Annotated in this window: 50 protein-coding genes; 16 read left to right on the plus strand and 34 right to left on the minus strand. The window is 41.1% G+C overall.

The genetic code is table 11. The annotated features are described in order from the left end of the window. Positions 1-252 precede the first annotated feature (252 nt). Positions 253-1095, plus strand: a complete 843-nt coding sequence (locus tag RM368_RS25975) for a hypothetical protein (RefSeq protein WP_322696708.1) — start codon at positions 253-255, stop codon at positions 1093-1095. 254 nt (positions 1096-1349) lie between these two features. Here RM368_RS25975 and RM368_RS25980 read toward each other — a convergent pair whose 3' ends face one another. Next, positions 1350-1610 (minus strand): hypothetical protein, encoded by a 261-nt coding sequence (locus tag RM368_RS25980; RefSeq protein WP_322696709.1) that lies wholly within the window; start codon positions 1608-1610, stop codon positions 1350-1352. A gap of 159 nt (positions 1611-1769) precedes the next feature. On the opposite strand from RM368_RS25980, the gene RM368_RS25985 reads away from it, so the two are divergent. Then, entirely contained in the window at positions 1770-2432 is a 663-nt protein-coding gene (locus RM368_RS25985; RefSeq protein ID WP_322696710.1) for a response regulator transcription factor, read from the plus strand. Between the two features lies 1 nt (position 2433). On the opposite strand, the gene RM368_RS25990 is transcribed toward RM368_RS25985, so the two are convergent. The 5 genes from RM368_RS25990 to mobV form a co-directional block, all read right to left on the minus strand. Next, positions 2434-3045 carry a DUF6753 family protein gene (locus RM368_RS25990; RefSeq protein ID WP_322696711.1) on the minus strand — a complete coding sequence of 204 codons (612 nt, stop codon included), beginning with the start codon at positions 3043-3045 and terminating at the stop codon, positions 2434-2436. Then, a complete protein-coding gene (locus RM368_RS25995; protein WP_322696712.1) occupies positions 2975-3751 on the minus strand; it encodes a hypothetical protein in 777 nt (258 codons plus the stop codon). Before RM368_RS25995 ends, RM368_RS25990 begins: the two co-directional genes overlap by 71 nt. Then, entirely contained in the window at positions 3735-4589 is an 855-nt protein-coding gene (locus tag RM368_RS26000; protein WP_322696713.1) for a hypothetical protein, read from the minus strand. Before RM368_RS26000 ends, RM368_RS25995 begins: the two co-directional genes overlap by 17 nt. Positions 4590-4726: 137 nt before the next feature. Continuing rightward, the gene (locus tag RM368_RS26005; protein WP_322696714.1) at positions 4727-5551 is read right to left on the minus strand and encodes a hypothetical protein; all 825 of its coding nucleotides are present in this window, start codon (positions 5549-5551) and stop codon (positions 4727-4729) included. Between the two features lie 245 nt (positions 5552-5796). Then, a complete protein-coding gene (gene mobV, locus RM368_RS26010; RefSeq protein WP_322696715.1) occupies positions 5797-7539 on the minus strand; it encodes a MobV family relaxase in 1743 nt (580 codons plus the stop codon). 500 nt (positions 7540-8039) lie between these two features. Between mobV and RM368_RS26015 the strand changes: the two genes are divergently transcribed. From RM368_RS26015 to efeB, 11 genes are all read left to right on the plus strand, one after another. Further along, positions 8040-8486: a hypothetical protein gene (locus RM368_RS26015; RefSeq protein ID WP_163935833.1), complete on the plus strand. Its 447-nt coding sequence runs from the start codon at positions 8040-8042 to the stop codon at positions 8484-8486. 16 nt (positions 8487-8502) lie between these two features. Beyond that, the gene (locus RM368_RS26020; protein ID WP_322696716.1) at positions 8503-9723 is read left to right on the plus strand and encodes a ParM/StbA family protein; all 1221 of its coding nucleotides are present in this window, start codon (positions 8503-8505) and stop codon (positions 9721-9723) included. A 536-nt stretch (positions 9724-10259) separates the two neighbouring features. Continuing rightward, the gene (locus tag RM368_RS26025; protein WP_322696717.1) at positions 10260-12434 is read left to right on the plus strand and encodes an ATP-binding cassette domain-containing protein; all 2175 of its coding nucleotides are present in this window, start codon (positions 10260-10262) and stop codon (positions 12432-12434) included. A 532-nt stretch (positions 12435-12966) separates the two neighbouring features. Continuing rightward, positions 12967-17778, plus strand: a complete 4812-nt coding sequence (locus RM368_RS26030; protein WP_322696718.1) for a hypothetical protein — start codon at positions 12967-12969, stop codon at positions 17776-17778. A 375-nt stretch (positions 17779-18153) separates the two neighbouring features. Continuing rightward, entirely contained in the window at positions 18154-18339 is a 186-nt protein-coding gene (locus RM368_RS26035; protein ID WP_322696719.1) for a tetratricopeptide repeat protein, read from the plus strand. A gap of 99 nt (positions 18340-18438) precedes the next feature. After that, positions 18439-18594: a hypothetical protein gene (locus RM368_RS26040; protein WP_322696720.1), complete on the plus strand. Its 156-nt coding sequence runs from the start codon at positions 18439-18441 to the stop codon at positions 18592-18594. Positions 18595-19238: 644 nt separating this feature from the next. Next, on the plus strand, positions 19239-19466 hold the full coding sequence (locus tag RM368_RS26045; protein ID WP_322696721.1) for a hypothetical protein: 228 nt from the start codon (positions 19239-19241) through the stop codon (positions 19464-19466). A gap of 171 nt (positions 19467-19637) precedes the next feature. Further along, positions 19638-20084, plus strand: a complete 447-nt coding sequence (locus tag RM368_RS26050) for a C-terminal helicase domain-containing protein (RefSeq protein WP_322696753.1) — start codon at positions 19638-19640, stop codon at positions 20082-20084. 127 nt (positions 20085-20211) lie between these two features. Next, the gene (gene efeU / locus RM368_RS26055; protein ID WP_322696722.1) at positions 20212-21045 is read left to right on the plus strand and encodes an iron uptake transporter permease EfeU; all 834 of its coding nucleotides are present in this window, start codon (positions 20212-20214) and stop codon (positions 21043-21045) included. 31 nt (positions 21046-21076) lie between these two features. Next, a complete protein-coding gene (gene efeO / locus RM368_RS26060; protein WP_322696723.1) occupies positions 21077-22267 on the plus strand; it encodes an iron uptake system protein EfeO in 1191 nt (396 codons plus the stop codon). A gap of 23 nt (positions 22268-22290) precedes the next feature. Beyond that, positions 22291-23559 carry an iron uptake transporter deferrochelatase/peroxidase subunit gene (gene efeB / locus RM368_RS26065; protein WP_322696724.1) on the plus strand — a complete coding sequence of 423 codons (1269 nt, stop codon included), beginning with the start codon at positions 22291-22293 and terminating at the stop codon, positions 23557-23559. Positions 23560-23717: 158 nt separating this feature from the next. Here the strand turns inward: efeB and RM368_RS26070 are convergent, their stop codons facing one another. From RM368_RS26070 to RM368_RS26100, 7 genes are all read right to left on the minus strand, one after another. Beyond that, positions 23718-23948 (minus strand): hypothetical protein, encoded by a 231-nt coding sequence (locus RM368_RS26070; RefSeq protein ID WP_322696754.1) that lies wholly within the window; start codon positions 23946-23948, stop codon positions 23718-23720. A gap of 10 nt (positions 23949-23958) precedes the next feature. Continuing rightward, positions 23959-24918 carry a ParM/StbA family protein gene (locus RM368_RS26075; protein ID WP_322696725.1) on the minus strand — a complete coding sequence of 320 codons (960 nt, stop codon included), beginning with the start codon at positions 24916-24918 and terminating at the stop codon, positions 23959-23961. Between the two features lie 323 nt (positions 24919-25241). Beyond that, positions 25242-25835, minus strand: a complete 594-nt coding sequence (locus RM368_RS26080) for a hypothetical protein (RefSeq protein WP_322696726.1) — start codon at positions 25833-25835, stop codon at positions 25242-25244. Positions 25836-26311: 476 nt separating this feature from the next. Then, the gene (locus RM368_RS26085) at positions 26312-26812 is read right to left on the minus strand and encodes a hypothetical protein (protein WP_322696727.1); all 501 of its coding nucleotides are present in this window, start codon (positions 26810-26812) and stop codon (positions 26312-26314) included. A gap of 6 nt (positions 26813-26818) precedes the next feature. Next, positions 26819-27706 carry a ParA family protein gene (locus tag RM368_RS26090; RefSeq protein WP_069074076.1) on the minus strand — a complete coding sequence of 296 codons (888 nt, stop codon included), beginning with the start codon at positions 27704-27706 and terminating at the stop codon, positions 26819-26821. 322 nt (positions 27707-28028) lie between these two features. After that, positions 28029-31901: a strawberry notch-like NTP hydrolase domain-containing protein gene (locus RM368_RS26095; RefSeq protein ID WP_322696728.1), complete on the minus strand. Its 3873-nt coding sequence runs from the start codon at positions 31899-31901 to the stop codon at positions 28029-28031. A gap of 145 nt (positions 31902-32046) precedes the next feature. Next, positions 32047-32430, minus strand: a complete 384-nt coding sequence (locus tag RM368_RS26100; protein WP_322696729.1) for a hypothetical protein — start codon at positions 32428-32430, stop codon at positions 32047-32049. 436 nt (positions 32431-32866) lie between these two features. On the opposite strand from RM368_RS26100, the gene RM368_RS26105 reads away from it, so the two are divergent. The 3 genes from RM368_RS26105 (at position 32867) to RM368_RS26115 (ending at position 36472) form a co-directional block, all read left to right on the plus strand. Further along, on the plus strand, positions 32867-33814 hold the full coding sequence (locus RM368_RS26105; protein WP_322696730.1) for an RpoD/SigA family RNA polymerase sigma factor: 948 nt from the start codon (positions 32867-32869) through the stop codon (positions 33812-33814). A 157-nt stretch (positions 33815-33971) separates the two neighbouring features. After that, positions 33972-34223, plus strand: coding sequence for a hypothetical protein (locus RM368_RS26110; RefSeq protein ID WP_322696731.1), 252 nt, complete (start codon positions 33972-33974; stop codon positions 34221-34223). A 71-nt stretch (positions 34224-34294) separates the two neighbouring features. Further along, positions 34295-36472, plus strand: coding sequence for an SEC-C metal-binding domain-containing protein (locus RM368_RS26115; protein ID WP_322696732.1), 2178 nt, complete (start codon positions 34295-34297; stop codon positions 36470-36472). Between the two features lie 272 nt (positions 36473-36744). Here RM368_RS26115 and RM368_RS26120 read toward each other — a convergent pair whose 3' ends face one another. From RM368_RS26120 to RM368_RS26220, 21 genes are all read right to left on the minus strand, one after another. Further along, complete coding sequence (locus RM368_RS26120) at positions 36745-37386, minus strand: type I restriction endonuclease subunit R (protein ID WP_322696733.1); 642 nt, start codon at positions 37384-37386, stop codon at positions 36745-36747. Positions 37387-37997: 611 nt separating this feature from the next. Then, positions 37998-39821, minus strand: a complete 1824-nt coding sequence (locus tag RM368_RS26125) for a hypothetical protein (protein WP_322696734.1) — start codon at positions 39819-39821, stop codon at positions 37998-38000. An 11-nt stretch (positions 39822-39832) separates the two neighbouring features. Beyond that, positions 39833-40549 (minus strand): hypothetical protein, encoded by a 717-nt coding sequence (locus RM368_RS26130; RefSeq protein ID WP_322696735.1) that lies wholly within the window; start codon positions 40547-40549, stop codon positions 39833-39835. 3 nt (positions 40550-40552) lie between these two features. Further along, complete coding sequence (locus RM368_RS26135) at positions 40553-40963, minus strand: hypothetical protein (RefSeq protein ID WP_322696736.1); 411 nt, start codon at positions 40961-40963, stop codon at positions 40553-40555. Between the two features lie 163 nt (positions 40964-41126). Further along, a complete protein-coding gene (locus RM368_RS26140; RefSeq protein ID WP_322696737.1) occupies positions 41127-41837 on the minus strand; it encodes a hypothetical protein in 711 nt (236 codons plus the stop codon). Beyond that, positions 41827-42246: a hypothetical protein gene (locus tag RM368_RS26145; protein ID WP_322696738.1), complete on the minus strand. Its 420-nt coding sequence runs from the start codon at positions 42244-42246 to the stop codon at positions 41827-41829. The genes RM368_RS26140 and RM368_RS26145 overlap by 11 nt, the downstream gene beginning before the upstream one ends. Positions 42247-42469: 223 nt before the next feature. Beyond that, a complete protein-coding gene (locus RM368_RS26150; RefSeq protein ID WP_322696739.1) occupies positions 42470-42715 on the minus strand; it encodes a hypothetical protein in 246 nt (81 codons plus the stop codon). A gap of 133 nt (positions 42716-42848) precedes the next feature. Continuing rightward, on the minus strand, positions 42849-43127 hold the full coding sequence (locus tag RM368_RS26155; protein WP_322696740.1) for a hypothetical protein: 279 nt from the start codon (positions 43125-43127) through the stop codon (positions 42849-42851). Beyond that, complete coding sequence (locus RM368_RS26160) at positions 43124-43510, minus strand: hypothetical protein (protein WP_322696741.1); 387 nt, start codon at positions 43508-43510, stop codon at positions 43124-43126. The genes RM368_RS26155 and RM368_RS26160 overlap by 4 nt, the downstream gene beginning before the upstream one ends. 2 nt (positions 43511-43512) lie before the next feature. Beyond that, complete coding sequence (locus RM368_RS26165) at positions 43513-43674, minus strand: hypothetical protein (RefSeq protein ID WP_190937372.1); 162 nt, start codon at positions 43672-43674, stop codon at positions 43513-43515. Then, positions 43658-43933: a hypothetical protein gene (locus RM368_RS26170; RefSeq protein WP_322696742.1), complete on the minus strand. Its 276-nt coding sequence runs from the start codon at positions 43931-43933 to the stop codon at positions 43658-43660. Before RM368_RS26170 ends, RM368_RS26165 begins: the two co-directional genes overlap by 17 nt. Then, the gene (locus RM368_RS26175; RefSeq protein ID WP_322696743.1) at positions 43905-44117 is read right to left on the minus strand and encodes a hypothetical protein; all 213 of its coding nucleotides are present in this window, start codon (positions 44115-44117) and stop codon (positions 43905-43907) included. The genes RM368_RS26170 and RM368_RS26175 overlap by 29 nt, the downstream gene beginning before the upstream one ends. Before the next feature lie 53 nt (positions 44118-44170). Next, positions 44171-44476, minus strand: coding sequence for a hypothetical protein (locus tag RM368_RS26180; RefSeq protein ID WP_322696744.1), 306 nt, complete (start codon positions 44474-44476; stop codon positions 44171-44173). A 283-nt stretch (positions 44477-44759) separates the two neighbouring features. After that, positions 44760-45320: a WGR domain-containing protein gene (locus tag RM368_RS26185; RefSeq protein ID WP_322696745.1), complete on the minus strand. Its 561-nt coding sequence runs from the start codon at positions 45318-45320 to the stop codon at positions 44760-44762. Positions 45321-45485: 165 nt separating this feature from the next. Beyond that, a complete protein-coding gene (locus RM368_RS26190; RefSeq protein ID WP_322696746.1) occupies positions 45486-47108 on the minus strand; it encodes an AAA family ATPase in 1623 nt (540 codons plus the stop codon). A gap of 94 nt (positions 47109-47202) precedes the next feature. Further along, complete coding sequence (locus RM368_RS26195; protein ID WP_322696747.1) at positions 47203-47406, minus strand: DUF2997 domain-containing protein; 204 nt, start codon at positions 47404-47406, stop codon at positions 47203-47205. Between the two features lie 3 nt (positions 47407-47409). Then, on the minus strand, positions 47410-47859 hold the full coding sequence (locus RM368_RS26200) for a DUF1257 domain-containing protein (RefSeq protein ID WP_322696748.1): 450 nt from the start codon (positions 47857-47859) through the stop codon (positions 47410-47412). Positions 47860-47970: 111 nt separating this feature from the next. Continuing rightward, on the minus strand, positions 47971-49044 hold the full coding sequence (locus RM368_RS26205) for a hypothetical protein (protein ID WP_322696749.1): 1074 nt from the start codon (positions 49042-49044) through the stop codon (positions 47971-47973). Positions 49045-49212: 168 nt separating this feature from the next. Then, the gene (locus tag RM368_RS26210; RefSeq protein ID WP_322696750.1) at positions 49213-49482 is read right to left on the minus strand and encodes a hypothetical protein; all 270 of its coding nucleotides are present in this window, start codon (positions 49480-49482) and stop codon (positions 49213-49215) included. A 119-nt stretch (positions 49483-49601) separates the two neighbouring features. After that, positions 49602-49874 (minus strand): hypothetical protein, encoded by a 273-nt coding sequence (locus RM368_RS26215; RefSeq protein WP_322696751.1) that lies wholly within the window; start codon positions 49872-49874, stop codon positions 49602-49604. A gap of 97 nt (positions 49875-49971) precedes the next feature. Then, on the minus strand, positions 49972-50340 hold the full coding sequence (locus tag RM368_RS26220; protein WP_322696752.1) for a hypothetical protein: 369 nt from the start codon (positions 50338-50340) through the stop codon (positions 49972-49974). Positions 50341-50412 lie beyond the last annotated feature (72 nt).

Consider the following 50412-nt stretch of genomic DNA (forward strand, 5'->3'; position numbering starts at 1 on the left):
GAGAAAACATATTTCTTGTTTTTCTTGGAATAATTTATTCTTTGGAAATCCCTAAAGTGGATGTTTGAGTGGTTTATCCGAAACACTACCTTTGATTTTCTATCTCTCCAGATGTACGGAGTTTTTTCAGAAATCAAATACTAGTCCTATACCTACAGCCCAAAAATTGAAGTATATTCCCAAAAATGTCAAAAATCACATCATAAGGCTCAATCTAATTCTGCCGAAAATGAACTGTAAACTACATTAGCCATGTATTCTAACCAATCATCTAATTCACTTCAAGAAACAGTCAGCAATATCAATTGTGACAGTGGCATTTCTAACAACATGATGGCTTACAGACTAGCACTCTTTCTGGATAAACATCCACCATCGTTACAATCAACCACCACATTGGATGCATCTGAGCGAGAAAATCTCCAGTCAGAACTGAGAACAACCTTATCTCAAAATCTCCAAAATATTGAAACCTACAGACAAAATCTCAAGCAGAAATATTACACAGAGTATTTAGAGAAATTTGCTGTAACTCAACAGTCATCTGTTACATCTCAACCAGATAATTCAGCAAGAGTTGAAAACTTAATTGCCCAGAAGAAGAATACATTCCTCCAACAGATATTTGAATCGGGAGTGCAAAAATTACCTTTAGGTCAGAGGGTCAGCAAAGATGAAAGGGAGCAAGAAGCTCTTAGCAAGGAGGAAGACAACATAAATAAATCTAGAGAAAACAATGTCTCACCAGTTATTGATATTGCCGAAAAATCTCTTATTAAAGCAGTTATGAGAACTGTCATGACAATGGGCAAGGATACTGAACAAGGACGCATTTATGAAGGCATAGCCTACAGATTGCAACTGTTTATTAAAGAAGGAATGCAACTTCTCAGTGTTCACAGAAAAACTGGTAATCCCAAAACAGCTTTTACAGCCTATAAAGATGACTCTAATGAGTTTAAAATTACACAAAACAACCTTTCACACACAGAGACTAATCGACTCATTGCCTTTGATAAACAGCAAACAGCACAACAGCCCACATCTCAGTCTAATCATATTGATAAAGATAACAGCACTGAGCTTGGTGACTAAGCCCCTTTGGGAGGTGTGGGAGGTGTGGGGAGTAGCCAATCATCAGGATGGGTAATCATTTTGACTTTTAGAATGTTCAAAAATTTGCATCGCTGTCTCAAATGCTAATTGATAAATGGCTAAGTCCTCATGAGTTCTAAAATACTTTTTTCCTTTTTCTTCCATTTTCTTTAATCTCGACCGCTCTTGTATTCCATCCTCCCACACTCCCCACACTCCCCACACTCCTCACACACTCCCCCACCCATTTTTGACTAGCTAAAATAACCAGCCAATCTACCCAAGAAAAAACCACCAATCAATGAATAACGCTTTGTCCGCCGCTCTATTCTTGAGAATGGGGCAATTATTGTTCCCAACATTATATAAAAGCTCGCTTCCATTATATTGCTACTAAATCTGAGCGTTGCCGCAGTCATCAAACCTATAAATATCAGCCATTCCATCATCAGTTCAATTTTATCCCAGAGCTTCGGGTCGTATAAATAGCGCATCTGATAATTCTCTAGTTTCACACAATCTACTTAATCTGATTTCATCATCTCCGAAAACTTTCTTGCCTTTACTTTGATTTTTCCTAAATTGTAATCTTTTTTAATATCGCAACGCCGGAAACATTTAATTAAGTAAATATGCTATAAATGTTTTATGTTCCTGTCATCGAAGTAATCAAGATGATTCGATTATTAATTATTGAAAATGAAGCTCTAATTCGGCTCGGAATTAAATCAGTTATTAATCAAGAGCAAGACTTTGAAATGTGTGGAGAAGCTGATAACGGAACTAAAGGAATGAGGCTTGTTGAACAACTAAAGCCTGATATTGTTTTGCTCGATATTGCTTTACCAGATATTAGCGGTTTGGATCTGATCTATAACATTAAGACTAGGACGGATAGTAAAATCATTGTTCTTACTTATCACTCCAGTCAAGATGTAGTTAACTCTGCCTTTCAGAATGGCGCTGATTCCTACATTCTTAAGAAGATGGATCTGCAATTAATTAAACACGCTATCAATACTACTTATCAAAATAGTTCTTTCATTGACCCAGAGATTGCTAAAAGATTTTTTAGAAACTTCGCTTCTGGCAACACAAAAATTAAGGGTAAAAGATACAGAGAAACCCTTACAGCTACAGAAGCCCAAATTCTCAACTTAATTGCCCGTGGTTTTTCTAATAAAGAGATCGCCGAAAAACTCTTTATTACAGTCAGTACAGTTAAGGGACACACCAGCCATCTTTTTTCCAAGTTAGGAGTTAGGGGTCGTGTTAACGCGATCATTATGGCTAGAGAACTTGGCTATTTAGAAACAGAAACCTCTAGAGTTAGTTGAATTATTTGTTGGGTTTGGTTTTCTTAAGCTGAATCAAGCAATATCCTTGTAATCGGTTTTCTTGTTGACAGGCTGCTACGGCTGATTGGTTGGACAACAATAACTGGTACATTTGTTTTCCTTCGCTTGATTTTGCCCACTGCAAAATCTTCATCTCATTGGCTGACACTACAACTGACTGAGTGGAACCCAAATTTGAGACAACATTCCAAGTTGTCAGCGAACCTAAAAGCGCTCCTACCGCCATTACTCCTGTGCATATCCCTGATATAGACCAAAGTTTCCACCAACCCCAACCTTTGAATGAGCTATTTAAGGTTGATGGTGTTAGATGTTTCATCTCATCACGTACAGCTTTCGATACTACTGTATAGTGCATCGACACAGCCGCTTTGCTAGTCGATTCTAATTTCTGGTCAATCATTACTGCCCAAGCTTCTACCATTGCCTCCATCCGCGCTTGCAGGTCAATCATTGTTTCTTCGTTTCTGCCTAATGTTGCCATCAACTTAAACATCGGGTCATTTTCGGCTATTCCTAATTCATGGGATATTTGAGCTATGCGTTGTTGTTCTGCTTCCGAATATCCTTGTAAAATTTGTTCTGTTCTCATTTTTTAACCCTAAATATTCAATTGCTTTATCATTATTTAAAATCGAATCGTAAAAGTTTTTAATCCAGTAGTAAATGTAAGTCCGGTAAACCACATAAATTGACTTATCTCTACAAGCTAGTGAGTAAGGTTTTCCCGTTCTCTCCAATCTTTCGTAATGGTCACGATGTAACGCTGGCAAGAATATCTCAGTCCCACCCATTCTTTGTAACTTATCCTGCATTGATTGCTGATACTCTCCAAATCTCGTATCAAAATGCTGATTTTTTACTACTATATAGTTAGCATTATCAGTAGCAAACTCTCCCAAAGTTTTCAGGTAAGCTACACAATCTCTTCTGTGCGAAATTGGTTGCAAAAAAGTTAATTTCCATTGATATGTAATTAAGAGATCGAACAGATCCGAACCCACAATATACTGACAGAGCTTATCTACATATTGCCCTGGCATATCAACAATAATTATATCTAATTCATTTTTGATAAAATTATCTAAAATTTTATCCGTACCTCCATTAAAAAAGTCTAAGCTTTCAATTGCCACTAAATTTTCATAAGCTTTTAATCTCTCACGATTGTCATGATCGTAGACCTGAATTTTTCTTCCTTGAACTTGAAACCAATCAATTAATAGTTTCGTAACTGTAGACTTCCCTACACGAGAGTCCCCTACAGTCATAATCATTCGCTTAGGAGAGTTCAACATTATTTAAACCTAACGACTCTTTTACTGCTTCAATCTCTTCTTTGAAAGTTCTTAACCAACTTGTGACTCTACCTTTAACCGAAGGTAAATCTGTTTGCTCCATCCCTTGCCTAAAAGTCATGCTGTTTTCATCCAGATAATCATAACTCCGTTCTATTAATTCTGGCATTGTCATGTCAGAGAAGGGGCTTTTTTGTGACTCTAGTTGCTTTTTAATTTTTTGAACTTCGGGAGAATTCTTGTATCTCGTAAATTCATCTGGCTCCCCAAAAAATAAGTTCTTTACTACTATGTAATCTACTTGGTTTCCACAAAAGCTATGCAAATCTATTAGTTGATTTATAGAATCGATAACACGGCTAATAACTACTACCATAGTCACGCGGATATTGTAATGTTTTTCGGCTGTTTCTAGAAAAGTCATTTCTTCTACAAATTTCCGCAATATTCTTCTGGACTGTGGTGGTAATTCTAGTAAAAATAAAGATTCTGGCTGGATTATTTCACCATCTCCTCCTACCTTGGGATTCGCTTTTGTTTTCATTTCATCAAAAAACTGATCTATATTGCCTGTTTTAAAAATATCAAGTGGTTCTATATGACAATGCCGACCATAAAATCTTAATAATTGAGAATTGGAGCTATCAGCATCAAAGCCGATAAATCTTTGTCCTTTATCCAAATATGTTTGCACTAGTCCCCTTGCAAAAGTAGACTTACCTACACCACCCTTATCTCCAGTTACTATCACTAATCTCTTTTTGGTTGGTTGCTCAATTGATTGTTCGTTCGCCTTGTCTTCTGAATCATTATTCATAAGTTCGATACTATCTGTCACTTTCTTTCTCCTCATAATTATTAGTGGTCAAAAACTATAGGTTTAGGGGTGTAGGTGAATGGCACGCTTGATAACGTGAAACCTTGCCGTTAGCAGGTGTGGGAGGGAAAGAATCTATATTCTCCATACTCCCCAAATTAGTCCCCTGAGAAACATTCCAGTATTTGAAAGTAAAATATTTCTAAATATCTTTGTTTGCTAAACTCTGCCAAATTATCCGTAATTGATTTGAAGGTTTGGAGAATTAAACCCTGCTCTATAATCTTCATTAGCTCATAATTGCTATTTAACTTTAAAGACTTATATATATAAAAATCTAATTCTTGAGCTATTAATAAATTCGGAGCTAACGCTACTAAGCTACTATACAGTTCTTCGTAATTTATAATTTCCGATAAAACTAGTTTTACCAATTCTAAATATTGCTGCCTGAAGGATAATTCTTGATAATTACTAGTTCCCGGACAATTAGTAGCCAGAGGAATTTTCTTATAAATCAATTTTAAATATAATTCAATAACTTCTATTTCCAATTCCCATATCTTCTGGCCTTTTGAATACAGGTAGTTTATTAAAGAATCTCTCTTCGGAAAAATAATTCCTGAAGTTATATGCTTAATGTTAGTGTCTATATTAAAATTTGTCTGTTTTCTAAAAATTGGTACTATTTGGCTCCTTACCCATTGCATAAATTGCCTGACCACATCAGCTTTTACTATACCTGTCAATGAATGAATACCCAAGGCATTCAAAGTATTAACGACGACTATTTTTTGATTAATCATCACTTGTCGCTGATTTGTCTTTGCATCTATTAATATTACTTTTCCATCGTTCAAGGCAGGAGCAATTATTTGGAATACATCAACCGCAAACAACTCTAATCCACTCGGAGCATCTATCACTCGTACTATATTGTTCGAGAAATGCTCAAATTCCCAAAACTGCCAAACTTCTACCATCGTTTTCTGGCTCAGAACGATATCACTATCCCATATCTGCCAATCACAAAGGAATCGATAAAGGTACGGAAATAATCAGTACTTCCGTCTCTTGATTTTTCATTTCTCTTTGTTATATATTTGTAAATTTACTTTTTTTAAATTTAAGAGGCAGGGTGAATGGCACTGCGCTATCACTACTGCAACGCTTATGCTGACGCTTTACAATCACAAAATATAATTACTAATTACGAATTACGAATTATTTAAAGCTCCATTTCCTGATTTTGATGCCGTTGTTGTGAATTATGTTGTTGTAATTTCTGCGAGAGATTGACCAGTTCTTGGTTCCAATCTCTTGCAAAACATTTATTTCTTTTAGCCTGTGGCAGCAATTGTTTAATAGCCCGTGCATCTGCATTTCCAAGTTCCGAAGAGTCAAATGCTACCTGTACATTAAAAATATGCTGCAATTGCTCAACAGGCAAAGTATTAGGGCGATCTATAGCCATGTATAGCGTTCTTTTGAGCGGTACGTTGCCCTTGACTTGATATTCCAGCATGGCAAAAGAGATGGTATCAATGGGGGATTTACACAGCACTAACCTTTCTGCTGGATCTGTTGGCTGCCCACCTAAGTGAAAGTAAAACCAGCCCTCACGCCGCTTAGTCCCTTTCTCGTAACCTTTGAAAGTGTTGTTCTCGCCCCGTGTTCCCCGCAGGAATGCTCCTATTGCCTGGGGTTCTTCTAATAGATTCCGCATGACGAACACAGCGTTTTGCTGGTCATCAGCGTAAACTAACCCCCTTTTATGCAGAAGTTCCACAAAATTTTCAGGTATCCCCCGTTTCTGGGTCAGGTAGTTGGAGACAGAAGACCACTTGGCTTTATCTTCAACTGGTAGCGTGAATTGGGGTCGTGGTTCTAACTGAATAATCTCAGCAGCCACTGTTTTAGTTTTTGCGATCGCCGCTCCAATAGCTCCTGCTTCACCAAATCGCTCGTGTAACCAGACAACCGCTTGACGTAGATCGCATTTGTTAATGTGCATGACTAAATCAATTGCGCCATTCCCACCCAATGGAGAACCAGGATCGAGATCACTGAATTTCGACCCATCTATATTAATGATGTGATTTTCACCACGCCATCTCCCAAGCTGATGGTGTAACCCTAACTCCCAAGCCACATCGTCCAAAGGCAAATCACGCAGTTGCTCTGTCTGCTGTTGCCATAACTGGTTTTGCTTCTCTAATTCCTGAATCCGTTTTTGCAACAGTTCATTTTCTTGGGCTAGAGCTTTGGCTGTGGCTTCTATCTCTTCTTTGCGGCGTGTCGCCCTGTCCCGGTCGGCGGCTTTGACTTTTAACTCTTCCGAATTGAGGTCATCAACCTCCAAATCCCGACCCGACTCAACTATGCGGTAAAAATCCTTGATGTCTTGGTGTTGCGCCCTACTTCCTTTGATCCCACGTTCTAACCCAATTAGCCGCATTGTGTCATAGTACGAATCTTGAAACGAGCAAATTTTCTCCCGCCCATTAAAGAAATGATTACATCGCAGTTGCCCTCGTTCATCCAAAGGCACAAAGTAAGCGTGAATGTGGGGAGTCGCTTCATCTAAGTGCAACTCTGCTCTAACTATCCGTTCTCCATACTCATCTACTAACCACTGGTGAGTCGCTTCTAACCAGTTGTCTAATTTTTCCTGCTCATAATACCCAGCCAATCTTGGACAATCTGGACGGAAATAACTCGCTGATGCTGACAACAACAACTCTACACAGTACACCCCATCTGTGCGAATCTTTCGTTTCTGTTCATGCTCCCCAATCTTTGCTAAAACCAAATCCTCCAGTCGTTCCTCTTGGTTATTACTGCCAATGAATCTAATATTTTCAAGGCTGGGGTCAGCGTTAGGCGTTTCTCGTTCCCGGTTAACATGAGATGCACTCCCCGCTATGTTACTTCGCTTTAATTTTTTCAGTCGCGCAATCGCATAAGCCATTTTAAACAAACCCTGTTAAAATTATTTTCGACCCAAAATTCTCTATTTTTCGCCCCAAACGCCATGCACAAATGGCTGAAATGAAAATAACCCAAAATAAGCGTAGTGGGTACGGTTATTTTATTATCTAAGCGAAGAATTGTTGCTGACAGAAAACAGTAATTCCCTGCGCTAAGTCTATGCATAGTCTAGGAATAGTCCAGGCATAGTCTAGGGGACTTGCTTTCTTGAAAAAACTGATTCCCTACGCTAAGTTGTGGCATAGTCTAGGGATAGTCCAAGCTAAGTTGTGGCATAGTCTGGAGAAAATGTAGTTTGGTATACAATTTTGTGATTTAAAACCTACTAACAACATGGGTTTACAGGAGATTATAAATCAGTTTTTAAAACAGAAAAATCGGTTAGACTTTAATGAAGTGATTCTGCATTTTGATTTTCTGCAAGTAAAAAAGTGAAGCAACGCGGCTGTAAATGTACAGAAACTTTTGCATGAAAAAAAAATGGAACAGAACCAACAAGTCTTTTTTTCAATTAGGCGAAGGTTAGGCACTATTGATGGACAGATAATTAATTATCTCCACTCTAGACCCTTCGATTTAGGGAACCTACCTGAAATAGTAATGTTGACCCTCCTTGAATATTGGTCGCCCTTTGCCATATCTGCTGATGGAGTGGATGGTGAAGAACTCAGGCAGAGGGCAATTTGGTCAATTAAAAAATTAGAAGCACAAGCGGCTTTGATTCGTGAAATTTTTCTGTCATCTCATGTCCAAACTGCTGTGACTGCGAACAACGCTGAAGTTGGCGATAGTGCAGATGGTCAAAGGCTGGTGTCCACTATTAATGATGAGAATGACCAAACCTTGGATGAGGACATTGATGATTTGGCAGAACTAGTTCTGCCAGAAGAAATAAAGCAGATTAACAGCTTGTTTAATGTCGAGTAATAGTTGAGAAAAATTCATGAATACGTCGAAAAAAGGGATTGCACCTGTTTACACAAGGGTAGCTGTGTCCATTGATTTAGGTGGGAGCCAGAGCAAGGTAATTGTTCAGATATATCCTTCGGGTGTGCCGATGGTAATAGCAATGGAGCCAGAAATTGCAGATGTCGGAAAAAACTCAATTACTCATTTGTCAGGAAACTGTACTTGGGTAGGAATAGGTGATGAGTATTATGTCTTGGGCGCTCTAGCTAAAAATACTTTTGCTGGCACACCAGGACTCAGGGATCTGAAATATCACTATGCTTTACCAAAAATAGCAGGATTATTATGGAAAATTTGTTTTCAATTGGGCTTGAGTAATGGTGTTGACGCTTCCGTGCAATTATTGCTACCGCCAGGAGAAATGTCGGACGGCAAGGATTTGGGTAAGAAGCTGTCAGCAGCCTTGAGAAAAGGAATTGTCACACCAACAGGCAAGTTAAAGCTTAAGCTACATAATTTTTACGTAGCTTCAGAGGGGAGCGGGATTATGGCTTACCGTAGTCGCACTTTGGGGGCATTATTTGGGCAAAAAAGTATTGGTTTGTTGATGTTGGGCTACCGGAATGCTAGTTTTTTTGTTTCGGCTAAAGGTAATCAAGCAAAAGCTGAATCTACAGAGTTGGGGATGAATTGGTTAGTGCAGCAATTTGTGGAGCGTACTGCTGTTGGGCTAGCAAAAGATGATTTACGTATACCAAAAGCTTTAGTGTCAGCAAGCTTGGGCAACCAGAATGCACTACAGTCGTTATCACGCAAAGCCACATCTGCTGGAGTTGAGTCTGATTTAAAGTTGTTTAACTCAGTTTTACTAGATGTCCGTGGTGATTACTGTCGAGCTTTAATTCGCTGGATTAGAAATATTGCCGTATTGGATGAAGTTATCATTTGCGGCGGGACTGCTGAGTTTGTGCATAAGGAATTAACTCAACATTTTGAAAAAGAGGGCATACCTATTGTTTGGAATGGCAACGTCGAGATGCCTAAGTATCTCGATACCCTCTCTCTAGGTAGCCGAGTTACTGATGTCTGGACTGCACACATTACCTACATCAAGATGTTAGACTACAATTTTGGCTACCAACGTAAAACTGATTTGGTTCCAGACTATCATCAATCCCCACCTGTAAAAAATTCCACCCCACCCAAAGAAGTTTGGGAGAAAAACGGGTTTTTGACCATGCACCCTGGTGTTTAAAGCCCTAATTTGAAAGTGATTGCCTATACGTAGATTCTCTGCGGCTTGCTCCCAGGCGATCGCTTTCAAATTTGCACACTATACAAATGCTGGTGCGCGGTTATTAGTTATATTGTTATACATTCTAGTAAGTTCCTGTAGACGCTCAACTTGATATGATTCAAGTGAGTAAAAAGAAGCTGATTTGATTATTTGTTTGAGTTCTTCTGCCCACTGGCTATAAGTTGAAGTACCAATAGTCCCTTCAGACGACTGAATATAATTAACTAAAACTTGAGGATTGACTTTAAATGTACTAATTACATATTTTTTAGCACATTGGAGTAATAATTCATAGTCAGCAAATATTTGGTGGCAAGGATTCCATTTTCAAGCATGATTACGGTAATGAATGAATCCATTGCTATCAAAAATTTCTTGTTGACTTTAAAAAAAACTTTTGTATTTTTAGCCAGTTACTTTTATCTTCTTGCTAACTGTTGTATTATCTGCTGGAGTGCGACAAAAATAGAAACTATTTTCTTGACAATGCACAAATGCAGACTCTACATCTGACTATTCATACGATTCCGATTCAGCAATGCACTGTTGAAAAAACTCCTTTCAGTATTGGTAGCGATAAATACAATGACTTGGTAATTCCTGATAACAGCGTAGATAAAGGACACGCTAAGATTGCGTTTAAAGAAGGTCAGTATTATTTGCTAGATGAGGGTAGTACCAATGGCACACGGGTCGCAGGGATTCGGCTAGAAGCATATCGATTCCGAGCTTTAGCAGACGGAAATCTTATAGAGCTTGGTTCGGTGATCGTAGAAATCAAAATTAGCTCCCCTGCACCAGGCAAAATTCCAATATTTCAGGCAAGGCAACGTCAAACTCTCTCAATTGAACGCATGAGATTAGATGCAATCAATTTAAAAAAATCTAGCAGCCCAATATTAGGTACAACTCTGCTCAACGATATTTCTGTATCTTTCTTTCCGCAAGAGTTTGTCGTTATTGCTGGGGTAAGCGGTGGCGGGAAGTCCACTCTCATGGACGCACTCAACGGACAACGCCGCGCTAGAGGTAAAGTATTTGTTAACGGCTGCGACCTCTACAAGAATTTCAACGCTTTCAAAAATAAAATTGGCTATGTGCCACAGGACGATATTGTTCATTCAGAACTGACTGTGGGGGAAGCACTTAACTATGCTGCTCATCTCCGTCTGCCTTCAGCATCGCCATCAAAAAGGCAGCAACGCATACAAGAAGTACTTGAACAACTGCAACTTACTGGGCGCAAGAATGTCTCTATTGGGCGACTTAGTGGTGGGCAGCGCAAACGTGTAAGTATTGGGGTAGAACTAATCAGCAATCCCAGCATATTTTTTCTGGATGAGGCAACTTCAGGACTTGACCCTGGCACAGAATTACAAATCATGCACCTTCTGCGGAGTTTAGCAGATGCTGGAAGTCTAGTAATATTGATTACTCATGCTACCAAAAATGTGGCGATCGCTGACATGGTAGTTTTTCTGGCTAAGGGGGGCAGACTTGCTTATGTTGGCCCTCCGAAGTTAGCCTTTAGCTATTTCAAAGTCAAAGATTTTGATTCAATTTATGCCAGAGTTGAACACCAGTTGTCACCATCAGAATGGGAGCAGGGATTTAAGTCTTACGCTTTCTACAAAAAGTTTGTCAGTGAACGCCAAAAGACCATTCCCCAAAACTCAATTAAGCCCGTACTAGTTAAGCCGGATTTTCTCCAACAATGGGGGGTGCTATGCCGCCGTAACTTGGCTATTCTGCTCAAGAACAAAATCAGTTTAGCGTTAATGCTTCTAGGAGCGCCGATTTTAGGTTCATTGAATTTTGCACTGTGGAAGCCTGACTTATTTAACACTAAGATTGGCAATGCAGGACAGGCAATAACAATGCTGTTTGTCACAGTCATCATGGCTGTAATGTCTGGAGCGCTAGCTACGATGTCGGAGATTGCGAAGGAAACTGCCATTTATCGCCGTGAGCGCAGTGCCGGACTAGGGATAGTTCCTTATGTAGCATCCAAGTTTCAATTAGCATTATTGCTAGCACTTTATCAATCAGCAATACTTTTAGTTTGCATGAACTCGGCGGTGAAATTAAATGTTGATAACAGTACTTTGACTCTCATGTACCTCAGCCTCTTCCTCGCTTCTTTTGGGAGTATGATTTTGGGACTGTTAGTTTCTGCGATTGCACCAAGTCAAAGTGTTGCACCTCTGCTAACAATTCTTGTGTTGGTTCCTCAAGTCGTGTTTGGAGGTGGCATTCTCCCAGCGAACGAATTCAACTCTGTGGGCAAAACATTTAACCAGATGATGTTGACTAAATATCCCTTTGAATCTCTAGTATCCCTGAGTGGACTTGGCGCAGATGTGGCCAAAGACTCGTGCTGGCAGAAAACTGAGCAGCAACGGAAAGTGTTATCAGAAAAACAATCCCTCGGCTGTAGATGTTATGGGGCAAGTGTGTTTAACAAGTGCAAATTTCCAGGGATTGGTAAAGTAAAAAAGTCATCGTTTTTAAATGCTGATTTATTAAAGGTACGTTTGCTGATTCAGGGGATTTTCGATAGCTATGGAAAAACTTTTAAAATTGATTTGACAGAAAATCTATTTTCTATGTCGAGATTAATTGTTTTATTAATGATGTTAATTCTACTAGCCCAATTTCTCAAAGGTTAGCAAGTAAAAATACTTATAGCTGAAAGTTCGCTGACTCCAAGTAGGCTGTGCGCCATCTCTAACACCCAGAAGAAAGTATTTGATTAATTCTCAAATTCAGGAGGCAGGAGATAGGAGGCAGGAGGAACCCACATTTAAAAACGTGGAATTGATCTTGGACGCAATGCAAGTCGCGCTACGCGCCGACGCTCGATGACTCGCTTGCCGCCGGCGCTATCGATACAATGAATTTTACTTTCCTGGTAAAGAATTCTCATTTGGACACTCAGATGAATACAGCAGCGATGAAGAATTAAAGAATCATCCAGATGGACAGATTTTATTACTGTCTTCTAAGACTCGTTTACTTTATGGAGATAAAGAATGTTTAGAAACAATTCAAAAAATTTGTCCAGATAGTAAAGACCGTGGGGCTTATGGTTCAATCTTCCTTGGGCCTTGTAAAAATGCAATTCACGAAAAGCTAAACATTCTGGTAGTAGATGATTCTACTGAAAAGGCTGGTGAAAATGGAGGGATATTATCGAATGATTTGGCATATAAATTAGTTGGTGACTGTTATGGGCAGATTTCAACACAACTTTATGACAAAGTAACCTTAAGAGAATCCCAAGCAGATAAAAGCTATCGTGTAATTCAGCATCGATTTGGTTGGGTAGATGGAGTTGGAGAAGATACGACTAAATATCGCTTTGGCAAAGGAACACTCCGACCATACAGACTAGATAGAATAAAATATGCAGATACTAAAAATGAACCAAAAATCGATATAATTCTTCCTGTGAGCAGTTTTAAGGGAACAGACAAGGATAGACCCAAAGGCCCTACTAAACCTCAAATTCAACCAGGATTATATCAGCAAAATATTTGGTTAGCTGAAAAAGGGCAATCTCAACAAGGTCAGATGTCTATCTCCCAACTGCTGGCATCTTTCCCTCACGGGCTTAAAGATTTTATTGAGGAACTAGAGGTACAAGCTCAAAGATTAGCCTCTATTCAAGATGACCCAAGAATTGTTGGTGCTTACTATTGTGAAAGATATGAAAAACGTAAAGAATCATTGAGCCAAAAGAAGTTAAAAACAGGCGAAGTCACAAATCTTGAAACAGATATTAAAAACTTAGGGACAAATGATGACTTAGATGCAGATCAGGAGTTAGATGATGACCCCGCCAAAGATGACTTGTTCATGTACCAACTCATTAAAGCTGATTTACTTGGGCATCAGCAGCTTTTAGAAACTGAGAAAGTTAAACAGGAATTAAGTCGGTTTGTACAAAGTGAGTGGCGAGATATTGCTATTGGGAAAACGCTTACTTTTGACCGAGGAATGATTATTCCCTCCAAGGAACTCAAAAATGGTGAAATTTGTGTCCCTTGGCTGAAGCAAGAGGAAAAGGTTCTTAACTTTCGCTCCCCTTTCCTCAACTCTAATGGTTTGTGTGTCTCTACTAATAAACACGTTGAAGACCGTGTTGCTCCAGATGGTAAATCTTTGCAAGGCATAATTGTAGTCAATGACGAAGACCACAAGCGCATACAGCAAAGAATCACAGAGCTAGAAGCACTCTTGGTTGATGTTGATTTTATAGATCCAGCAGAAACCGAATCAGAACGCCAAGCACGAGACTACGATGGTGATTGCATTGGTGTGGCAAAAGCCAGCTTATATCCCAATTTAACGGCAGAGGCAGAGCGAAGAAACCTTCCTCAAAACGCCTATTCGCCCACGGTTAAGCTCAAAAAACAGTCATTTTATGATCCCACCGATGGAAGTCAGCCCCCTTTTGAAAAAATCGCTATTCACATGAGCGATAGCATCAGCGTGGGCATAATCAACAATCAAGTTACTGCGCTAGAAGCATTAGAATCGGAAATCGAGGTACTTAAAACTTATGGTACCTTAGAACAGCAATCAACTTATTTAGACCAAGTATCTAAGCGCTATCAAAGTTTATTTGAACAGGAACATGGCGAGAAGCCCAAACCAATTAGAGCAGAGTACAAGCCTTTCATGCAATCTGTTGTAGCTCTAGCAGAGAATCCTAACAGAACGCCAGATATTATTCAGCAGGCGATGGATGCTAATCGGCTGATGTACCGAGAAATGATTGGTGAGGGGTGTTATCAAAACCAAATAGCAGTTGATCTATTCAAAAGCGCTAAAAAACCTGAGATGGATAAAATCCGGGAGAACAGCCGCTACTTATATCGTGATGTTAATTATATTAAAGATAAGAAATCTTCGTCAGTTTATTTAAGCACGGGGATAACACCAAAGGGTTACTCACCAGTAGAATTATTAATTAGCCAAACTAATAAATATTTCCAAGAATCACAGTTAGAATCGCGCCCCATCGTCCAGTTTAAAGACTTGTTCAAAAGAGTAGAATTTACACCACAACAAAGATTTGCAGCGATCGCCGCCAAGTACGAGTTTGATCTGAAGTTCAACGCTGCGGTACGTATGGAGCGACGGCGGGAAACCGAGAAAGGGCCATCAGCAATCATCCAAACTCCACAGTCTTGCCAACTCGAAATTACCAATCTCACCCATTACGAACATCCTCTGATTTGGAAAGCCCAAACGTTGAACATTCGCCTAGACGAAATACCAGAGAAATGGCGAACTAAAGAACGCCCTCATAAATTATTAGCAGTTGCACAAATCAATGGTGAGATTGGGGAGGATAAGAAACCCGCCTACCGCAACCTGGGGACAGTTAGCCAACAATCTGTGACTGACCACAACCTCAAGGCGGGGATGACCATGCAGGGAGCTAAACTCCTAGAACTAAAACCAGAACTTACTAGAAGCCAAACTAAATTACTTTTCGACAAGGCACAAGAGGCGGCTCTCGCATTTTACGCTTCTATCCCAGAGTCAGAAAAACTTGCTCTATCCGCCGCCGCTTGGAACATCTGTGCATCCCGCCAGGATGAACTTGAAGTTGCAAGAAAAGAAAACGCAAACCCCCAAGCGATGTCTAGCGACAAGCCGCTCCGCGTCTACGCTAAAAAAGTTTCTAATTTTGCCTTCGCTGCTTTCCCTAATGAGATTATCTCTCGCTTAGATAAATTGCAATTTACCGAACCGAAGTTAGTCACACTGAATAATGAAGCGAATCATTTTTTGGGTCGAGAATGGAATCCAACCGAAAAACATCCTATAGAAATCAGAGCTTCTCACCACCCAGTCGGACATGAACGCCATGTTTCCAGGCTAATGTTTGTCTGCGATAGTGACGGCGAATATAAGGAATTCGCCATGCTTGAAACCAGAACTGCACAGCTTCCCATTGGTACGAAAGCGCTCTCTTGTATGGTTGGGGTAGAACCTGCCACAGCATCAGCAACTATTGGACTACCAGGAAACGAGCCGGTTGAAATTACTATCCGTGAACTCAAGAACTTCTCTTATGCAGGACTTGTTTTTAACGCCGAATCCGTAAACTTAGAATTTGGCACTGTACCGGTGACTGATAAAACAGTAAAAATCAAACTTGATGGCAAAACTCTGGGTGAGTTAGACAGTGATTCTACCCAACAGTTAAAACAAATTGATTACCTGAAAAGTGGTAATCCTCTAAAATTAAAGCTCACGTCAATCTCTGAAACTGGAGATCAAGCTTTTGTCCTGGGTGAATCTCCCAATGGAAATCTCCTCAAAATTAATAAAATTAACTTTTATGATTTTTCTGGTCAGACATTCAATGATCAAGATTATCGAAAACTGACTATTGAAATCTCAGCTTCTAAAACTAGAGATGCTGTGTTTTTGAATGGTGAACCTCTGGGAGTATTGCACTTCAAAAAAGATAAAGACGCGCTCAGACAACTTGGATTGCTCAAAACCGGAAAACTTACATCCGCCGACGCTATCATTGAAAGTAATTTTTCTGTTATTTGCGCTCAAATTGACCCTAATACCGTTGAATATCCCCAGAAGTGGACGAAGGAATTTCAGGCTTTTGGAACTCAATCGGTTAATTCTGAACAACAAGAGATGATTGAGAGTAGTGCGAATATTCTACATCAGATTAAAGAGCGCCCTACTTTCTTATTTTCGACAGAATCAAACAAAAAACTTGGAGTCATGGGCTTGGCTGTTGACAACCAGAAAGCTGAGACTGTGACTAAATGGTTAACTGCTCAAAAAGTTGAATGGCAGCAAGTACCAATAGAAGATGTTATCAGGGAAACTAAAAAAGGTCTAGCAGTATTTCACTTAGTCAGCAGTTCAATTCCCCCCAAAACTTTGGAGAACATGACCAAGAAATTTGGGTCAATTATTGAATCGGATAGTGACTATCAACAAAGAGTTAATTCTCTCGCCACACGACCGCAGTTTTTGAAACCACCAGAACAATCAGCACAATCCCCGCCTCAACAAAGCGCTCAATACCACCCGAACCAAGAGGTTCAAAATCTCGCCGTCGCCTCTCCTGTCATCAAAGGCAAACCGATTCCGATGAACTACCCTTTAATGATGCATGGTGAGCCGAACCCACTACCTGTAAATAGTTGCATTGATGCGATGAGAGGATATGGTCGAACTCATACCACCAGAGCTTATCAACCATACAAACAGTATGGGTTTAAGGAAGGGGATATTGCTCTGGCGACAGGCATTGATAAGCAAGTCGCCTTTCGAGTGGGTAAGCAGTATCAAATCACACCTGATATGATTGCTGACCCCGTTTATCAACAGCAGTGGGCTGACATGGAAAAGCACTCACCCAAAGCATTACCAGAACTGTTCAAGGGCAAAGGGCAGGTCTGGGGACTACATCTTGAACCCTTGGGGGATTATGTGGAGGGTTTTATAGTCCCGTTTCCTGAACCACAAAACAGAGCCGCACCTAATCAAACAGTCCAAACTCAATCAGTTACTATTGATGATTTGAGAAATTGGTACAATGCCGCAGATAAGTTGGGGAAGTCGGAAAATTACAAAAAACGCATTGTAGAAGTTGCAAATGGGTTTAAAGCTGGTGAGCAATTATCAGCCCAAGCGTTGACAGTAATGAATCAAGATACATTTGAGCTTGAAGCCATCAGTCGGCTGACTCAAATTGCTCAAAGGATTGGCATGGTTTGGGGTAAGTCTGATGAAAATGGTACTAAAGTTCAAGGGAAGATTTATGACTTGGCTTTCAATACCCAGCAGAGAGATTTAACTATTTTGCAGAAAAATGGGGAGGTAATTTTAAAATTGCAATCTGGCAAGGTGCAGACTAATAAAGTAACTCCACAGATATTGCAAACTTTTGAAGATGCTAATACTCAAATTGATAAAATACTAGCTAAATCTCAAACACAACAAATAGACTTACAAAGATAGATTTATCCTAAGAGGATGTTTGAAAAGTCATTCAACGTATGTTTGACTACCCTGGCTATCGAGAAGTTGAAACGAGAGAATGAGGGTTTTATGACTTGCGATCGGTTTTCTGAGTTGCATTTAAGGCTCAAACTGACACTTTTCAAACAACCTCTAAGACTTCTTGCATAAGTCGGGAAAAGGGAAAGGGGGAAAGGGGAAAGGGGAAAGGTTCTGTATTTTCCCCTTTCCCTTTAACCTTTACCCTTTTCCCCCTCTTGCAAAAAGCACTTTTGCAAGAGGTCTCTAGAATAGCCTTTTTAAGCAATAGAAATGGAGGAAAGCACTATGGAAACAGCTAATTTAGAGCAAGCATAGGTTTCTTATAATCAAGGTTTGGCATATATAAAGTCAGGCAATTTAGATGCAGTTATTGAGTGCTTTAGAGAAGCATTACTACTTAATCCTAATTTTGCTGAAGTTCACAATACTATAGGACTAATTCAGTTTCAAATCGAAAAATACGAAAATGCGATATACATCAATTATTTCCTTTGCTGGTGCGATCGCAACGGGCAGTAGTGGCTGGCGACCCCCAACAAATTGAGCCAATCGTTAACATGAGCGACGATACCATCAAACAATATCTGAAAACTGCTTTTCTTTCTAGGGGCATGGGGAATGAAGACTACTATCGCTATGCCCCCACTGCCAAATACACTGCTGTGGTTTTACCCAAAACTTGGACAAAAAGGACAGGATATAGTTCACGACGTAGGTGGTCAAGATATAGGTTCTTGTCAGATTTTGGTGATCATTGAAAGTCACGCACTTTAAGGCAGAAGGCAGACGGCAGACGGCAGAAGGTTTTAAGACGTTTTGTTATCCGAGCGTGGGACTTGTGACCAAAACTGGCGATCGCTTACGGCTTTCTGGTGATGCAGATGTTCTAAAATCCAAGCAAAGCTTCAATTGTGGGAATTTTTTCTTCCTCCTTCCTTCTGCCTTCTGCCCTCTGCCCTCTGCCTTCCCCCAACCGAGATCACCAAAAGTTGCCAAGAACCAAGATATACTTCAAACCTATGATTCGAGTTTAAAAAACCTGAAATTTAGCTACAGCAAGTAATCTAGCTCAAAAAATTGCACACAGAGCGATCGCCATTTTTGACCGTTAAAGATGTGTGCTATGAGTGCGATCGCTAATCATTGATGAGGAGCTAAAAGTGTTTTTGGCGTTTTTGAACTATTTATTGACTGTTTGAAGCATAACTTATGCCGAAAGTTGAATATATTGGATGAAATTGGAGTATGAGGATACTCGTTTTTTTGAAAATGCAGTAAACCCTACTTTTGGTCGTATTATGATTCATAAATTAAACTTGCAGTCATTATTTGATTCACAACATGAGATGTTGATTGTTTGAAAGTCTTGAAATTACGTTAACTTTCTGTCAGTTTATGATTCAAAATCTGGCCATTTTTTGGGTAAAAGCATAACTGCCACTGCTTATCATCGCGCTGCTGGTGCTAGTGGCACAGAATCCGACTTGGGCAACGGCATTATTCTCTCTAATCATTACCGTTGCACCCCACCCATTATTCAGTTTTGCAGCCCCAACTATCCCGGTGGTCTGCAAATCCTTTCAGATTATGACCAGAGTGCAACAGTTAAGCATCTGCTGGCTTACCTGACTTTTTACGGTATGTGAAAAAGGTCATTTTGATGCTTTCCCAAGCCCTGATTTTTCCGTTAGCTATTCTCATTAAATCAAAGTTATTGAGAATCAGCCTGTGGAAAAAGCTACGCTTTTTGAGGGCTTGAGGACTTCCCGTGAAAAGTCAGGCTGGCTTACCACGTTGAGGGAAGCCATTTAAATCACATCAATCCCGAAGAAATCGATGCTGTAGAAACTGCGATCGCGTCCTTGCTGAAGCATGGCTATTCTATTGGCTCGGATGACAACTGTAAGACAATTGGGGTGATGTCGCCGTTTTCACAGCAAGCTAACGCGCTCAAGTATCGACTCTCTAACCGTTGGCGAAACTTTTCTTGGGATGATATTGGCACAGTTCATAATTTTCAAGGTGGGGAGAAAGCAGCTATTATCTTTTCTGCTTACCAGTGTCACCAAGAGTATAGTTTTTGGTTCCTCAACCGCAAACCTAATTTACTCAATACTGCCGTTAGTAGGGCAAAGGAATTGTTTGTGTTGGTGGGTAATCTCAGGGAACTAGAATTAGCAGGAGGTGAAACCAAGCGGTTAGTTGAACATATTCGGCTACATGGTGAAATTAATTTACAGTCTGCAATATTTGACAGACCGTAAATTCAACAAAAAATTTATGCTTCCAGGATTTTAGAGATTTTTTGACTCCCAATTATATACAAATGTTCTCAAGTAAGTTATTATTCTCATCATGATTTGATAGTAATTATAATTAATAAGGTTATCCATGCTTTTTCCCTTCTTGATCATGTTCCGAGAGGGCGTTGAAGCTGCGCTTGTCGTGGGCATCATTGCCAGTTATCTCAAGCAAACTGGGCGTACCCAGTTGATGAAGTCAGTCTGGATTGGTATCGCACTGGCGACTTTTTTTTGTCTACTTGCTGCAATTATTTTGCAAATAACTAGCCAGGATTTTCCACAACAAGAACAAGAATTATTTGCAGCAGTAATTTCCATCGTCGCAGTTGGGGTTCTAACCTGGATGGTTTTTTGGATGCGCCGTGCTGCTCGTTCTATTAAAGGCGAGTTACAGTCCCAAATTGAAACGGCTATTCAGTCGGGCGATAAATGGGGTATAGCACTAGTGGGGATGGCATTCTTCGCTGTGCTGCGGGAAGGTTTGGAAACAGTAGTGTTTCTACTGGCAACATTCCAGCAACATTTGGGACTTCAAGCCCCAATGGGAGCATTATTTGGATATGCAGCAGCAGTAGCCGTCGGTATAGGCATTTACCAAGGTGGTATCCGCATCAATCTGAGGCGATTTTTTAAATGGACAGGAGCTTTCATTATCCTGGTTGCTGCTGGACTCTTAGCAAGTGGGGTGAGAGCTTTCCATGAAGCCGGAGTGTGGAATTTACTGCAAACAGTGGTATTTGATGCTAGCGGGGTAATTCCCAATAACGGGTTTTTAGGTTCACTTTTGGCGGGATTTTTTGGATATAACGATGCCCCTACTGTGAGCGAGGCGATCGCCTATTTTGGCTATCTAATTCCTACCATGTTGCTGTTCTTCTTGGGGGATAACGCTGGACAGAAAAGTACAGCAAGGCATTCCTAGCTACTTCAATAACTTTTAGGAAAATACAACAATGAAAAATCTTTTAAAGCACTCAACAATTATCTGTCTAATTGCCTTGACAATAGCTGCCTGTGAATCCAACAAATCAAGTGATACTTTGGGGAGTAATCCTCCAGAAGCGAAAGTAGCCAGTGATACTTCTAGCAGCAATCCTGCCGAAATTGCCTTGACTGTGACTGATAAAGGTTGTGAACCTAATCAGCTGACACTGACATCTGGACAAAACAGCTTTGTAATTACCAATAAAAGCAGCCAACCTTTGGAGTGGGAAATTTTGTCTGGGGTGAAAGTCATAGAAGAACGGGAAAATATTGCTCCTGGCTTCGTTCAAAAACTCAAAACCAATCTAGAACCGGGTGAGTATCAGATGGCTTGCGGTTTACGCAGCAATCCCAAAGGAACGCTCACAGTGAAAGCAGGAGTTGCAGATTCTCAAGCCAAAGGGAATGTAGATCAGGGTAAATTAGTAGGTGCGATCGCAGAATATAAAGTCTACGTCACTAAAGAAACTGACCAACTGATGGCAGATAACAAGACCTTCACAGATGCCGTGATTGCTGGCGACCTTCTTAAAGCTCAGAAACTCTATGCCTCTACCCATGTTCACTGGGAACGTGCAGAACCGATAGCTGAATTATTCTCCGACCTCGATAAAACGATGGATTCCCGTGCTGATGACTTTGCTAAAAAAGAGGCTGACCCGCAATTCACTGGATACCATCGCATAGAGAAAGCTTTATTCCAGGACAAAACTACAAAAGGCATGAAACCCTTTGCTGAAAAGCTACAGAAAGATGGACTGGAACTGCAAAAGCGCATTGCTACCTTGACCATTGAACCAAAAAATATGGTTGGCGGTGCTGCTGGCTTGATTGAAGAAGTGGCTGCTACCAAAATTTCTGGAGAAGAAGACCGTTATAGCCATACTGACCTATGGGACTTCAGCGCTAATGTAGAGGGTTCCCAAAAGATTGTGGAGTTATTGCGCCCTGTCATCCAAAAAGCCAACCCAGATTTACTAGCGCGTGTGGATGCTAACTTTACCAAAGTTAATCAAGGACTTGCAAAATACAAAACCCCCGATGGTGGTTTTGCTACCTACGACAAGGTAAGTGAAACAGACAAGAAAGATATGAAAACAGCGATCGCTGCTCTTTCTGAAGATTTGTCTCAACTGCGCGGTACTTTGGGCGTTAACTAATTTTATTCCTAGAAAAGTAAACTATGTCAAGTTCGGAGCAACCAAGTTTACGTATTACTCCCCGCATCAGCCGTCGTGACTTGCTGATTGGTATGGCAGCAGCAGGTGGAGTAGCAGCTTTGACCAGTTTGGGTTATCGCACTCTTTCGGAAACTGCTGAAGACCCATCTGAAGAGACTGTGCCATTTTTTGGTATTCACCAAGCAGGTATTATCACCCCTGTCCCGGCTTCTGCTCTGATGGTGGCATTTGACACAACAGCTAAAACCAAACCGGATTTGGTGCGCTTGTTTCAAACCTTGAGCGATCGCATTCAGTTTCTCATGGCAGGGGGAACACCCAAGCTACGCGACCCCAAATTTCCACCCAGTGATTCGGGAATTCTTGGTTCTGTAGTGGTTCCCGATAACCTTACCATCACCCTAGCAGTGGGTGACTCACTCTTCGATAACCGTTTTGGACTTGGGAAATTAAAACCCAAGCGGTTAAACACCATGCCAGGTTTTCCCAATGACCAACTTGACCCGAATTTGTGTCATGGGGATATACTGCTACAATTTTGTGCCAACACAGAAGAAGCGAACATCCACGCTTTGCGGGATATTATTAAGAATCTGCCTGATTTGATAACTCTGCGTTGGCAAATAGAGGGATTTCTACCACCTAATACTCATAAAAAGCTTGGCAAAACCACAGTGCGTAACCTGCTTGGTTTCAAAGATGGCACAGCAAATCTAGATGCTAGCGATGATAAATTGATGAACCGGATTGTTTGGGTAAAGCCAAACAACGGCGAACCAGCTTGGACAGTAGGGGGAAGCTATCAAGTTGTGCGGGTAATCCGTAACTTAGTCGAACGCTGGGATCGTACACCACTACAGGAGCAACAGACAATTATTGGACGCAGTAAGGATTCTGGCGCACCCTTGGGGATGAACCACGAGAAAGATATTCCCAATTATGCTCAAGATCCCAAAGGTCTACAAATCCCTTTAGATGCTCATATCCGCCTTGCTAATCCACGCAAATCAGAGTTAGGTTTGATTCTGCGGCGTGGTTTCAACTATTCACGCGGGTTTGACAAAGCCGGACATTTAGATATGGGTTTGTTGTTTGTCTGTTTTCAGGCTGACCTAGAAAAGGGCTTTGTAACGGTGCAAAATCGCTTGATTGGGGAACCTTTAGAGGAGTATATTCGCCCCATTGGTGGTGGATATTTCTTCGCTTTACCTGGTGTCAAAGCTGTAGGAGGTTATCTCGGTCAGTCATTACTAGAAGCATCAATGGTGTAGATTTATTGGCATTTTCTTTTTGCTGTTCAGTCACACCCAAATTGCTTCGATGATATATCGCGCTTCGGGACGATAGCGGCTCTTATGCCAAACTCGAAATTCTCTTTAGTAAAGTAAGAGTGCATACTTTCCTCAAAAAAAAGTTCCGTGAAGCATTGTCATCTCTGTCGTGAGTGAGTTGTTTGGCAACTTGAACAAATCCACTCACGGATACTTAAATTCAGGAGTGCAGGTAATCCAGCCTTGATGAAAACAAAATAGCAATCAACTATAAAGTAAAGCGTGTCCAGGTAGCTTTTATCTAGTTTTTGCGATTCTGCAAATATGCGCTCTCGGTAATTATCTTTAAGGCGAACTTTTTCCGGTGCTAAGTCTTTTTTATCTGCCATTGTTATAACTTTACTTAAGAGATGTAGTAGTTGGATTCTTGGCAGAAATGGTCTTTGCCATCTCTAAAAGCCCAGAGACATTGGCTTCTACCGGATTGTCCAGGATTTTGAAGCCGTTTTTCTCCAACAGCTTTTTAAATCCGGGTAACAGGCAACCTCCACCAATCGCCCAGATTTCATCCCCCTGATGCTTGGCATCCAGTGTCAGATTCACCACTTTCTTCAAGTATTTTTCATACCAATCTTTCAAACAAGCGCTGTAAACATCTTTGATATCGATGTCACGGCTGTACCTGGTATGCCCCATTTCCAAACAAAATCGGATTTTGGAAGCATCCCCAATTTTTCCTCCATTCAAATGTTTCATTTTTTGGGAGATATCATCGATGAGAACTTCTACACCGATGGGGTAAGCAGTGTGAACTTCTCGCTGACCCCGGTTGTAACGAGAATACAGGGTTGTTCCATTGCCAAAGTCTAAAATGGTTAATTTTTTCGGTAGTGGATGCCCAAATAATGCACCCATACCCTCTAGTACAACTTTCAGCACTTCTACTTTCACGTCTGATTGTTTGCCAGCAAGTATTGGCTGATATTCTCCGTTTAGTACTTTTTGCAATTCGTCAGCTAGACCAACGTCATGTAAGCTGACAACTAATTTTAAGTGCCAAGCCTTACGGTGTGGTAGATGTGCCAATGCACCCAGTAAAGTCAGCAACGCGTTGTTGACTTTATTTTCATTATTATCGGTATTCCGGTCAAAATAATTTCCTGTCCTGTAAGCGGACTCTCCAACTGTATAAGCACTACCGTTAAAAACTACACGCCCTGGTACATCCTCCATTTCAGCATTGGTTATATAGCTGGGGACACGAACTACTTCAAATCCTTCGACTAAAAGTTTGAGACTTCCGTAACCGTTATCGAAACCCGCAGGAAAAATTTTTTGTAAGGTGTGAATGTTTGACATCTGCTCCAAGTAATACACTTTGAGAAAGTGAAAATTATCTGTTCCAGTAATCTGCAAGAGCAAGAAAAAGAAGAATAAAATAACTTCACCCTTATTTTCCCAACTCAAGAGCTTATCATAACCCCTTGGGGGCTAAATGGGGTATAAAATGTCAGTCAGTCAAATGTACCCTAATTAGCACCTATATATACCCTATATGGGGGTCAAAATGTTACCAAAGTCCTGAACTATTGTTGGGGTATATATGGGGGCTATATATACCCCATGAGCAATTTTCAAAATCTTCCCATATAACGAATTAAAAAGAGCAGTCGATGCATATTTTACTTTTCTGCCCAAGGTGAAGGTATCGCCGTAATCGAAAGTACTTCCCTTGCTTGCAGCCTAATCGCTGTTTGCTCACAGTTAGGGCATTTTACCTTTGTGAAAATCACCGAAGGTCGTCCTTTGTACTCGCCCATTAGGGGATCTCCGGTGTACTCGCTGATTATCCCCTGTTGGCAGTGATAGCACTCGAATATCACACGTCCTACCTCCAAGTTGCAATCCAGGAATTGCATGTGCTGACAGGGTTCTGGCGGTAATTCTGGTTCTTCGAGGCGGTCTTGAAAGGGTATATAAGGTTTGGTTGCTGGTGGTGAATCTATCTTTTTCTTGTTGCGCTTGCCAGTCACCTGCGGCTCAACTTTTGGCGGCTCTAGGGGTTTTTCCTCGACAGGGGGATGGCCAGGCTGTTGACCAGTTGTGAGTTCTTCCGACAACTTGTCATCAGCCGGGGTAGGGCTAAATAACTTTTGTTTCTCTGTCGGTTTAGATGCGTTCTCAGTTGACTGAGCTATTGTTTTTGGGACTGCATGAACAGCAGTCGTTTCCACTATATCTTGGGATAATTCTACTTGAGCATCACTATTGAGCAATTCCTGTGCTATTGGTTAATTAGCCGCAGGGATGTGCTTAATCAGTTTTTGTTGTGTTGGCTTGGGTGGTCGCTTAGTAGATTCCATTCTGCCTTTAAAATATCAATTAAAAGTAATTTCCTTTACAATACTAGCTAGCTTTCATCCTATATCGCGTTATCGCGATGATTAAGTAACGCAAGGTTAACCCTTTTGAGCGTAATACTGGGAATAGGGAGTGATGCGGCTTTCATCCTATATCGCGTTATCGCGATGATTAAGTAACGTAAGGTTAACCCTTTTGAGCGTAATACTGGGAATAGGGAGTGATCTAGCTATCACTCTATATCGCGTTATCGCGATGATAGAGTCGAGATCGCTGGTTCTAATTGGTTAGCCTTAATAAAGTTTTTTTAGTTAAACAAAGATAACAGTAGAAATCAGGTTTGACTTTCTCTGTATATCGCGTTATCGCGATGATTAGTTAACGGTGAGTATCAATCAAGTGGTGGTGTTTTAGAAAGAGCATCTGAGATGATTTGTGCAAGCTTATACTCAAACTCAGCCAGAGCTAATGGATCACCATTTGGTGGGCGCTCTAGCTTTTCTGAGTGACTAGCTTGTGCAATAATCTCTTTCTGCGCGTGTCGAAGAATTGTCATGCAAGACCTTAATACATGACTAAGCTTGAGAGGAGTTTCTAGTTCCTCGGCAAGGCGAGAGACGAATCGTTCAATTTCCCTTTCCTCAGATTTAGTCAAAAGTACTCGCTTCTCTCGACTTAATTTTTCGATTACAGGTTCCGGTTGTATTGGTGGAGATTGTTGAGGGTCAAGAGTTATTTGCTCCGATAAAGTTGAATCTCTCACAGATAGAGCAGCAGTATTATCTGAAACTGAAGTTGTTTCCTCTGAATCTGAACCCCTGAGAACAGACCGTACCAATGCTTCGTCTACTGGGCGGTAGGGTTTTTCATTTCCTGAAACACGTTTAGCCATTGGTAACTACTTTTTGCCTCGCTTTGTTGAAACAGCAGATTTTATAGTAGATGTTGTAACTGGTTCTTCAAACTCAGCAATACGAGCTTCTATTTCCTTAGCCAGCTTACGATATTGGTTTGTGACTTTGTGGTTTGGTGCAGTTTGGAAAATTGTCTTCCCTAACTTTTGGGACTGAGGTACAACCGTAGAACGGCTGATGAGTGTATCAAATTTTAAAGACTTACTACCATCAGAAAAAAGTTTCTCGACATATTCAGTTAGAGAACTAGCTAATATAGTTCTGCTATCTACACAACAAAGAATTACTCCTAACAAACGTAAATTCGGGTTGCCGTAACGTTGAGCGCCTTGAATATCAGTTAAAGCATCATTAAGTCCTGCGATAGCAAATGGGTCAGGAGTGGCTGAAAGAATAAACCAGTCAGCCGACTTATAGGCTGCAATTGTTGGTGTAGTTGCATTAGGCGCTGTATCAAGAAAGATGTAATCATACATTCCAGCAAGCTTGCGTAAAGGATTAATCAAAACATCTTGAGTAACCAAAAACTTATCTCTAGCTGCGAGTGCTTGATCTATCTTTTCTAGATTTCGACGAGCTGCAATCAAATGAATATTTTTAGGTAACTCTACTCCATCATCAGGGGTAATGATTACATCTGTTGGTTCTTCTTCCCCAGTCAAAACTTCAAAAGTACCAAGGAAGCTTTCGCTAGGAATTCCTAAATGCCGGGTAGCTCCCTGGTTCATATCTAAATCGAATATTAGGCATCGCCTTCCCATTTCACCTAAAGCAGTTGCAATATGAATCAGGTTACTAGTTTTTGCAACTCCTCCCTTTTGATTGCCCACTGCAATCACTTTAGTTTTTCGTGCTGTTACTTCATGGCTCATGTAAGTGTCCTCAATAACCAGCAAATTTTTATAGCGACTTCGCATTATAGTAATGTCGCGTTATCCGAAACTAGCGTTATGGCAAACTCGCGTTATCGCGATTTAGCAAGTAGGCTAATAGTGCTACTAGAGAAGTAAGATCCTTACCGTACAACAATTTTTCAGTTTTGATAACAAGTTTGTATTATAACAATGTCGCGTTATCCGAAACTAGCGTTATAGTAAACTCGCGTTATCGCGATTAAATAAAAAAAAGAGCTTATTATTTTTTTTAAGGGTAAAAAAGACCCAGATTAAATACCTGGGCCTTTGAAGTTGGGAATTATCCCAAGATTTCAATCACAGCCGCTAGAATAGCTGGGGCTTTGTCTGAAACTGGAATGAATATCCGCTTTTGCCAGTTGATGATCTCGGTAAAACATCCAACAGCTAAGAGTCGCTCTGCCAGTGAGATAGCATTAACCAGTTCTATGCGTGGACGAATCAGCAAAACTCTTGGTACAACTCCACCATCAGCGTCGTAGATACTATGCGTCGGAATTGACACAGCAGCATTACCAGACTTGGAGTTGATCATTAGCCTTCCAAGATATTGAGTGGCGAACTCTAACATCTCGTCAGCAGTTCTGATGTTGTTTCTTTGGGTGCGTTCCACTTTCAAGTAATTGGTGATGCTACCAGTTTGAGTATGAGTATATACAGCTTCCTGGCTCTCAACAGTAAACCGTTCAGCCCGTAAAGTCTCCACCCCCATTTCATAGACACCAGCAGCGATCGCTGCTTCAATCTGCTGACTTAGCAACAACTCAAAACGCTCGAAAATGATGTTTTGCATATCAATGCGTAAAGCCAGCAGTCGGTTAAGGAATTGGCGCAGGGGTGGGAGATCGATTTTCATGCCGCCTTCGTGGGAAGTGAGCGAGAGTCCAGTCATTTGCTCAAAAGTCCCTAGTGGAACTTCATAAAATCGACCTTGGTATATTTGTCTGAATAATTCATACAGCGCGTGTTCTGCATAGTTCGACTCCAGATTATCTTTAGCCTCAAATATCCCATTGCCACCCGTCTGCCGTTGACCGCGAGTAAGAGCGCCCAAGCTATCGAGCCTTCGAGCGATGGTTGAGATAAAGCGGCGTTCACCGATGACGTTAGTGGTAACAGGTCGGAACACGGGTGCTGATGCTTGGTTGGTTCTGTGCGATCGCCCTAAACCTTGAATTGCATTGTCTGCCCTCCAGCCGGCTTCAAGCAGATAGTGCGATCGCCGTTTACGATTCGCAGCATTTAGATCAGCATGATAACTCCTGCCTGTGCCGCCGGCATCACTGAAAATGAGGATTTGCTTGTCTCCCTGCATAAACGCAGCAGTTTCAGCAATATTCGCGCCACCACCGCGTGAATCCACAAACAAACGTCCAGATTCATCTTTCAGAACTCGTTTACTGCGACCTGTGACTTCAGCCACTTGCTTGTGACCAAAATGCCACAGCAATTGTTCTAATGCGCCGGGGATGGGATCAAGGCTTGCTAACTTATCGACTAACGCATCTCTCAAGGCTACAGCTTCAATAGAAATAACTGGAGAGCCATCAGCGTCAAAGACTGGCTCGGATCTTTCTTCTCCATCCTCGCCAGAATGAATGGAATGCAGATGAATGGGGAAAGCACTCATCAGGTAATCCATAACGTATTCCTGTGGGGTCAAGTCAAGATTGAGATCCTTCCATTCGGAAGCCGTAACTTCATCAAGTCGTCGTTTCAAAAGTTCTTCATTAGTCGAAACTATTTGAATGACAACAGCAAGACCTTGGACTAAATCCTGCTCAATCGCTTTGATTAGGACTGGGCATTTCATCCCGGTCAGCAGATGATTGAAGAATCTCTGTTTATGGCTTTCAAACTGCGACTTAGCAGACATCTTTGCAGCACGGTTGTAAGTTTTGTCACCAGAGATATTACAAGCTTCCAGGGCTTTGTCTAAATTATGGTGAATAACCTGAAAAGCATCGGAATAGCTGTTATAGCTCCGTTCCTGCCTCGGCGTTAAATCAATGTAGAGAGTTTGATACTCAACTCCCTCGAATGAAAGGCTCCGCGCCAGATACAGCCCCAAAGCCTTGAGATCCCTGGCTACGATTTCCATCGCAGCGATACCACCGCCCTCAATGGATTCCACAAAATCCTCACGGGAGGTAAACGGAAAATCTCCAGTCTGCCAAAGTCCCAGGCGATTGGCATAAGATAGGTTGGAAACCTTCGTCGCTCCAGTAGCAGAAACGTAGATAACCCGTGCCTGTGGTAATGCGTTTTGCAACCTCAGCCCAACAATGCCTTGTTGGGATGCTGCAACCATGCCCAGTTTACCCTCTTGCGCCATTGCATTGCCCATACTGTGGCATTCGTCGAAAGCGATCGCTCCCTCAAAGCCTGCTCCTGCCCATTCAACGATTTGCTTAAGCCGACTTTTACCTCCCTTTTGAGAACGTAGAGTTGAGTAAGTGCAGAACAGAATGCCTTGGGTGAAGGGAATTGGATCGCCAAGCTTAATGTTGCTCAGGTTAATGATATCTTTCTCACTACCTCCGAGCGCACACCAGTCTCTACGGGCATCTTCAATTAAAGCAGAACTTTTGGATACCCAAATGGCTTTAGAGCGCCCCTGACACCAGTTGTCGAGGATGATTCCTGCACATTGTCTACCCTTACCAGCACCCGTCCCATCGCCTAAGAACCAGCCACGACGAAATTTCACAGCATTTTCTGAGCTATTTGCTGCTACAGTCACATTATCCCATGAATCATCGACAATATAAAACCCAGACAGAAATTCACAGTGTGCTTGACCTGCGTAGATGACGCTTTCAAGTTGTGCTTCTGACAACAAGCCTTGTGTGATGATGTTGCGTGGGAGATGTGGTTTGTAAGTTGGAGCCGGTGGTGAGACAAGTGCTAGGGCTGCACTCTCACAAAGCAGTGAGGGATGAGGTAAAGCATCTTTAATTCTGATTCGTTGTGGGCGATAGGTTTCATATAAAGTATCTTTGAGTCCTTCTGTAGCAGACCATTCGACGACTTCGTATTCCAGAATAACCACATCTGGAATTGAAGAAAGTGTTTCTGCTTGAGCTACCACAGAGCGTTTTGGCAATTGAACGACAATTGCCTTCGCAGCAGCTTTGACTTTTTCTGAGCGTTCCCACGGAGATCGCTGTGGCAACTGCTCAATCAACGCCAGCAGTTCGGGTAAGTCCAAGGTTTCTGAAACACAAGGGATTTCGCTGGAGTCAGCCGGAACTTTGTCGATCACTGTAATCCGAGTGTCGATTTGTGTACCATGCTTTGAGTACACCTTGCCGTTAACCCCGACTGACATTAAAACTCGTGCCTTCTCCTGCCACTTAAGGAAAGTCTCTCGCCAGCTTGGGTTAGCTGGAGAAAACCAGTTGGCTGTGATTGTTACCAGCCGTCCACCGTCAGCCAGTCTTTGCAATGCCGAGTTGATGTGGCTCTTAGTTGCGTCGGGGTTGCGACTGTTGATTTTGGGAGATGCAGAGAAAGGTGGATTCATCAGCACAACTGAGGGCTGAGTCTTGCCAACCAGATAGTCGTTAATCTGTTCCGCGTTTACTGAGAATAGTGGAGTGCCAGGAAACAACCGACGCAGAATCTTACTTCTATCGTCGGCTAGCTCGTTTAGCATCAGACTTGCACTGTGCAGTTTAGCCATTTGTGCCAATAGGCCAGTTCCGGCACTTGGCTCCAGCACCAAATCAGTAGCTTGTATAAATCCTGCTTTGGCTACCAGATAAGTAAGCGGCAGAGGGGTGGAGAATTGCTGAAGCTGTACTGATTCTTCACTACGGCGAGTATGCGTCGGGCAGAGGGCTACTAACTTCTCCAATTCCAATAATACTGTTAGCGGCGACTCTAATAAAGGCTTGTAACCTTTTTGACGCAGATATAATATTTGCGCCACTTCCACAGCTTCGTAAGCATCTTTCCACTGCCATGTGCCTTCTGCCGCAGTACCGTGAAAGTGGCGATTCATCTGGGAAGAAACAGTTTTCGTAGAGAGAGGGCGATTATCTATTAAAACTTTTGCAAGCTCTTGGGCAACATTAATAACTGACTGCCCATAATCGATTACTGTTTGCAAATCGAATAAAGAACCTTGAGTGAAAAGTTGCTGTACCATTGCATCACTCACAATATTATTTTTTCACTTTTGCTATGGCGAAGCCTTTCTCTTATTAATAAATGAGGCAAGCAATTGCCTCATTTAAACTTTTGAACCTTCAGATATTTATTCTTCGGTGATCGGACGAGAATTAAAAAGCGAATTAGCCAGCTTTACGCGGTCTACCTGGCTTGCGTTTGCCTGAAGAATTTACATCAGCCTTTTTAGTTTTCGGTGAATTGTTGGCATAATTGTTAGCTTTATTTGAACGAGTAGTACGTTTTGGTTGTGGTGAAACTTCTTTAACTGGAGGCAGTAATCTTAATACAGGGAATGAGATAATAACTGCTTCGTTACTGGTACAATGAACAACTTCATCCTCTAACATCCAAGGATCTGGCAATTTTTCAAAAGTCTGAACTTGTTGTGGTGTGATTATTTCTGATACTGATGGAATTGTAGAAGCCGCTATATTTAGATTGCCAATCGAAACCACATTACTAGCATAAGCAGCCGATACAAATAGTCCATTAATGAACTGGAACATAACAAGAGTAACGAATGCCCAAAAGATAGCTACTATTGTCAAAGTGAGCAGAGATTGCATATCCATGATTATTTATCAACTAAGTATTTGTAATTTTCAATTGATTTACGCAAAGCGTCTTTGAGCCTTGTCCAAATATGAAGCGAATTTGAACGTCTCCTCTCTTCAAGAGAGGAATTCACTCTAAATTTAGCGTAGCGTCTCTCTGATTTAATTTAGTCAAACTTCTCTGTTGCTTTAAAGCTTAATTGTCAAATAAAACAGCTTTTAGTATTTACCTATTTTTAGATTTCAAGTATTATATTTATAAACTTGCTTTCCAAAGATAAAAATTGGGTTAAGTCTATAGTTAAGATTTAATTTGCTAGCTAATTCTTGAAATAAAAATTTCTATTCAAACGAAAAATAAAAGTAGTCGTCACAACTAATTGAAAGTATGCCTAGCCCAACTACCGATTTAGTTCGCTCCTACCTTAAAGAAATCGGACGCTACCCTCTGCTAACTCCTGAGCAAGAAATTACAAATGCAAGGGCGTTGCAGCAGATGATGGTGATTGAAGAACATCGTTCAAGCCTTGCACTTCAATTAAACCGCCAACCAACTGCAAGAGAATTAGCTACCTCGCTTGGGCAAACCGAAGCTGAAGTACAGTCAATCGTTCAACAAGGTCAAAAAGCTAAACATAAAATGGTGACAGCAAACCTGCGGCTAGTGGTTTCTATTGCTAAGAAATACCAGAACCACAATTTAGAATTCCTCGATTTAATTCAGGAAGGTACACTCGGTTTGCAAAAAGGGGTAGAGAAGTTCGATCCTAACAAAGGCTACAAACTATCAACCTATGCTTACTGGTGGATTCGTCAGGAAATCACACGTGCAATTGCAGAAAAATCTCGTACTATTCGATTGCCAACTCATCTAACCGAAAGACTTAATAAAATTAAAAAAGTACAGCGAGAAAGCTTTCAAAAGCTTGGTCGCCATGCTACTGTCACCGAAATTGCTGAAGAATTAAATTTAAAGCCTAACCAGGTTCGAGAATATCTCAGTGTCTCAAAGCAGCCAGTTTCTCTGGATTTGCGTGTGGGAGACAATCAAGACACTGAGCTATTGGATATCTTACCTGATGAGAGTATTTCCTCAGACGAACGGCTCACCAAGGAACTGTTGCGCCTTGATTTAAATAATCTGCTGGCATCCCTACCCCCTATACAACGAGAAATACTAACTCTACGTTTTGGGTTAGAGAATGATCATCAACTGAGCTTAACTCAAGTTGGCGATCGCTTAAACTTGAGTCGAGAACGAATCCGTCAGCTTGAGCATAAAGCGCTCTCTATTCTTCGCCGTCAAAAAAGTGATATTTTGGAGTATCTTAATTAATTAGATTGATTTCCCGCTCTAGTATCATCGCGGACGTAAAGGTAATATTTCCCCAGGGCAATTATCCTTGTTTTAATCATGAAGATGATGCTCTGGCTATACTATTAGTCAAAAACAAGAAACTATATTTATAAATAGCAACTTAAAAAACTGATCAATGTCCAGCAAAACAATCGATGTCCGAGAGTACACTGTCAGAGCGCACAAGCGGGAAATTCACACTCGCGTTTTCAACTTCGTATGTAAGCAGTGCGAACAGCCCACACAACGAGAAACCTTTGGTGTGCGACCACTCTACTGTGAAACATGCCGTCCGCCACAAGCACCCAAGCAATCGAAAGTAGTCCCTCTCAAGAAGAGAAAACCCAGAGTTATGGCTTACGAGAGTGGTAAAGACATAGCCGGATGATTTTTTGTCTCAAGGGTGAATGAAGCAGTGCGGTTAGGCACTCAAAAATTATAGTATTGGAGCAAGCATTTGTGAGAGAGGCAGTCAGAAAAGAATCTGAGATTTTTTCGGAGTTAGCTGAAATATGTGCTTCTCCAGGATACGTTCATGCAATTGCTAGTCTTTGCTATCAGAACGACATAATTGGATATGCTGATACATTAACTCCAGAGGATATGCTTCAGCAGTTATCGAGGGATATTTTGGTGAGGACTGAAATATCAACTCTTGTAGGACTTGCTTGCAAAAAACAACTAAATATAGACTTGCCATCGCCTGAAGTAATCCGAAGATACATTGACAAGACTGATTCTTTGCTGAAAGAAATTCATCAGTCTATGATGCCGCCAATGGAATACATATTTAATCCAAATAAAATTGGGGATCAGAATTTCAATCCATTTAGAGATGGCTTAGTCTTGAGAGAGGCGATTTTTTACGGTGGAGAAAGTGCATATGATTTTCAATACAGAGACCTTTCAAAGATAAAATATGAAAAAGATAATAATTGGTTTTTGACAAATAAAGGATTTTCTATTCAGCAAGTTATAGATGTGATGACATCAATAAAATCGCTGCGGAACGATAAAGCTAATAACGTAGTGCGAAAGCTTTTTAATAAAGATCCTAGCGAATGGACTGTCCTTTCAGTATATAAGTTTACGGCTAAAGAAATTAGTGATATCTCAAATATTGAAATTGATACTGTAAAACTGGTCATCGAGTCATTTGTATCATCTATTAACATGGATGAATTCAACTCTTTAGATGATTTTAATCCTAAAAATGCTTATCCAATTATTCAGCTTCCAGAGGATGAATATTTATTATTTCAAATTTATAGTTTAGTGCAGGCATTATATGAAACACCGTTTTTCTGGTTTAATGATGATAAAGCCTATAAAAATATTGCGAACCAGCATAGAGGTCAATTTACTGAAAACTTTTCTGCTGAGAGATTGAAACTTGTATTTGGCGAGAAGCGCGTATTTTCAAACATTGATATCTACAATTCTAAAGAGCAGGCTGGTGAAATTGATGTATTGGTCGTTTTCGCCGACAGAGCAATAATTCTACAGGCGAAGTCAAAGAAGCTGACTATTCCTTCACGTAAAGGTAACGATAACAGCTTACAGTCTGATTTTAAGAAAGCTATTCAGGAGGCTTACGATCAAGCTTATTTGTGCGCCACACTATTAAACGATAAAAAATATAAGCTTGTTGATAAGAGTGGAAAAGAGCTAAATATTAATCGAGAGTATAAAGAAATTTATCCTTTTTGTGTGATTTCTGAGCATTATCCAGCTCTCTCGTTCCAAGCAAGGCAGTTTTTAGAATTCCAGGAAACTAAAAATATAAAACCTCCATTTGTAATGGATGTTTTTTTGCTTGATGTAATGACAGAAATGTTGCAGTCGCCCTTACATTTCTTGAGTTATGTAAATAAGCGGATATCTTACGGTGACAAAATTCTCTCTACTCATGAGTTAACCATCCTTTCTTATCATCTGAAACAGAATTTGTGGATAGATAATAAGTATGCAATGATGCAAATTGGGGATGATATATGTGTTGATCTTGATCTTGCGATGCTAACAAGACGAGATGGCGCTCCAGGTTCAGATACTCCAGAGGGAATTTTAACAAAATACAAAGGGACGGTATTCGATCAAATAATAAGAGATATAGATAAGCTTGAGCATTCTGCAATAATTAGTCTTGGATTTACATTGCTCTCGATGAGCAGCGATGCCATTGAGATGATAAACAATGGTATCGCTGAATTAATTAAGCGAGGCAGAAAGGATGGCCAGCACCATGATTTAACTCTTGAAATAAGCGAGGGGGGATTAGGTTTGACTATCCATTGTAACGATGATCATAAATCTATATCCGGACCTCGTTTAGAAAGTCACTGTGAACGAAGAAAGTACACACACAAAGCAAGCTCATGGTTTGGAATTTGTATTGGGCAAAAAGTTCCGAGGCTAAGATTTGGCGTAAATAAAGAATACGACTGGGTTCAGTCTAATGAAATGGATGAATTAGTGCAAGATTTGCCCAAACCCCAAAACCTTAAAGGAAATAATAAGATTAATTTTGCCCCTGAACCTAGACAATCGAAGAAAATAGGGCGCAATGAAAAATGCCCATGCGGGAGCGGAAAAAAATACAAGAAGTGCTGCCTGAAACAAGAGTGGAGAATGTGAGTTTGCCTAACATGTCACGGCAGGGGACGGACGAAAGCTCTCTGTGCTGAGTTCGAGGCTATCTGCCTCTGCTGCGTTAGATCGTTATACCTAACCGATAAGCCCGTTAATGCTGACTGTTTCTGGTCAAGATTTTTCCATCAAAAATGATTTACTTCGTTGATAAGTTCCGAGAAGTTATTGGCGATTCCTTTAAGAATGTGTCCCGCCGCAAAGACCAATAATTATTAAGCGATCGCCTAAAAATCACGACTCACAGTAATAGCGATCGCCTAACTCCTCAAATCGCCAATATAAGCCCCAATTTGTTTAAGTCCTTGCAAAACTTGGATACGTTCTGATGTATTTTCAAGTAACCGATAAGTATGGGATCTAGTATATTGAGGGATATTTTGGTGGCGATCACATTTCAAAAACAATACTTCTCTTCCGTTTGTAACCATTCCATAACAACTTGACTGTAAGTTGGGAGCGCTCAATAAATAAGTAAGTGCTTGGGGAATTCCCGCCGTAACGTCTAGTCTTGCAGGCTTTGACTCGATTACCAAAATCCAAAAACTATCTTGAATCACCAAAATATCAATCCTGCCTTGAACTGCAATAGCATTAGCTTCATCTGCAACTTCGATATTGGTACTTACTTCTGCTTTTACCAAAAAAGGAAACTGATAGAAACCTGCTAAATCTAGCAATGGTGATATAACTACAAGCTTAACAATTTCTTCGAGAGGTGGTTCTTCTTGACTAAGATAGGTATAGTTTCGAGTGAGGCGATCTAGTCCTTGTAGTTCCGTTTCGGTTAGAGTCGGCGCATTATTTAACCATTCATCAAAAAAGCGATCGCTAGAGTCGAGTTTCAAGCCAAAAGTTTGACGGAGAGCGCCAAGGGTCAGGCTACTAGCATTTGTAATCACGGTTAAATTCTTGTAGTAATTACATGAAGTTTAAAAGTCTAGACATTTGATCTAGCCTCCAATACCTAATATACGATATATTAAGAGCAAAAGAGAGATAGCCTAAAAATCACGACTCACAGTAATAGCGATCGCCTTTGAAAGAGAGATTGTTGAGGCGAACGCCTAAAAATCACGACTCACAGGAATAGTGATCACAATGCATTACTCCCCTGAGTCGCAGATATTGTAGAGTTTGTTAATGTAACGCATCCAAACTTTACTTAATGCTAATTGTTTGTGCGTTACTCTCCGCTAGGACACTCGACAAAGTTGCTTTTTGCCAATAAAACTCTATTCAGGGATATTATCCTGCAAAAATCTTGTTATTACACTTAGTTGGTTGTTTTATCTAACAGTTTATGTAACGTTTATCTTTTATAAGTATTTATACTTTAATCTGCAAGATAATACATAGTTATGCGGCATAATGTTCAATGCTGATGCTTCGGGTATTGAATCCCCCCCAAAGACTACATATAGTAGTTTTCCTAGAGCGATATCCACATATAGTGTATTTTCTCATTTTTTTGGATACTATTTGGATATATTCTTTATCCTGATGTAAATCCTCAGTTTTGATTATTCCAAGCATTGAACTTATATTTAATTGGAGAATTTTGGAGTAATTTTTCAATTCCTTTTCGGATCAGCTCTGGTGGAACTCCGTCTAATTTCAATTCGCTTTGAATAAACTCATCAATTGAACTGGCTTTCGTTTTCTCCAAAAGCGCCAACATCTGTTGAGCTTGGGTTGTTGGTGTGGTTGATGAGTTAGTTTCAGCTTGAGAGGTTTGCTTATTACTTGGTGCAGAGTCAATAAAGTTTTTGGTATCCCGGTCATAACCAGAAAAATTCTTTAACAGAGGCATTGGTATCCATTCATTGATGCCGCCGTAATAAACTGCTCGACCGACTGGTGATTGTGCAGCAACCTCCATTACTTGGGTTGAGGTAATCTTGCGATCGCTGGGGATGAGTTGAGTGGCAATCATGGCATTGTAAGCTGGGACGTTATCAGGATGAACCAACGCTACAGACGTTAACTGCGATCGCAGTCCGCCAGAAATGCCCAAGTCGTCCGTGTGAGGGTTCTGCACGACAATCCAGAAATGCCAACCGGAACTATCACCGCAAGAACAGTAAGAGATGATTTTGTCTTTGAGCCAACCAATCTCACCCTTGGTATTTTTAAATTTGGAACAAACAGCCGTACCTTCATCTAAAATAATCAGCTTGGAGCCAGAGATATTTTGAAATTCGGTAAAGCATTCTTTGACCCATTTAACGGCTTCGACCGGGGACATTTCTAGGATTTTAGCCCGTTTAAAAGTATCAACACGACCTTTGAAATAACCGGTTTCTTTCTCGTCACCTTTGGGGTCAATATAAAAGATGTGTATGCCAGGATGCAGTCGCTTAATAGCATCGATTGCATTGCTAATGGTGATGCCCTTGCCAGAACCAGGGACACCAACCCACAGCATATTGGTAACTTTCTTAGCAATATGCCCAATTAGGTCATACTGCGCTTGGGGTTTAGTGGTGTAGGTGGAGATATCGGTATTGACTGGAGAGGGAAAAGCAGGGGGGTAGGGAGCAGGGGGCAGAGGGGAAAGATTCTCTCCCATGCACCCCGCACCCTGCTCCTTGTCCTCTTCAACCCTTGCTCCCACTGAAGGATTTGGTAATTGAGCAAATCGAGCTTGTGGGATACCAAGATTTTGCGGTTGTATCGCCTCTTGAATAACTGTTACTTGTTGGTAGTTAACTCGCGGGTCAATTGTCACTTGCGCTAAATGCCCAGACAATTGCTCACGGGTGGGAAACTGCCCACGTAGCTGAATAAACCAATCAAGTAACCAACGGTAAGCGTAAAATCTTTTTCCTGGCTCAACGGCGCTCAAGTATTCACACACCACATGAGATGATTGCTTGAGCATGGCAAACTCATACTTAGACATTGGCTCCAGATGCAGCATCAAGTCAGCAATTTCATTTTGGTTAGCGAAATATTCAGCCCGTGCCACACTATCACCCATCGCAGAAAGGAAAGCAAAGAAGTCACCACGAATAAAAGGGATGGGTGCAAATTGATGGGTATCGTTTAAATCCTGCACAATCGACCAAAGATAACCAACCCCTGAAACAACTGCACCGATTGGAGCAAGAGGGGATGTAGCATAACAAACTGCACCAGTTGCTGCTGTGGCCAGTGTGATAAACTTCGCCAGATTCATCCCGTTACGCTCATCTTTGGCGCGGACTAATAACTGATCTTGACGCTCTTGTAACCAAGAGGCGGTATTCCCAGCTTCCAAATACTCAATGCTGGGGTAATCGTCACGTAAAAGTGCCGTTTCTTTAGTTCCTAGCATTGGTATTTGTTGCTGCATGTGAATTCCTCTTACTTAGTTAATTTCCAAATGCTGTAACCAATCTCGCCTGCCATCATTGAAACTACGTTGTAAGCAAAGCAAGCCAAGATCACACCAGGATTCGTGTAGCGGAAAGGATTACGACCAACGAAGGTAGTAGTCAGATCCAAAACCCAGAAAAATAGTGCGATCGCTCCACCTGTATGACGTTCTTTCATGCCAGCAGCTTTATAATCGCCCCACAATGCCACTGTCAGGTCGATATTCCCATTCGGTTTACTGCCGAGTGTGTATTGTTTTGATTCCTCAAACTCGTTCTTGGCCTGTTGTGGGTCTTTACCACGCAATGTGCGAGCTTCCATCACCTGAACAAGTGCAGAGATACCGAAGCTAATCCAAAACAAGGGATTAAATAGGAGTTGTAGCCAACCAAACCAGCCAATCCATTCAGTTTCAAACCAGGGAAAAATCGGTTTTCCCTGGAATAAAACTTGCCAGATGCTATCAGTAGAAAGGAGTGTACCAATCCAGAAACCAATTGCACCAACGAGCTTATATCCTGGTGTGCCTGGGGTAACAAATTGGGCAATGATATGTGAGATAAAGATGACTGGCAGTGAGATTAATGCCACAATCCACCGAGCTAATAATTCTAGGTAGTCACTCCCTGCTTTTTTCGGCTCTCCTTGTGGAGATGGTTCTGGTTTTGGTTGTGAATTAGATTTGTTTGGAGTGAGATATTTCATAAATCAATTGACCGAATCTTTAAATAGCGGCGAATTCTTACAAGCATTTTTGAATTGATATTTCCATTTCCATTGCCTCTGTTCAATGCGCCCAACACATAAACCAGTTGAGTCATACACAAAAACTGTCTCATCTTCTAAATAACCTGTAGTGTCAGGTCTAGGGTTACGTTTTTTGGAGTCTAAATAGTTCCTGATTCGTAACTTACTGAATGAGGACGTAACTCCAAGAGAGTTAATTTTGTCGGCGGTCACTGCCCTTTGCTCGGCTTTAATGCGTTCTAGTTCTTCAGACTCACGAATAGTTATGCCGTGAGAGTAAGTTTTGAATTGGGCTGGCAGTTGTGATAACCAAGGACTTGCGATTAACCCCATGCCCAATAATCCCAACATCGCTTGCTTCTGGTATTTCATTGCCACTCGGCTGCCAGATTTTACGGTTGTTGCTGGTCGATAGTTTGTGTTGTCTGGGGTGGCGGTGCATTAATAACGCGAATGTAAACAGACAGCCCAATACAAACTATCAGAAAAATAATTGAGAATCCGAAAAGATTCTGCTCGAAAAACTTGCGCCATTTTAAGCTGGAGACTGAAATTTCTGGCTCAACAAAGAGCGTGTCAAATTTTTCAGATCCTGAATCGTCGCAGGTTGTTTCGACTTTTTTTCTGGTGTCGGCATTCCTAATTCCTCTAAAAATGCTTTCGGGTCAAAACCAACAGTTGCAGCAGTAGTGAGGGTTTGAACTTGTTGCTTAATCTCATCCCCAGTTTTTAACCCGTACTCTTGGGTAATTTGTTGCCTGATTGAGGGATTTTTGGCCAACTGATAAATAAACGCTATTTCATCAAAGCCCTGCTCTGTCCGTCGCTGTAATGAACGAGCATCAAGTTCACTCGTGATCTCATCAAACAATTCTTGCTCAAACTCATGAACTGCCACTGCTTGAGCAACAGTCTTACCTGCCACAATATCCAAGAACGCTTTAAAAGTTTCCCGACTGACTCCAACAAGATGCAATTGTTCACTCACATTTTCTATGCCAGCCGTTTGTATATTCGCCAAATTGCTCTCACCTCCTAACATCTTCGATTTTTCGAGGGTTGCTTGCGCTAAATTAAACAACTTCTCCAAGCGATCGCTGATATCCACGGGAAATTCTTGAGCGTTCGGATCAACTGCTGGATCTGACTGAGCCAGTTGTTCTAACCCAGCAATAATTTGCTCTGGGCTGTAGCTAGCACTCAATAATTCAAATAATTCTGCACGGGTGAATTTGCTATCCGACATGATGGGTTTCTCCTAAACTGTGTGATGTAAATCCCAGTTGCTCTTGTTCAAACTGGGCGCGGGTGTACTCGACTTTATTTGCTTCAACAATTGCTTCAACAAGAGCTTTTTTATCAATCCCTTGAGTGATATCTCCAAACAATTCACCAATCTTTCCTACCACCCACACTTGATAAGATGTGATCGGTGCAGCACGGAGATTTTTCTCTTGGGCTAATGCCTGCATCCTTAGAAGTATTAATCTATACTCTGGAATCAAAGAAGCGACTTTTGCCCATCGTTCTAATGTCCGGGGACAAATACCTAAAATCTTCACAGCTTTGGCTTTTGACATTGGTAAAACTAATGGATTTACCCCTGATTGGCTTTGTTTTTGATTAAAAAGTTGTTTTCTCCATCCTGATTCCATGAACTTAGTCAAATCCGTATCAATAGCCTCAAAAAGATAGTCAATATCCGTAGCATCTAAATGTCAATATGGATATCAATATGGATGTCCATGTGGATATCAATGACCAGTGTCTATTGACTGTCTATTGACCTTGCTCTTTTATAATAAAAAACCGCGCCAAGCGGTTCAAGCTACTAAGTTGACAACTTTGTTGACAACTTAGAAATTTTCAGTGGGATATTTACCAAGCTCCTTCGGAGCGAGAACTCTTACCTTCTTTCAACCATTTATTATGATGTATTGCGGCTAAAGCTTTTACTCTCGAAGATGGTTGACGATGAGTTCTAGACGATTTTTTGCAGGCATAAGCTGTCATTGTTCTGGCTCTAATATTTAAATATCCTGATGCCTCTTCAAAACTTAATCCCCAAATTTCACAAAAAACTAATGGGTCAAGTTCTTTGATTTCTTCAGTTTGTGCGTTCATACTTTAGCTCAAAAGTTAAGTTTTGGGGTAACTGCCATTTCTGGCAGAAGCGATCGCCTCTTTGTCCGGCGGCGATCGCTTGAATTTATGCAAGGCTCTTTTATATGAACTGGGCAAATGATTTCCCCTATGGTCATTTTGAAGCCTGACTTTGTTTAACCAACACTGAACGTAGGTACTGCCGACAAGCTGCTTCTCCCCGATAAATCAGAATCCGCAGCGCCTGTACTTCCTGCATTGGAGAAACACAGATTTCAGCGATGGCACTAATCAAGTTCTGTTGCTTCTGCACATAATCCTGATGCTGCTGCTCTAACACAGCAATCTTGGAGTTTAGCTGTTGTATCTGCCGTAATGCTTGAGTCAGGGACGATTCTTTATTTTGAGAGCGATTGTCTAAGGTTAACGTCATGTTATTGCTCCTTCTTTAGATAGTTGAAAGCCTTGCCAATCGGGGCATTTCACGCCCTCAATGCCTTCGGGATGAACAGAACAAATTAAAGGGGAGCCGTTGTAAGAGATCCCGTGATAGTATTTGCAACCTATACAACTGGTGGGTCTATTTAAAGGCTTGCCCTGAGCAAAGTCGAAGGGTCGAGGTCGGCGCAACATAACTTGGTCAATTTCATTTTGACCAGTAATTCGGTCAACCATGAATGCTGTGATCCCAGTCCCGGCTATTGCTCCACTAATAACGTACATGATATTTCTGCCGAGATATTGAGTGCCGAAATATCCACAAATAATTGTTGCTGCTGCTGCACTAATACAAGAGAGAAAAACTGGTCGTTTCATATTTATTGCTGTTTTTTGGGTGGTTCGTGCTTAGATAACAGAGCGGCAAAATCATAAATCGTTACTGTTGGTTTTGGTTCCGGTTTTGGTTCCGGCTCCGATTTTGACTCTATTACCAGTTCTGGGCTACCCAAACCGACTGCATTTTTAATTTCCTGCTCCATATTTAGGTTCTCCTTGTTGATTAATTTGCTCCACCTGATCAATTGCATCCACTATTTCTCCTAAAATATTGAACGCATCATTTAGCACCACATTTTTTGATGTAGAGAAATACTGCGAAGACTGAATTTTACGATAATCTCGACTACTCCCCACAAGGCGCAACGTATATTGACAGCCTTGTAAGATACTCCGAATCTCTGATGTAGTTAACTTGATTTCCATTGGTGTTTTAACCTTCAAAAACTGAATCGATTTCACCGTTATCAATAGCATTTTTGGCGTGACGAACAGCTTGGGTATGATTATCAAATGTTTGAGTCGTAGGAGTAGCCCAAGCTGTTTTTAGCAGTCCTGTTTTTCCCACATGAACATCTACAGTGCCATCTGATGATTCGGTAGTCTCAATTTTGTAGCCGCCATGTTTAGTTTTGTACTCTTTCATTGTCCGTTTCTCTCTCTAAAATTTATCCCGTTGAATACTGAAACTTGCTCCGACTAGAGAACTGCCCAAGAAGGCGGAAAACTCACTAGCATTGCACCCAGGCAAATATTTTTCTGCTGCTGCCAACCAGAGATGATTATGTTGGGATTAGCATTGGACTCGATTACTTCTAGCCCCCAACACCCCATTGCTCCAACTCCAGAGAATCCAGTAATCATTAGAGAGATAATTGCAGTTGTTTCTATGGTGCGGTCGATAAATACTTTGGGGTTGAATATTTTTCGAGTCCGGCGTAGAACTAATTTATTACGAGTATTTGAAGGCAAAGATGATTGATGAGTTACTTTCTGGATTTTCACTTTGCATCCTCCAATTCAATAAAAAACCCTGCACCAGTATTCTTAATCTTTACTTTTCTTTGATTGACCAACATTTGAATCACACTAAGACTGAAGTTGATATGACACAATCGAGCGCTACCACCACAACGACGAAGGTATTGTATGCATAATGAGGAATTGTCAGTAGGAGTGGAATGAGTGGATTTTCTCGGCATAATGTTCTTTCTTTGATAATGTGAGTAAGTATTTAGGCAGAAAAATTAAGAACATAACTAGTTAAAACTAGTCATGTTCTTTGTATTTACAAATGTCGCCAGAAGTTCTTACTGATAGTCTTGAGACTGACTACCTTGGGTTCTGCTGTCGCTTCAGGGGCATGATCAACAGCCACCGCAACAGCTTGTGGCGCAGGAGTCGTTAACAAAGAATTAAGCAATCCCATTTGATAATCAACATCTTCTACTGAGCGATATACCCTGTATGGTTCAATTTGCATACCCAAAGGTGTTGGGACAATTTTTAGATATTGATTTAGTGCATTGATATAAGCAACTGAAAAATTTCTCTGCTCTACATAAGGACGAATAATCTCTAGTAATTCAATCGCTCTGTTGATTTCAGAAACTTCACAATTACTGTCGATTTGTGACTGACTTCTTCTATAGCCTTTCATCATCTTTTCGGCTACCAGATTGTTGAATTTGCTAACTGCTCTTTGATGATTGGCTAAGGTGTGGACTTTGGTTTGCGCTTTATAACCGACTCTGCCCCATTGCACTCTTAAGTTACTATCTTCGACAACGGCCGACCAGAACTTATTGCTGTTCTGCATAGCATCAACAAAGACTAAATAGATTTCCATATTTTTAACCCAATCAACTCGCTAACTTTTGGGAATTGCCCCATCGGATTTGGTGTTGTAGTGCTTCAAGTAAGGTTTCAGCCTCCAGAGTTATTAGCCCATTCAGAACAGAGCAGACATCATACAAATCCTGGGGAATAGAATCAGGAGACAATCGCTTTCTTATCAGTTCATATTCCGAAACTTAGCAGTACGCAAAGAGTGAGTTTTCGCCGCAACCACAGGACTACTAGCCCGTCGTGCGGTAGATGCCCATGCCTGCATACGCTCAACTGCCGCAGCATCAGTAACAGCAAGCGGGGTAATGGTTTGACGGCAGGTTTCCAGATCAGCAAGCGTTACCTGCTGTGGTCTACCCTCATCAAATGCCAGAAGTGCCGCTTCTGAAGCAAGGGTTTCCAGTTCTGCGCCTGAAAACTTTGCAGTGTTGGCAGCGATCGCTTCTAAATACTCGTCTTCAACCGCAATCCCAAAGCGTTGTAGATGAATGCTCAAGATTTGCACTCGTTCTGGCTCCGTGGGAAGATCAACAAAGAAAGCCTCATCAAAGCGTCCCTTCCTCTTTAATTCAGTTGGCAGTGCAGAAGGGTCATTGCAGGTTGCCACAATGAATACACCACTTGTACACTCGCTCATGAAAGTTAGAATATTGCCGAGAATCCTTTGAGAAACGCCACTTGTGTCACCACTGCCAGAAAGAGCTTTTTCCACTTCGTCCATAAATAAAATACATGGAGCAATTGCTTCGGCTGTTTTCAAGGCACGTCTAACATTGCCCTCTGATTCGCCAACTAAAGAACCAAGAAGAGATGCAATATCTAGCTGGAGTAGCGGTAGATTTAGGATATGAGCGATGTTCTTAGCAAGTAATGTTTTTCCAGTACCGGGAGGTCCCGCAAGCAACACACCTTTTGGTTGAGGCAAGGAAAGCTCACGCGCCTCTTGCGTGAATAGCCGCCGCCGCCGATTGAGCCACTCACGCAACAAATCCAATCCTCCCAAAGAGATGCTAGCAGGCTTGCCCAATTCAATACCCATTTGAGACAATAGCCGAGTTTTATACTCGACTGCTTGGGGTATGAAATGACTATCAATTAAAATCCCATCTGATGTTAGGTTGTGTTTGACAGTTAACCGCAGGAAGTCGCTAATCTCCTCCAGGGTTAATCCCAAAGCAGCGCGAGAAAGAGATTCAATTTCACTTTTATTAAGGGAAATAGTGAAAGTCAATTCCTGTTCAATAGCAGACTGTTGTAAGTCATGCAAATAAGAATTGATATGAAGTAGTATTTGCTCAACTCCCGGTAGAGGAATTTCACAATAAGGGATTAAGCGTACAAGTGACTCATGTAATTGAATGTTTTGACCTAGCAGCACAATGCGTTTATCAGTCGGCTTGAGGCGATGGTAGAGATTTTTTACCTTGCTAACAACCTCCCAAAAGAATGTTGGCGAATTCTTCCCAATAAACGAGTGAATATCACCTAAGATAAAAACTCCATCACTACTAAAATTTGCAATATAATCAAACACGTATAACAATGGATCAGCCTGTGGTGGTTTCTTATACTCTGGCACTGGCTTAAACACCAGTCCCCCATCTGCTGCAATTAAACATTGTTCTAAGGTTGATACCCCCAGATTCCAGAAGAATACTGGACTTGATAGCTTATTGTTAGCTTCAGTAGTTAACCACTGAATAATTGTCGCTTCATCAGGAGACAGCACATCAACCGCAGCAATGGGTATTTGTGAATCTAATGTAGAGAGCAGATTTGAGAGTTTCATGGCAGATTTCAAATAACTTCAATTAGTTTTGGCGAAGCCATTGTGACAAAATCAGTAGTCAGTTTTAAGCAATAACTGACTACTGACTGATTAATTACTGGCGCTGGTATTGTTGATGATTTGCTACTATCCGTTGTGTTTGAGCTTCCGGCTTAAATTCACGTTCGCCCTCCACAATCCCCAATGCCTCTTCAAATGGTTGGGTCGCCTCTAAACAAGACAATCCCTCAAATCCAAGAGCTTCTACTTGAACTTTACCTGTAGCCAAGTCAAAATGAATCAAAACTGAACGTTCCATAATTTATCTCCGTGCAAATTGTTTAACTTCTTGATGTCCGGCAAAGGTTAGGCGTAGGGTCTGCACGCTCCCGTTGGTTTCTTCAGCGATCGCACATTCACCAAACCTTTCTTGTAACTCGGCGGCTTTAGCGCGAACCATCCGTTGTCCATAAGCCAGCATTAGTTTATTGCTGAAAAAGTCTTTGCCCAGCTTCGGAACTGTTTCATAACTGTCGTGTATTATATCGTACACACCGCTTGAATGATTCCACTTGAATCCGATGTCTGCACGGGCTTTTATGGTGCGACCGGATACGATGATTTCAGCACTTTGTCCTTGAGAGCCACCGTAGTATCCTTTTAGTGGCTGTGCTGTTTGGTGAACTTGTGGTGATAGGTTTAGATCCGTGAGGGCTTGTACTAAACATTCACGGTTAGTAAGTTTGGTTTTAACGGTTGAGAAGTGTGACATGAGAATTTTGCCTCTATAGTAGAAGTGCGGTATTCTTTTGAAACGTATATATGCATTTCTCGTTTAAGGTACTTAGTCTTGGACGAATGCACCCTCGCCCAAGACTGTTTTTTACCTGAACTTAAATGACATAACGGTAGCTTTCGATAAGCCCACATCAGAGCTTGCAAGCTGTTGGAGATTGCGCTGTTCATCTAATAGCTTGGCGCGAATCTCTTGCATCTTTTGCTGCAATTGAGTACGCCCCTCACTACCAAGATTCTTCGACTCAATCGCCGGATCATTAACAATCGAATCAATGTGCGCCATCATTTGTTGCAGACTGCTACCGGCTTCTGAGTCAGCGTTTGCCAGTAGCACTTGAACCTTCATTAAATGGCGTTCCATTTTCTTTTTAAACTGTACGGGCTTCCGTCCTGGCTCCCAATCGGCTAGTTCAGAGAGAAGCTGCGCGGCGAGTTGTTCACCGCCAGCTAAAGCAGATTCCCGCAGCCTTTGCTCCAGATTTTGGTCATACTGTTGTATGAAGCGAGTGATTTGGTCTAAACATTCGGCTTGTTGCTGATTGAGTTGTTCGGATAGGGCAGGGATAATTACCGGACGACCAATGATTACCTGCAAATAATCTTCTAAGTCAGTCAAAGTAGGGAAAGCCATTATTAAGTTGGCTTTGACTGACTCTTGCTTATCTAAAGATAATTCCCAAGTGTTAAGCGAGAGGAATTGGTCAATTCGCTCTTGATAATCAAGCAACCCAGCTTCATAATCAGCTTTTAATTGATTGCGTAAACCAGGGGCAATATTATCTCTAATATTAAGCAGTTGACTCCAGACGAGGGGAGCCAAATCAATCGGACAAACCCAATCACCAGTATCCGCAGACATCCATTCTTGAACCGAAGCAATCTCTTGCCTCAGTTGGGCAGCAGCTTCATCTAGCTTTTTGAATACTTTGATTCCGCGTAATCCGACTTCGGAATTAGTAACTTTAACGAGGTCTGATTCGATTTCAGATACTTCAGCTTTTAGCACATCAGCCCATTTAGGAGCAGCAGACTTTGTACTTTTCTTTAGCTGGATACGAAAGCGAATGCGGGTTTTATTTAATTGTGAGAAATTGTGACGTTCGACTACTGCATCAGTCAGGAAATTTGCAACAATAGGGTTGTCAATTGCTTGTACCATGATTATTGACCTCAATCATTATTTTTCACTTTCGATTAAGCGAAGCTTTCTTTGTGGTGATTTCTCAAGAGAGCGAATGTCTGTAGTAGCTCTATAGATTACTTTTTTAGAGCTATTTTGTAGGCGAATATGTCTTTTAATGACTGGTGGTTTATGTATGGATATGGCTTAAAATAGTTGAAGTTGCTGTGAATTATTCTGTACCACAGGCTTTTGATAAACCATGCCTTCGACCTCATAACAGCGAGTCATAAGTTTGTTTCGATTTAGTCGAAAGCTGGCTTTTTTTCTTTGATTTGGCAGAGGTGAAAACAGATATTGTGGATGTTGGATAGTACCTGCATCGCCCAAGTATCGACAATGTGTACCGTTGATTTGGTAAACTTTTGATGAGCTTAACAGTGTCGCGTCGTACACTTTAATCAAATTTGTTTCCATCTGATTAGCATTGAAGTAGAGTGTGCGATAATCTTTTGTGGAATCGATTTTTCTCTACAGTCAACTTTAATCAGTTTGACTGTAGAGTTTTTCACGTATAATGTAATTTTTCGATTCTTTCAAAGATAGAAATGCTCGAAAATCAGGTTTAATTTTTCCTTCTCTACATCTGACAGAGTGTTAAAATCAAACTCCTCTGAGTCCCAAACTTTATCAAGACTTGTAGACTCATCAACGATATTTGCAATCAAATAAGATTCGTCGTTGTAATCCCAACCGTTAACCAAAAGCCACGGCAGAACTCCTTTAGATTGCAATAGTTTCTCAATATCAAACGAGTCAGAAAACTGTTGCAAGTTTTCAATACTGGGCTGAACAATTGTTATAGTCATCTTTGATTATTTGTGAATAGGTAAACAGCACATATTAGCTGTAGACAAAGCTTGAGCAACTTCTAATTACGGTTGCCCAAGCCCTGTTGACAACGAGTTAAAATGCCATTTCATTCGCAGCTTTCGTAACAGACATTGCCTGTTTACTGATTTCTCGCCAGTCTACTTGCTCGTTGTAGGATGCCATTACTAATTCCGACCCTACCCATACCCGACAGAACAGCACACTTTCATCAGTTGTTCCTGGCTGTGGCTGTAGCGTAATTGGAGAATACAACTGTTCTGGGGTAAGAGTTGCGATCGCCGCAAGTATGCACTTTGAGAAATGCGTATCGTAGCCTGATTCTAAGATATACGTCCGGTCTGCTTGCATAGTTATTAGCAACTTGCAGGTTTCTTTTTTGCGGCGTTCTGTATTCTCAAACCGCAGTTCTTTAAGATATCCAGTTAAAGCAGTTTGAGGCACATCACTCGGTTCACCATTTAGCCCTCTTCTGTCACTTTCCGGGTATTCTAAATAAAAGGACTAAAAGAAAAA

The sequence above is a fragment of the Nostoc sp. DedSLP03 genome (assembly GCF_034530815.1).
Classification (GTDB): Bacteria; Cyanobacteriota; Cyanobacteriia; order Cyanobacteriales; family Nostocaceae; genus Nostoc.

Bases quoted from the DNA above. Each gene is read 5' to 3' on its own strand.
- RM368_RS25975 (WP_322696708.1), top strand. From the start codon at position 253: ATGTATTCTAACCAATCATCTAATTCACTTCAAGAAACAGTCAGCAAT.
- RM368_RS25985 (WP_322696710.1), top strand. From the start codon at position 1,770: ATGATTCGATTATTAATTATTGAAAATGAAGCTCTAATTCGGCTCGGA.
- RM368_RS25990 (WP_322696711.1), bottom strand. From the start codon at position 3,045: ATGAGAACAGAACAAATTTTACAAGGATATTCGGAAGCAGAACAACAA.
- RM368_RS25995 (WP_322696712.1), bottom strand. From the start codon at position 3,751: ATGTTGAACTCTCCTAAGCGAATGATTATGACTGTAGGGGACTCTCGT.
- RM368_RS26005 (WP_322696714.1), bottom strand. From the start codon at position 5,551: ATGGTAGAAGTTTGGCAGTTTTGGGAATTTGAGCATTTCTCGAACAAT.
- mobV (WP_322696715.1), bottom strand. From the start codon at position 7,539: ATGGCTTATGCGATTGCGCGACTGAAAAAATTAAAGCGAAGTAACATA.
- RM368_RS26015 (WP_163935833.1), top strand. From the start codon at position 8,040: ATGGAACAGAACCAACAAGTCTTTTTTTCAATTAGGCGAAGGTTAGGC.
- RM368_RS26020 (WP_322696716.1), top strand. From the start codon at position 8,503: ATGAATACGTCGAAAAAAGGGATTGCACCTGTTTACACAAGGGTAGCT.
- RM368_RS26025 (WP_322696717.1), top strand. From the start codon at position 10,260: ATGCAGACTCTACATCTGACTATTCATACGATTCCGATTCAGCAATGC.
- RM368_RS26040 (WP_322696720.1), top strand. From the start codon at position 18,439: ATGAAGACTACTATCGCTATGCCCCCACTGCCAAATACACTGCTGTGG.
- efeU (WP_322696722.1), top strand. From the start codon at position 20,212: ATGCTTTTTCCCTTCTTGATCATGTTCCGAGAGGGCGTTGAAGCTGCG.
- efeO (WP_322696723.1), top strand. From the start codon at position 21,077: ATGAAAAATCTTTTAAAGCACTCAACAATTATCTGTCTAATTGCCTTG.
- efeB (WP_322696724.1), top strand. From the start codon at position 22,291: ATGTCAAGTTCGGAGCAACCAAGTTTACGTATTACTCCCCGCATCAGC.
- RM368_RS26070 (WP_322696754.1), bottom strand. From the start codon at position 23,948: ATGGCAGATAAAAAAGACTTAGCACCGGAAAAAGTTCGCCTTAAAGAT.
- RM368_RS26075 (WP_322696725.1), bottom strand. From the start codon at position 24,918: ATGTCAAACATTCACACCTTACAAAAAATTTTTCCTGCGGGTTTCGAT.
- RM368_RS26085 (WP_322696727.1), bottom strand. From the start codon at position 26,812: ATGGCTAAACGTGTTTCAGGAAATGAAAAACCCTACCGCCCAGTAGAC.
- RM368_RS26090 (WP_069074076.1), bottom strand. From the start codon at position 27,706: ATGAGCCATGAAGTAACAGCACGAAAAACTAAAGTGATTGCAGTGGGC.
- RM368_RS26095 (WP_322696728.1), bottom strand. From the start codon at position 31,901: ATGGTACAGCAACTTTTCACTCAAGGTTCTTTATTCGATTTGCAAACA.
- RM368_RS26100 (WP_322696729.1), bottom strand. From the start codon at position 32,430: ATGTTCCAGTTCATTAATGGACTATTTGTATCGGCTGCTTATGCTAGT.
- RM368_RS26105 (WP_322696730.1), top strand. From the start codon at position 32,867: ATGCCTAGCCCAACTACCGATTTAGTTCGCTCCTACCTTAAAGAAATC.
- RM368_RS26110 (WP_322696731.1), top strand. From the start codon at position 33,972: ATGTCCAGCAAAACAATCGATGTCCGAGAGTACACTGTCAGAGCGCAC.
- RM368_RS26125 (WP_322696734.1), bottom strand. From the start codon at position 39,821: ATGCAGCAACAAATACCAATGCTAGGAACTAAAGAAACGGCACTTTTA.
- RM368_RS26130 (WP_322696735.1), bottom strand. From the start codon at position 40,549: ATGAAATATCTCACTCCAAACAAATCTAATTCACAACCAAAACCAGAA.
- RM368_RS26135 (WP_322696736.1), bottom strand. From the start codon at position 40,963: ATGAAATACCAGAAGCAAGCGATGTTGGGATTATTGGGCATGGGGTTA.
- RM368_RS26140 (WP_322696737.1), bottom strand. From the start codon at position 41,837: ATGTCGGATAGCAAATTCACCCGTGCAGAATTATTTGAATTATTGAGT.
- RM368_RS26145 (WP_322696738.1), bottom strand. From the start codon at position 42,246: ATGGAATCAGGATGGAGAAAACAACTTTTTAATCAAAAACAAAGCCAA.
- RM368_RS26150 (WP_322696739.1), bottom strand. From the start codon at position 42,715: ATGAACGCACAAACTGAAGAAATCAAAGAACTTGACCCATTAGTTTTT.
- RM368_RS26155 (WP_322696740.1), bottom strand. From the start codon at position 43,127: ATGACGTTAACCTTAGACAATCGCTCTCAAAATAAAGAATCGTCCCTG.
- RM368_RS26160 (WP_322696741.1), bottom strand. From the start codon at position 43,510: ATGAAACGACCAGTTTTTCTCTCTTGTATTAGTGCAGCAGCAGCAACA.
- RM368_RS26165 (WP_190937372.1), bottom strand. From the start codon at position 43,674: ATGGAGCAGGAAATTAAAAATGCAGTCGGTTTGGGTAGCCCAGAACTG.
- RM368_RS26175 (WP_322696743.1), bottom strand. From the start codon at position 44,117: ATGAAAGAGTACAAAACTAAACATGGCGGCTACAAAATTGAGACTACC.
- RM368_RS26185 (WP_322696745.1), bottom strand. From the start codon at position 45,320: ATGGAAATCTATTTAGTCTTTGTTGATGCTATGCAGAACAGCAATAAG.
- RM368_RS26190 (WP_322696746.1), bottom strand. From the start codon at position 47,108: ATGAAACTCTCAAATCTGCTCTCTACATTAGATTCACAAATACCCATT.
- RM368_RS26195 (WP_322696747.1), bottom strand. From the start codon at position 47,406: ATGGAACGTTCAGTTTTGATTCATTTTGACTTGGCTACAGGTAAAGTT.
- RM368_RS26200 (WP_322696748.1), bottom strand. From the start codon at position 47,859: ATGTCACACTTCTCAACCGTTAAAACCAAACTTACTAACCGTGAATGT.
- RM368_RS26205 (WP_322696749.1), bottom strand. From the start codon at position 49,044: ATGGTACAAGCAATTGACAACCCTATTGTTGCAAATTTCCTGACTGAT.
- RM368_RS26210 (WP_322696750.1), bottom strand. From the start codon at position 49,482: ATGGAAACAAATTTGATTAAAGTGTACGACGCGACACTGTTAAGCTCA.
- RM368_RS26215 (WP_322696751.1), bottom strand. From the start codon at position 49,874: ATGACTATAACAATTGTTCAGCCCAGTATTGAAAACTTGCAACAGTTT.